This is a genomic window from Dactylosporangium sp. NPDC051484, assembly GCF_040689395.1.
Classification (GTDB): Bacteria; Actinomycetota; Actinomycetes; order Mycobacteriales; family Micromonosporaceae; genus Dactylosporangium.
Window position 1 is genome coordinate 765,323 of sequence record NZ_JBFAZX010000001.1, and the last position, 57,671, is coordinate 822,993.

The 57,671-nt window shown below is 70.1% G+C and carries 52 protein-coding genes, 4 tRNA genes and 1 pseudogene (1 of these 57 cut by a window edge); 37 read left to right on the forward strand and 20 right to left on the reverse strand.

Annotated elements, in window-relative coordinates; all coding sequences use genetic code 11:
* The 10 genes from AB0367_RS03740 to rdgB form a co-directional block, all read left to right on the forward strand.
* Positions 1-298: the 3' portion of a DUF2017 domain-containing protein gene (locus AB0367_RS03740; RefSeq protein WP_366224661.1), read on the forward strand. Its footprint begins 197 nt before the window's first position; only the last 298 of its 495 coding nucleotides appear in the window; its start codon lies off the left edge, out of view; its stop codon occupies positions 296-298.
* A gap of 47 nt (positions 299-345) precedes the next feature.
* On the forward strand, positions 346-837 hold the full coding sequence (locus AB0367_RS03745; RefSeq protein ID WP_366224583.1) for a M67 family metallopeptidase: 492 nt from the start codon (positions 346-348) through the stop codon (positions 835-837).
* Between the two features lie 70 nt (positions 838-907).
* Positions 908-1,219, forward strand: a complete 312-nt coding sequence (locus AB0367_RS03750) for a MoaD family protein (protein WP_366224584.1) — start codon at positions 908-910, stop codon at positions 1,217-1,219.
* Between the two features lie 5 nt (positions 1,220-1,224).
* Positions 1,225-2,175: a cysteine synthase gene (locus tag AB0367_RS03755; RefSeq protein WP_366224585.1), complete on the forward strand. Its 951-nt coding sequence runs from the start codon at positions 1,225-1,227 to the stop codon at positions 2,173-2,175.
* Positions 2,176-2,530: 355 nt separating this feature from the next.
* Complete coding sequence (locus AB0367_RS03760) at positions 2,531-3,283, forward strand: MBL fold metallo-hydrolase (RefSeq protein ID WP_366224586.1); 753 nt, start codon at positions 2,531-2,533, stop codon at positions 3,281-3,283.
* A 67-nt stretch (positions 3,284-3,350) separates the two neighbouring features.
* Positions 3,351-4,499, forward strand: a complete 1,149-nt coding sequence (locus AB0367_RS03765; RefSeq protein ID WP_366224587.1) for a glycosyltransferase family 1 protein — start codon at positions 3,351-3,353, stop codon at positions 4,497-4,499.
* A gap of 61 nt (positions 4,500-4,560) precedes the next feature.
* Positions 4,561-5,673 (forward strand): glycosyltransferase, encoded by a 1,113-nt coding sequence (locus AB0367_RS03770; protein ID WP_366224588.1) that lies wholly within the window; start codon positions 4,561-4,563, stop codon positions 5,671-5,673.
* A 76-nt stretch (positions 5,674-5,749) separates the two neighbouring features.
* Positions 5,750-6,589: an SGNH/GDSL hydrolase family protein gene (locus tag AB0367_RS03775; RefSeq protein ID WP_366224589.1), complete on the forward strand. Its 840-nt coding sequence runs from the start codon at positions 5,750-5,752 to the stop codon at positions 6,587-6,589.
* Positions 6,590-6,614: 25 nt separating this feature from the next.
* A complete protein-coding gene (rph, locus tag AB0367_RS03780; protein ID WP_366224590.1) occupies positions 6,615-7,343 on the forward strand; it encodes a ribonuclease PH in 729 nt (242 codons plus the stop codon).
* Positions 7,340-7,936: an RdgB/HAM1 family non-canonical purine NTP pyrophosphatase gene (gene rdgB, locus AB0367_RS03785; RefSeq protein WP_366224591.1), complete on the forward strand. Its 597-nt coding sequence runs from the start codon at positions 7,340-7,342 to the stop codon at positions 7,934-7,936. The genes rph and rdgB overlap by 4 nt, the downstream gene beginning before the upstream one ends.
* An 88-nt stretch (positions 7,937-8,024) precedes the next feature.
* Here rdgB and hutH read toward each other — a convergent pair whose 3' ends face one another.
* From hutH to AB0367_RS03815, 6 genes are read right to left on the reverse strand one after another with little or no spacing between them, the layout of a single operon-like run.
* Positions 8,025-9,545 carry a histidine ammonia-lyase gene (gene hutH, locus AB0367_RS03790; protein WP_366224592.1) on the reverse strand — a complete coding sequence of 507 codons (1,521 nt, stop codon included), beginning with the start codon at positions 9,543-9,545 and terminating at the stop codon, positions 8,025-8,027.
* Positions 9,542-10,711 (reverse strand): imidazolonepropionase, encoded by a 1,170-nt coding sequence (hutI, locus tag AB0367_RS03795; protein WP_366224593.1) that lies wholly within the window; start codon positions 10,709-10,711, stop codon positions 9,542-9,544. Before hutI ends, hutH begins: the two co-directional genes overlap by 4 nt.
* Positions 10,708-12,180 carry a formimidoylglutamate deiminase gene (locus tag AB0367_RS03800; RefSeq protein WP_366224662.1) on the reverse strand — a complete coding sequence of 491 codons (1,473 nt, stop codon included), beginning with the start codon at positions 12,178-12,180 and terminating at the stop codon, positions 10,708-10,710. Before AB0367_RS03800 ends, hutI begins: the two co-directional genes overlap by 4 nt.
* Positions 12,177-13,382, reverse strand: coding sequence for an allantoate amidohydrolase (locus tag AB0367_RS03805; RefSeq protein ID WP_366224663.1), 1,206 nt, complete (start codon positions 13,380-13,382; stop codon positions 12,177-12,179). The genes AB0367_RS03800 and AB0367_RS03805 overlap by 4 nt, the downstream gene beginning before the upstream one ends.
* A complete protein-coding gene (gene hutU / locus AB0367_RS03810) occupies positions 13,382-15,034 on the reverse strand; it encodes a urocanate hydratase (protein WP_366224665.1) in 1,653 nt (550 codons plus the stop codon). Before hutU ends, AB0367_RS03805 begins: the two co-directional genes overlap by 1 nt.
* Before the next feature lie 9 nt (positions 15,035-15,043).
* Entirely contained in the window at positions 15,044-15,907 is an 864-nt protein-coding gene (locus tag AB0367_RS03815; RefSeq protein WP_366224594.1) for a MurR/RpiR family transcriptional regulator, read from the reverse strand.
* A gap of 110 nt (positions 15,908-16,017) precedes the next feature.
* On the opposite strand from AB0367_RS03815, the gene AB0367_RS03820 reads away from it, so the two are divergent.
* Together AB0367_RS03820 and AB0367_RS03825 are read left to right on the forward strand one after the other, a co-directional pair.
* Entirely contained in the window at positions 16,018-16,803 is a 786-nt protein-coding gene (locus tag AB0367_RS03820; RefSeq protein ID WP_366224595.1) for an MOSC N-terminal beta barrel domain-containing protein, read from the forward strand.
* A gap of 282 nt (positions 16,804-17,085) precedes the next feature.
* Complete coding sequence (locus AB0367_RS03825) at positions 17,086-17,577, forward strand: hypothetical protein (protein ID WP_366224596.1); 492 nt, start codon at positions 17,086-17,088, stop codon at positions 17,575-17,577.
* Between the two features lie 549 nt (positions 17,578-18,126).
* On the opposite strand, the gene AB0367_RS03830 is transcribed toward AB0367_RS03825, so the two are convergent.
* The gene (locus AB0367_RS03830) at positions 18,127-19,170 is read right to left on the reverse strand and encodes a LacI family DNA-binding transcriptional regulator (RefSeq protein ID WP_366224597.1); all 1,044 of its coding nucleotides are present in this window, start codon (positions 19,168-19,170) and stop codon (positions 18,127-18,129) included.
* Positions 19,171-20,170: 1,000 nt separating this feature from the next.
* Between AB0367_RS03830 and AB0367_RS03835 the strand changes: the two genes are divergently transcribed.
* Complete coding sequence (locus AB0367_RS03835) at positions 20,171-23,908, forward strand: GH92 family glycosyl hydrolase (protein ID WP_366224598.1); 3,738 nt, start codon at positions 20,171-20,173, stop codon at positions 23,906-23,908.
* A gap of 394 nt (positions 23,909-24,302) precedes the next feature.
* On the opposite strand, the gene AB0367_RS03840 is transcribed toward AB0367_RS03835, so the two are convergent.
* Positions 24,303-24,375, reverse strand: a tRNA-Leu gene (locus AB0367_RS03840).
* A 250-nt stretch (positions 24,376-24,625) separates the two neighbouring features.
* Positions 24,626-25,099 (reverse strand): thioredoxin-dependent thiol peroxidase, encoded by a 474-nt coding sequence (gene bcp / locus AB0367_RS03845; RefSeq protein ID WP_350544691.1) that lies wholly within the window; start codon positions 25,097-25,099, stop codon positions 24,626-24,628.
* Positions 25,100-25,238: 139 nt separating this feature from the next.
* On the opposite strand from bcp, the gene AB0367_RS03850 reads away from it, so the two are divergent.
* The 3 genes from AB0367_RS03850 (at position 25,239) to AB0367_RS03860 (ending at position 28,233) form a co-directional block, all read left to right on the forward strand.
* The gene (locus AB0367_RS03850) at positions 25,239-27,104 is read left to right on the forward strand and encodes a copper resistance protein CopC (protein ID WP_366224599.1); all 1,866 of its coding nucleotides are present in this window, start codon (positions 25,239-25,241) and stop codon (positions 27,102-27,104) included.
* A gap of 361 nt (positions 27,105-27,465) precedes the next feature.
* Positions 27,466-28,104, forward strand: coding sequence for an oligoribonuclease (gene orn, locus AB0367_RS03855; RefSeq protein ID WP_366224600.1), 639 nt, complete (start codon positions 27,466-27,468; stop codon positions 28,102-28,104).
* Between the two features lie 53 nt (positions 28,105-28,157).
* Positions 28,158-28,233 (forward strand) — tRNA-His (locus AB0367_RS03860).
* A 192-nt stretch (positions 28,234-28,425) separates the two neighbouring features.
* On the opposite strand, the gene AB0367_RS03865 is transcribed toward AB0367_RS03860, so the two are convergent.
* The 3 genes from AB0367_RS03865 to AB0367_RS03875 all read right to left on the reverse strand — a co-directional run bounded on the left by AB0367_RS03865 (position 28,426) and on the right by AB0367_RS03875 (position 31,681).
* Positions 28,426-28,815 (reverse strand): globin, encoded by a 390-nt coding sequence (locus tag AB0367_RS03865; protein WP_366224601.1) that lies wholly within the window; start codon positions 28,813-28,815, stop codon positions 28,426-28,428.
* Positions 28,816-28,819: 4 nt separating this feature from the next.
* The gene (locus AB0367_RS03870; RefSeq protein WP_366224602.1) at positions 28,820-30,319 is read right to left on the reverse strand and encodes an MFS transporter; all 1,500 of its coding nucleotides are present in this window, start codon (positions 30,317-30,319) and stop codon (positions 28,820-28,822) included.
* 300 nt (positions 30,320-30,619) lie between these two features.
* Positions 30,620-31,681, reverse strand: coding sequence for a mechanosensitive ion channel family protein (locus tag AB0367_RS03875; protein WP_366224603.1), 1,062 nt, complete (start codon positions 31,679-31,681; stop codon positions 30,620-30,622).
* Positions 31,682-31,897: 216 nt separating this feature from the next.
* On the opposite strand from AB0367_RS03875, the gene AB0367_RS03880 reads away from it, so the two are divergent.
* The 3 genes from AB0367_RS03880 to AB0367_RS03890 all read left to right on the forward strand — a co-directional run bounded on the left by AB0367_RS03880 (position 31,898) and on the right by AB0367_RS03890 (position 33,347).
* Positions 31,898-32,440 (forward strand): HNH endonuclease, encoded by a 543-nt coding sequence (locus AB0367_RS03880; protein ID WP_366224604.1) that lies wholly within the window; start codon positions 31,898-31,900, stop codon positions 32,438-32,440.
* 207 nt (positions 32,441-32,647) lie between these two features.
* Positions 32,648-32,956 carry a hypothetical protein gene (locus AB0367_RS03885; RefSeq protein WP_366224605.1) on the forward strand — a complete coding sequence of 103 codons (309 nt, stop codon included), beginning with the start codon at positions 32,648-32,650 and terminating at the stop codon, positions 32,954-32,956.
* Positions 32,925-33,347, forward strand: coding sequence for a DUF5130 family protein (locus AB0367_RS03890; protein ID WP_366224606.1), 423 nt, complete (start codon positions 32,925-32,927; stop codon positions 33,345-33,347). Before AB0367_RS03885 ends, AB0367_RS03890 begins: the two co-directional genes overlap by 32 nt.
* Positions 33,348-33,408: 61 nt before the next feature.
* Here the strand turns inward: AB0367_RS03890 and pepN are convergent, their stop codons facing one another.
* Positions 33,409-35,952 carry an aminopeptidase N gene (gene pepN, locus AB0367_RS03895; RefSeq protein WP_366224607.1) on the reverse strand — a complete coding sequence of 848 codons (2,544 nt, stop codon included), beginning with the start codon at positions 35,950-35,952 and terminating at the stop codon, positions 33,409-33,411.
* Positions 35,953-36,137: 185 nt separating this feature from the next.
* Here pepN and AB0367_RS03900 point away from each other — a divergent pair, with 185 nt between their 5' ends.
* From AB0367_RS03900 to AB0367_RS03930, 7 genes are all read left to right on the forward strand, one after another.
* Positions 36,138-36,767 carry a disulfide bond formation protein DsbA gene (locus AB0367_RS03900; protein WP_366224608.1) on the forward strand — a complete coding sequence of 210 codons (630 nt, stop codon included), beginning with the start codon at positions 36,138-36,140 and terminating at the stop codon, positions 36,765-36,767.
* Between the two features lie 27 nt (positions 36,768-36,794).
* Positions 36,795-37,178, forward strand: coding sequence for a hypothetical protein (locus tag AB0367_RS03905; protein WP_366224609.1), 384 nt, complete (start codon positions 36,795-36,797; stop codon positions 37,176-37,178).
* Between the two features lie 46 nt (positions 37,179-37,224).
* Complete coding sequence (locus tag AB0367_RS03910; protein WP_366224610.1) at positions 37,225-37,551, forward strand: DUF3817 domain-containing protein; 327 nt, start codon at positions 37,225-37,227, stop codon at positions 37,549-37,551.
* Positions 37,552-37,690: 139 nt separating this feature from the next.
* Positions 37,691-37,873, forward strand: coding sequence for a hypothetical protein (locus tag AB0367_RS03915; protein ID WP_366224611.1), 183 nt, complete (start codon positions 37,691-37,693; stop codon positions 37,871-37,873).
* A gap of 17 nt (positions 37,874-37,890) precedes the next feature.
* Positions 37,891-39,069 carry a DUF1015 family protein gene (locus AB0367_RS03920; RefSeq protein WP_366224612.1) on the forward strand — a complete coding sequence of 393 codons (1,179 nt, stop codon included), beginning with the start codon at positions 37,891-37,893 and terminating at the stop codon, positions 39,067-39,069.
* A 55-nt stretch (positions 39,070-39,124) separates the two neighbouring features.
* Complete coding sequence (locus AB0367_RS03925) at positions 39,125-39,319, forward strand: hypothetical protein (protein WP_366224613.1); 195 nt, start codon at positions 39,125-39,127, stop codon at positions 39,317-39,319.
* Positions 39,320-39,332: 13 nt separating this feature from the next.
* Entirely contained in the window at positions 39,333-39,800 is a 468-nt protein-coding gene (locus tag AB0367_RS03930; RefSeq protein ID WP_366224614.1) for a ribose-5-phosphate isomerase, read from the forward strand.
* Here AB0367_RS03930 and AB0367_RS03935 read toward each other — a convergent pair.
* Positions 39,797-41,758 carry a glycosyltransferase family 2 protein gene (locus AB0367_RS03935; protein ID WP_366224615.1) on the reverse strand — a complete coding sequence of 654 codons (1,962 nt, stop codon included), beginning with the start codon at positions 41,756-41,758 and terminating at the stop codon, positions 39,797-39,799. The two genes, AB0367_RS03930 and AB0367_RS03935, sit on opposite strands and share 4 nt — an antisense overlap.
* Positions 41,759-41,900: 142 nt before the next feature.
* Here AB0367_RS03935 and AB0367_RS03940 point away from each other — a divergent pair, with 142 nt between their 5' ends.
* Positions 41,901-42,986, forward strand: a complete 1,086-nt coding sequence (locus tag AB0367_RS03940; protein WP_366224616.1) for a glycoside hydrolase family 6 protein — start codon at positions 41,901-41,903, stop codon at positions 42,984-42,986.
* Between the two features lie 70 nt (positions 42,987-43,056).
* Here the strand turns inward: AB0367_RS03940 and AB0367_RS03945 are convergent, their stop codons facing one another.
* The 4 genes from AB0367_RS03945 to AB0367_RS03960 form a co-directional block, all read right to left on the reverse strand.
* Positions 43,057-43,224 (reverse strand): hypothetical protein, encoded by a 168-nt coding sequence (locus AB0367_RS03945; RefSeq protein WP_366224617.1) that lies wholly within the window; start codon positions 43,222-43,224, stop codon positions 43,057-43,059.
* 172 nt (positions 43,225-43,396) lie between these two features.
* A complete protein-coding gene (locus tag AB0367_RS03950) occupies positions 43,397-44,059 on the reverse strand; it encodes a DUF2625 family protein (RefSeq protein WP_366224618.1) in 663 nt (220 codons plus the stop codon).
* A gap of 82 nt (positions 44,060-44,141) precedes the next feature.
* A complete protein-coding gene (locus tag AB0367_RS03955) occupies positions 44,142-44,876 on the reverse strand; it encodes a tyrosine-protein phosphatase (protein ID WP_366224619.1) in 735 nt (244 codons plus the stop codon).
* On the reverse strand, positions 44,873-46,615 hold the full coding sequence (locus tag AB0367_RS03960) for a hypothetical protein (RefSeq protein ID WP_366224620.1): 1,743 nt from the start codon (positions 46,613-46,615) through the stop codon (positions 44,873-44,875). The genes AB0367_RS03955 and AB0367_RS03960 overlap by 4 nt, the downstream gene beginning before the upstream one ends.
* Positions 46,616-46,717: 102 nt before the next feature.
* Between AB0367_RS03960 and AB0367_RS03965 the strand changes: the two genes are divergently transcribed.
* The 3 genes and pseudogenes from AB0367_RS03965 (at position 46,718) to AB0367_RS03975 (ending at position 50,662) form a co-directional block, all read left to right on the forward strand.
* Positions 46,718-47,938 carry a GNAT family N-acetyltransferase gene (locus tag AB0367_RS03965; RefSeq protein ID WP_366224621.1) on the forward strand — a complete coding sequence of 407 codons (1,221 nt, stop codon included), beginning with the start codon at positions 46,718-46,720 and terminating at the stop codon, positions 47,936-47,938.
* A gap of 460 nt (positions 47,939-48,398) precedes the next feature.
* Positions 48,399-48,596 (forward strand): annotated as a pseudogene (locus tag AB0367_RS03970) (hypothetical protein); the annotation flags it as partial.
* 122 nt (positions 48,597-48,718) lie between these two features.
* The gene (locus AB0367_RS03975) at positions 48,719-50,662 is read left to right on the forward strand and encodes a galactose oxidase-like domain-containing protein (RefSeq protein WP_366224666.1); all 1,944 of its coding nucleotides are present in this window, start codon (positions 48,719-48,721) and stop codon (positions 50,660-50,662) included.
* A gap of 12 nt (positions 50,663-50,674) precedes the next feature.
* Here AB0367_RS03975 and AB0367_RS03980 read toward each other — a convergent pair whose 3' ends face one another.
* Positions 50,675-51,013: a hypothetical protein gene (locus tag AB0367_RS03980; protein WP_366224622.1), complete on the reverse strand. Its 339-nt coding sequence runs from the start codon at positions 51,011-51,013 to the stop codon at positions 50,675-50,677.
* Positions 51,014-51,417: 404 nt separating this feature from the next.
* Positions 51,418-51,488 (reverse strand) — tRNA-Gly (locus tag AB0367_RS03985).
* Positions 51,489-51,629: 141 nt separating this feature from the next.
* Here AB0367_RS03985 and AB0367_RS03990 point away from each other — a divergent pair.
* From AB0367_RS03990 to AB0367_RS04020, 7 genes are all read left to right on the forward strand, one after another.
* Positions 51,630-51,703: transfer RNA gene (locus AB0367_RS03990), tRNA-Pro, on the forward strand.
* A gap of 63 nt (positions 51,704-51,766) precedes the next feature.
* Complete coding sequence (gene tig, locus AB0367_RS03995) at positions 51,767-53,137, forward strand: trigger factor (RefSeq protein WP_366224623.1); 1,371 nt, start codon at positions 51,767-51,769, stop codon at positions 53,135-53,137.
* A 131-nt stretch (positions 53,138-53,268) separates the two neighbouring features.
* Positions 53,269-53,919 carry an ATP-dependent Clp protease proteolytic subunit gene (locus AB0367_RS04000; protein ID WP_350557025.1) on the forward strand — a complete coding sequence of 217 codons (651 nt, stop codon included), beginning with the start codon at positions 53,269-53,271 and terminating at the stop codon, positions 53,917-53,919.
* 11 nt (positions 53,920-53,930) lie between these two features.
* Complete coding sequence (locus AB0367_RS04005; RefSeq protein WP_366224624.1) at positions 53,931-54,590, forward strand: ATP-dependent Clp protease proteolytic subunit; 660 nt, start codon at positions 53,931-53,933, stop codon at positions 54,588-54,590.
* A 248-nt stretch (positions 54,591-54,838) separates the two neighbouring features.
* Positions 54,839-56,137 (forward strand): ATP-dependent Clp protease ATP-binding subunit ClpX, encoded by a 1,299-nt coding sequence (clpX, locus tag AB0367_RS04010; protein ID WP_366224625.1) that lies wholly within the window; start codon positions 54,839-54,841, stop codon positions 56,135-56,137.
* A gap of 243 nt (positions 56,138-56,380) precedes the next feature.
* On the forward strand, positions 56,381-56,518 hold the full coding sequence (locus tag AB0367_RS04015; protein WP_366224626.1) for a hypothetical protein: 138 nt from the start codon (positions 56,381-56,383) through the stop codon (positions 56,516-56,518).
* Positions 56,519-56,534: 16 nt separating this feature from the next.
* Positions 56,535-57,329, forward strand: coding sequence for a carbon-nitrogen hydrolase family protein (locus AB0367_RS04020; RefSeq protein ID WP_366224627.1), 795 nt, complete (start codon positions 56,535-56,537; stop codon positions 57,327-57,329).
* Positions 57,330-57,671 lie beyond the last annotated feature (342 nt).

Genomic DNA, 57,671 nt, shown 5'->3' on the forward strand with positions numbered 1-57,671 from the left:
GGACGACCTGCGCTCGGCGAAGCTGGAGCAGGCCGCGATGCTGCTCGACGCGCTGCCGGTGGAGGGTGGCGAGGTGGCGCTCGACGAGGAGCAGGCCGAGGCGTGGCTGCGCGCGCTGACCGACGTCCGGCTCACCCTCGGCATGCGGCTGGGCATCGTGGACGACGACGTCGATATCGAGGCGGAGCTGGACGACGCGATCCTGAACGATCCGACCTCCGCCCGGGTGGGACAGCTGTCCGTTTATCAGTACCTGACGTACCTGCAGGAGTCGCTCGTCGGCGCTCTCATGGCGTGAGGGCGGTCACGGGCAAGTGTCGCTCGGGTTTCGGTACTCTGTCATGCGTGCTGACCATCGACGCCGCGATCCTCGACGCGATCGTCGCGCATGCCCGCCGGGACCACCCGGACGAGGCGTGCGGGATCGTCGCCGGTCCGGCTGGCTCCGACCGGCCCGAGAGGCACGTGCCGATGGAGAACGCGGCCCGGTCCATGACGTTCTACGAGTTCGACTCCAAGGAGCAGCTGCGGCTGTGGCGGGAGATGGACGACGCCGACGAGGAGCCGGTCGTGGTCTACCACTCGCACACCGCGACGGAGGCCTACCCGTCCCGGACGGACGTCGCCTTCGCCGGCGAGCCCAACGCGCACTACCTGCTGGTCTCCACCCGTCACCCCGAGCTGACCGAGATCCGGTCGTTCCGCATCGTGGACGGAGCCATCACCGAGGAGCCGGTTCAGGTAGTTAACGCAGTCGTGGATCCGAATGCCGTCCAGACCTACCTCTTCGGGCAGAGTCCGACGACCGTCGACTACGAGTGTCGGGCCGGCAGCTGACCAGCCGCCGTGCAGCACTCGTCCCGTTCGTCGTCGTCCACCGCTCATGCCATACCTGAGGAGAAAAATCATGGCTATCGAGGTTCGTATTCCCACCATCCTGCGCAGCTACACCGGCGGTGCCAAGACCGTCGACGGCTCCGGGGACACGATCGCTGACCTGCTGACCGACCTGGACTCGCGCCACGCGGGCCTGAAGGACCGGCTCATCACCGGTGAGGGCGGCCTGCACCGGTTCGTCAACGTGTACATCAACGACGAGGACGTCCGGTTCCTCGGCGCGCTCGACGCGAAGCTCAACGACGGCGACTCCGTGACGATCCTGCCCGCGGTCGCGGGTGGCGCCCTAGCGTTCGCTGCCGCGCACGCCCTGCGGGGCTGATCGGCGTGGCGCGCTACGAGTCCCTCCTCGACGCGTGCGGAAACACGCCGCTCATCGGTCTGCCCCGGCTTTCGCCGAGCGCCGACGTGCGGCTGTGGGCCAAGCTCGAGGATCGCAACCCGACGGGGAGCGTCAAGGACCGCGTGGCGCTGTGGATGGTGAAGGCGGCCGAGGAGTCCGGCCGCCTCCGCCCCGGTGACACGATCATCGAGCCCACCAGCGGCAACACCGGCATCGCGCTGGCGATGGTGGCGAAGCTGCGCGGGTATCGGCTGGTCTGCGTCATGCCGGAGAACGTGTCCGCCGAGCGGACCTCGATCCTGCGCATGTATGGCGCGGAGATCATCTTCTCGCCGGCGGCGGGCGGCTCCAACCGTGCCGTCGCCGTGGCGAAGGAGATCGCGGCCGAGCACCCGGACTGGGTCATGCTGTTTCAGTATGGCAATGAGGCCAACGCGCGCGCCCACTACGAGTCGACCGGGCCGGAGATCCTGCGAGACCTGCCCACGATCACCCACTTCGTGGCCGGCCTGGGCACCACCGGCACGCTCATGGGCGTCGGGCGATATCTGCGCGAGAAGGTCGAGGACATCGAGATCGTGGCCGCCGAGCCGCGCTACGGCGAGCTCGTCTACGGCCTGCGCAACCTCGACGAGGGCTACGTGCCGGAGCTGTATGACGCGACGGTGCTCACCCGGCGCTTCTCGGTCGGCACGCGCGACTCGGTGCTGCGCACCCGGCAGCTGGTCGAGGTCGAGGGCATGTTCGTCGGCTTCTCCACCGGCGCGGTGCTGCACGCCGCACTGGCCGTCGCCCATCAGGCGCTCAAGGCCGGCAAGCGGGCCGACGTCGTGTTCCTGGTCGCCGACGGCGGGTGGAAGTACCTGTCGACCGGCGCCTATGGCGGCACCCTGGCCGAGGCCGAGAGCGCCCTGGAAGGCCAGCTCTGGGCCTGAGGCCAGATCAGGCCCGATTACGCCCCGCAGGCCCGTGACGGTGCACGCTCGCGAACGCCGCGATCGTGCGCCGGCCGCCGTGGGCAAGACGGAACGCGTCCGGCAGCTGCCGGCGCGGTCGCCGCATGCTCACCGGATGCGACGAGCGAGGCCGTTGCACGTGACTCAGTCGTGTCACGTTGGCGACATCTGGCGTCCGATCATTCAACCTGGGCTGCCAGTCCGGCGTAGGCTGCGCAGCGTGACAGGCCATGCCCTACAACGGGCGGTCCGCGGATTGGATCTATCCTCACCCTGACCGGTGCGATCCACAGATTCGTTCGAAGACGGGAGACGGCGGGTTGAGGGCAGCATCATGAGGCTCACGGTTCTCGGCTGCGCCGGCAGCTTCCCGGGCCCGGAGGCGCCCTGTTCCGCCTACCTCGTCGAGGCGGACGGCTTCCGCCTGTTGATCGACTTCGGCCCCGGCTCGATGTCGACGCTGCAGCGCTACCACGGGCTGTACGCGGTCGACGCCATCCTGCTGTCGCACCTGCACTGCGACCACATGCTCGACGCCTGCTCGTACATCGTCGCCCGGCGCTACGCGCCGGCCGGACCGCTCCCGCCCCTGCCCGTGTATGCGCCGATCGCCGCACCCGAGCGGATCGTGGCCGCCTACGGCGGCGAGAACGAGCCGATGTCCATCAGCGACGTGTACACCTTCTACGCGCTGCAGCCCGGCAGCTTCCCGATCGGCCCCCTGCAGGTCACCGTGGACCGGGTCAACCACCCGGTCGAGACGTACGGCGTGCGCGTCGAGCACCAGGGCCGGGTGCTCACCTACTCGGCCGACACGGCCCCCTGCGAGCAACTCATCCGCCTGGCGCAGGGCGCGGACGCGTTCCTGTGCGAGGCGAGCTATCTCGACGGCGCCGAAAACCCGCCCGACCTGCACCTCACCGGCCGGGAGGCGGCCGAGCACGCCACCAAGGCCGGAGTGGGCCGGTTGCTGCTCACTCATCTGGTGCCGGCGTGGGGCGACGAGGCTCTCACGCTGGAGGCCGCATCGAACGCCTTCTCCGGACCGATCGATATCGTCCGACCAGGCGCCCGATACGACATTTAGGCACCCGTTTGCCGTTTGGCCAACATATCGTGGCCGCATGCATGGACGCCCCCCTCATGGTCATGGCATGCGGATCGCGATCGTCACCGAATCGTTCCCGCCCGATGTGAACGGTGTCGCCCACTCCGTCGTCCGGGTCGCCGAACACCTCGTCGCGCGTGGTCACGAGCCGCTCGTGATCGCCCCACAGCCGTCGTCCGCAGCGCGCTCGGTCACCGGCTCGTTCCCGTATCCGATCATCCGCGTGCCCTCCGTGGCCACGCCGGGCTATGGGAGCTTCCGGCTCGGGCTGCCCAGCCGGCGCCTGGCCGCCGCCCTGAAGGCCCACCGCACCGACCTGGTCCACCTCGCGAGCCCGTTCGTGCTCGGCGCTCGCGGCATGACGCTGGCCGCGTCGCTCGGCCTGCCCACGGTGGCGGTCTACCAGACGGACGTTCCCGCCTACGCCCGTCTCTACTACAAGTCCAACCTCGGCGAGCAGGCCGCCTGGCGCTGGCTGCGGCGCATCCACAATGCCGCCGACCGGACCCTGGCCCCCTCCACCGCCGCGGCGACCGCGCTGCACGCACACGGCATCGAGCGTGTCTGGCTCTGGCGCCGTGGCGTCGACGCCGCCCGCTTCGACCCCAGGCATCGCTCGGCCTCGCTGCGCCGCGCGGTGGCCGACGAGGGGCAGGTGATCGTCGGATACGTCGGCCGTCTCGCCGTAGAGAAGCGGGTCGATCTGCTCGCCCCGGTCAGCCGCATCCCGGGCGTCCGCGTCGTCGTGGTCGGCGACGGACCCGCCCGGGCGAGCCTCGAGCGGGCCATGCCGGAAGCGGTGTTCCTCGGCGAGCGGCGCGGCACGCAGCTGGCCCGGATCTTCGCGAGCCTTGACCTGTTCGTGCACACCGGCCCGTTCGAGACCTTCGGCCAGACCATCCAGGAGGCTCTGGCCAGCGGTGTACCCGTGGTCGCGCCGTCCCAGGGCGGCCCGCTCGACCTGGTCGACGACGGCCGGACCGGCCTGCTGGTCCCGCCCTGCGACGCGACCGCCCTCGTCTCCGCCGTCGCCTCCCTGGTCGGCGACCCGGAGCGACGGCAGGCGATGGGCGTCGCCGCCCGGGTCGCGGTCGCCGCGCGCACCTGGTCCGCGGTCGGCGACGAGCTGATCCGGCACTACGTCGACGTGCACTCGGGCGGACTGGCTGCCCGGTCCGTCCCGGTTCCGGCGTGAGCTGCGCGAAGCCTCATAGAGCCAGACCGGGCGGAGGAGTCGTTCATCGATGGGGCGCGGCATGACCTCTCGGATTGTGCGGCTGGCGAATTTCGTCATGCCGCGCTCCGGGGGGCTGCGCACGGCGCTGCACGCCCTTGGCGAGGGATATCTCGCCGCAGGCCACGACCCGGTCCTCATCGTTCCCGGAGCCGCCCGTTCCGACGAGATGACCTCTCAGGGCCGCGTCATCACGATCCCCGGCCCGGTCGTGCCCGGCACCGGCGGGTATCGCGTCCTGCTGAACCGCCGCCGCCTGATCAGGCTGCTCGAAGACCTCGAGCCGGACCGGCTCGAGGTCTCCGACCGGTTCACCCTGCGCTGGACCGGCCGCTGGGCCCGCGAGCGCGGCATCCCGGCGGTCATGGTGTCGCACGAGAGCCTGGCCGGCCTGCTCACGTTCGCCGGCCTGCTTGGCAGCCCCTGGGCGGACCTGCTCAACGCCCGCAGCTTCCGCTCGTACGACCGCATCGTGTGCACGACCGGCTGGGCGGCCGCCGAGTTCCGCCGCATCGGTGCCGGCAACCTGTCCCAGGTGCCGCTCGGCGTCGACCTCGAACTGTTCAACCCGTCCCGATACGACGAGTCCCTGCGCGCCCGCTACGCCGAGCCCGGACAGGTGCTGCTCGTCCACTGCGGCCGGCTGTCGTCGGAGAAGCGCCCCGAGCGCTCGGTCGACGCCCTCGTCGCGCTGCGCGAGCGGGGCGTCGACGCGGTGCTCGTGGTCGCCGGCGATGGCCCCCTGCGTGCCCGGCTGCAGGAGCAGGCCCGCGGCCACGCGGTGCATTTCATGGAGTTCGTGGCCGAGCGCACCGCCGTGGCGTCGCTGCTCGCCACCGCGGACGTGGTCGTCGCGCCCGGCCCGATCGAGACCTTCGGGCTGGCCGCGCTGGAGGCGCTCGCCTGCGCGACGCCCGTCGTCGTGGACGCGGCGTCCGCGCTACCCGAGGTGATCGGCGCCGCCGGAGTCGCCGTCACCAACGATTTTGCGGGAGGTGTACTGCAAGTGCTCGCCCGACCGGTCGCAACACGTCGAGCCGACGCCCGGGCCCGCGCGGAACAGTTCTCGTGGCCGGCCGCGGTCGCCGGGTTCCTCGCGGTTCATCATTCGTCCTCGTCGGTGGCTGTGCCATGACCAATGCCTTTACCTCGCACGCCGCACGCCCCTGTGCCTGCGGGGTGGCGGTTGCCGCGTCGGGGGTGGCGGTGTCATGACCATCTTCGCCGCACTCGGCGACTCCACCACTGCCGGCTGCGGCGACCGGATGCCCGACGGCTCGTGGCGGGGCTGGGCGCCGATCTTCGCCGAGGCGATCGGCGTCCGCCTGCACAACTTCGCCACCAGCGGTGCCCGGGCCGCCGACGTCGAGCGCGATCAGCTGCCCCGCGCGCTGGCCGTGGCCCCCGACCTGGCCGCCGTGCTCATCGGCACCAATGACACGCTGCGGGACCCGTTCTCCCCGGCGCGTTTCGCCGAGAACCTCGAGCGCACCGTCGCCGCCCTCCGTGGGGCCGGCTCCGAGGTGCTCACCATCCGGCTGCCCGACCCCGGCCGCATGTTCGGCCTGCCCGGTCCGCTCGCCAGGCCCCTCGCCCGGCGAATGGCCGAGATCAACCAGGCCGCGGATCTCATCGCCGCCCGCTACGGCACCGTGCACTTTGACGCGGCAAGCAACCCGGACTCGTATGACCGCCGGATGTGGAGCGTCGACCGCCTCCACCCGAGCGAGCGCGGCCACCGCTTCCTCGCGTGCTCGTACTTCGACCTGCTCGCCGCGCGCGGCTTCCTCGACGGGCCGGCCGCCGCCGGGCTCGCCGCGGCCCGCCCCTCGCCCGAGCCGAGCAGCCCGTCTCCGACCGTGCGGGGGCAGGCATGGTGGATGGCCACCGCGGGCACCCAGTGGGTGATCCGACGCTCGACGGACCTCCTTCCCGGCCTGCTCCGCCTCGCCTGGTCCGAGTGGCGGCACGGCTCGCCCGACCTGGATCTGCTGGACCTCGAGCTCGGCGCCTCCGTGCGCGGCGACGAGGTACCGGGCAAGGTCGCGTGACCACGGCTTGACTAGGGTGGTCGGTATGGCTCGACCCGACGGACGCGTAGCAGACCAACTTCGTCCCATATCGATCACCCGCCAATGGAGCGTGCACCCGGAGGGGTCCGTGCTCATCGAGTTCGGCGCCACGCGCGTGCTCTGCACCGCCAGCGTCACGGAGGGCGTGCCCCGCTGGCGTAAGGGCTCCGGCCTGGGCTGGCTCACCGCCGAATACGCGATGCTGCCCCGCGCCACCACCACCCGCAGCGACCGGGAGAGCGTCAAGGGCAAGATCGGCGGCCGCACGCACGAGATCTCCCGCCTCATCGGCCGCAGCCTGCGCGCCTGCATCGACCTCAAGGCCCTCGGCGAGAACTCCATCGTCCTGGACTGCGACGTCCTGCAGGCCGACGGCGGCACCCGCACCGCGGCGATCACCGGCGCCTACGTGGCCCTCCACGACGCCGTTGCCTGGCTCGCCGCCCACCGCAAACTCGCCGGCAAGCCCGCCGAGGTCCTGCACCGCTCCGTCGCGGCCGTGAGCGTCGGCATCATCGGCGGCGAGCCGCGTCTGGACCTCTGCTACGAGGAGGACGTCGTCGCCGACGTCGACATGAACGTCGTCTGCACCGGCGCCGGCGACTTCGTCGAGGTGCAGGGCACCGGCGAGCAGAGCGTCTTCACCCGCGCCGAACTCGACACCCTGGTGGACCTCGGCGCCCTTGGCTGCGCCGAGCTCACCACGCTCCAGCAGAAGGCGATCGCCGGATGAAGCTGCTCCTGGCCACCCGCAACAAGAAGAAGCTCGTCGAGCTCCGCCGCGTCCTGGAGGCATCGGCCTCCCACATCGAGCTCCTGGGCCTCGACGACGTCGACGCCTATCCCGAGGCCCCTGAGACCGGCCTGACCTTCGAGGAAAACGCCCTGCTCAAGGCCCGCGAGGCCGTCCAGTACACGGGCCTGCCGAGCGTCGGCGACGACTCCGGCCTGGCCGTGGACGCCCTCAACGGCATGCCCGGCGTCTTCTCCGCCCGCTGGTCGGGCCTGCCCAGCGGCGCCCCCGACCGCGACGGCGCGAACCTCCGCCTGGTCCTGGCCCAGCTGGCCGACGTCCCGGACGAACACCTGGGCGCCGCCTTCGTCTGCGCCGCCGCCCTGGTCTACCCCGACGGCCGCGAGGAGGTAATCCGCGGCGAAATGCGCGGCCACTTGATCCGCGCCCCCCGCGGCGACGGCGGCTTCGGCTACGACCCGATCTTCGTGGCCGACGGCTACACCCTCACGACGGCCGAGCTCTCACCGGACGACAAGGACGCCATCAGTCACCGCGGCAAGGCCTTCCGCGCCTTGGCCGACCGCCTGTAGCCCACCCACCGGCCCCCGCGCTTCTCTGGGCCGCGACCGCGGCGTGGCATCGTTGCTCAGCCCGCCGCGTCGCGGCCCATTACGGCGGTCAAGCCAGCGGGCCGGTCGCCCGTTCGATCTCCTTCCTCAGGTCGCGTGACCACACCAGGGCGCGGGCCGCCTCCATCACGGGGGCGAGGAACACGTCCGGGCCCGGTCCTCCCGCGAAGCGCTCCACCGTCGCCACCGCGAGCCGACCGGCGGGCGACGGCTGCAGGGGCGTTCGGAGCTGGATGCCACGGACCGCCGAGAGCAGTTCGACGGCCAGGATGCTGCAGACGTTGTCCAGGACCGTGCGCAGCTTGCGGGCCGCGGCCCACCCCATCGAGACGTGGTCCTCCTGCATGCCGGACGTCGGCAGCGAGTCGACGCTGGCCGGCGCCGCCAGGCGGCGGTTCTCGGCGACGATGCCCGCCGCTGTGTACTGCGCGATCATCAACCCCGAGTTCACGCCCGCGTCCGGCGTCAGGAACGGCGGAAGATCACGGGAGCGGGTCGCGTCGAGGAGCCGGTCGACCCGCCGCTCCGCGATGGCGCCGACCTCGGCCGCCGCGATCGCGAGGTAGTCCGCGGCGAACCCGAGCGGCGCGCCGTGGAAGTTTCCGGTCGACTCGACCCGCCCGTCTGAAAGCACGACCGGGTTGTCGACGATCGAGCGCAGCTCTCGGCCGGCGACCGTCGCCGCGAACTCCAGCGTGTCCCGAGCGGCCCCGGCGACCTGCGGTGCGCATCGCATCGAGTACGCGTCCTGCACCGCGTGCACCAGGTCGTCCCGATGCGAGTCCATGATCGGCGAGCCCTGCAGCAGCCGGTGGATGTTCGCCGCCGAGGCGGCCTGGCCGGGATGAGGCCGGATCGAGTGCAGTTCCGGCATGAACGGCCGGTCGGAGCCGAGCATCGCCTCGATCGACAGCGCGGCGGTAACGTCCGCCATCGTGAACAGGTGAGCGGCGTCCTCGATGGCCATGAGCAGCATGCCGAGCATGCCGTCGGTGCCGTTGATGAGCGCCAGCCCCTCCTTCGACGACAGTTCGATCGGCGACACGCCCGCTTCGAGCGCACTGATCCGGGTGCCGTCCTTCGTCAGGACCCAGCCCTCGCCGATGAGCACCAGAGCGCAGTGCGCGAGCGGCGCCAGGTCGCCCGACGCGCCGAGCGAGCCGTGCTCCGGCACCCAGGGGGTGATGTCCGAGTTCAGGAGTTCGACGAGCGCCTGCGCGACCTCGGGCCGGACCCCGGAGCGGCCCCTCGCCAGCGAGCGGATGCGCAGCAGCATCATCGCCCGGACGACCTCGCGCGGCATCGGCGCCCCAACGCCCGCCGCGTGTGACCGGATCAGCGCGTGTTGTAGTTCCGCCCGCCGCTGCGGCGCGATGAACGTGTTGGCGAGCGCCCCGAAGCCGGTCGACACCCCGTAGACCGGGCGCCCGTCACGCTCGATCCCGTCGACGATGGACCGGCTCGCCCGCATCGCGTCGAGCGCGTCCTGCGCGAGGGTTACCCGCGCGTTGGCCCGGGCGACCGCGATGAGGTCGTCAGGGGTGATTCCAGAGGCGGTGATGGTGATCAAACCAGCTCCCCATTGAGCACGACGGTTGTTGTCAACGGCACCCCGGGCCGGTAGGCCAGGTGCACATAGGAGGGGGCATCGAGCACGACGAGGTCGCCGCGCGCCCCGACGGTGAGATGCCCGATGTCGCTGCGGCGCAGCGCGGCCGCCCCACCGCGGGTGGCGGCGAGCACGGCCTCGGCCGGCGTCATCGCCATCTCACGCACGGCAAGCGCGATGCAGAACGGCATCGACGTGGTGTACGACGAGCCAGGATTGCAGTCGGTGGCCAGCGCGACGGTCGCCCCGGCGTCGATCAGCGCACGCGCCGGCGGATAGGGCGATCGGGTCGAGAACTCCGCGCCGGGCAGCAGCGTCGCGACGGTGGCCGACCCCGCGAGCGCCGCGATATCCGCCGCGGACAGGTGGGTGCAGTGATCGGCCGAGGCGGCGTTGAGCTCGACGGCAAGCTGGACGCCGGGCCCCTCGCTCAGCTGATTGGCGTGCACGCGTATACCCAGTCCAGCATCGGCGCCCACGGTCAGGATCGCCCGGGAATGGTCGGCGTCGAACGCGCCCCGCTCGCAGAACACGTCGATCCAACGAGCCCCGGCACCCCGCGCCGCGGTGAGCATCGGCCCGCAGACCAGGCTGACGTAGTCGTCGGTCCGATCGGTGTACTCCGTCGGCACCACATGCGCCCCGAGGAACGTGGTTTCGACGCTGAACTCCCGGGCGATCCGCAGCGAGCGAGCCTCGTCGGCCACGCTCAGCCCGTAACCGGACTTGATCTCCATCGTCGTGGTGCCCTGCCGCAGCGCCTCGTTGCGCAGCCGGGCGACATTTGTGCGCAACTGCTCGTTGTCGGCGGCACGCGTCGCGCCGACAGTGGTGCGGATGCCGCCCCCGGTATACGGCTGACCACCCATCCGCGCCGCGAACTCGGCCGAACGGTCGCCCGCGAACACCAGGTGCGAGTGGCTGTCGACGAATCCGGGCACCACCGCCGCGCCGTCCGCGTCGAGGCGCGCGTCGGCGGCCGGCGCATCCGTCGCCCGCCCGATCCACTCGACCCGCCGGTCGTCGATGACGAGGGCGGCGTTGCGCCGAATGCCGAGCGGCCCTTCGCCCCAGGCCGGGTCCGCGGTGACCAGCTCGCCGATGTTGGTGACCAGCAGCGACCTCATCGCATCGCCCCGATCCGCCCGCCACCGACGTCCGTCGAGACCGCCCCGGTCGTCTCGCCGGTCTTCTGGTTGGCGTTCGCCATCGTCGAGGAAACGTCGGCAGCGGCCGGCCGATCACCCTGTGCGGCGTGGTAGCCGGTCGACTCCGCCGAGATGTCCCCCAGCGCGCGGGCCAGGGCCGATCCGACGTCGGACACGGCGACGTGGACTCCATCGCGAACGACGACGCGCCCGTCCACGACGACGTGGCGGACGTCGGCGGCGGTGGCCGCGAACCCGATCGCCGCCGGGTCGCAGCCGGCGGTGCGAGGCGAGTCGAGTGCCACGGTGACCAGGTCGGCTCGCGCGCCGACGGCGATGGTTCCGCTGTGCGACCAGCCGAGCGCGGCGTGCCCGGCGACCGTTGCGACGTCGATCAATTCGGCGGCGGTGAAGTGTCCTCGGTGCTCGGTGTGGAGGCGCTCATGCATCTCGACACCGCGCGCCTCCTCGAACAGGTCGACGACCGCATGGCTGTCGCTGCCCAGGCTCAGCGGGCTGCCCGCGTCGGCGAGCGCCCGGGCATGGCCGATGCCATCGGCGAGGTCCCGTTCGGTGGTCGGGCAGAAGCACACGCCGGTGCCGCTGTCGCCGAGCTCCGCCCGGTCTGCGTCGGTCAGGTGGGTGGCGTGCACCGCCGTCAACCGCGAGCCCAGCAGCCCCCGGTCGGCGAGCAGCTCGGTCGGTGTGCAGCCGTGGACGGCCAGGCAGGCCTCGTTCTCCGCGCGCTGTTCGGAGAGGTGTATGTGCGTCGGCACGCCGTCGGTGCGCGCCGAGAGCTCGGCCAGAGCGTCGGCCGGCACGGCCCGGACGCTGTGCGCAGCCGCGCCGATCCGCGCGTGTGGGCGGCCCCGAAGCCGATCCACCCGGTTCGACCACGCGTCGACCGATCCGTCGCCGAAGCGCAGCTGTACTCCTTCCAGCGGCCGTCCGTCGACCCCCGCCGTCATGTACAGCGTGTCGAGCAGCGTGATCCGGATCCCGGCATCCGCGGCCGCCGCGATGAGCGCCTCGCCCATCGCGTTCGGATCCGCATACCTCACCCCACCCGGGCCGTGGTGCAGGTAGTGGAACTCGCCGACGCAGGTGATGCCGGCGAGCGCCATCTCGGCGTACACGGCGACCGCCAGCGCGTGGTAGGAGTCCGGGTCGAGTGCTCCCGCCACCGCATACATCTGCTCTCGCCACGTCCAGAACGTGCCGCGGCCCCGTTGCGTGCGTCCGCGCAGCGCGCGGTGGAACGCGTGCGAGTGGGCGTTGGCCAGCCCCGGCAGCGTGATGCCCGCGAGCCGCACCGCGTCGGCGGCCTCCGGCGCGTCGACCGGCGTCCGCGGGCGCACCGCAACGAACCGGCCGCCGCCGATCTCGACCAGCACGTCGTTCTCGACGCCGGTCGGCAGCCAGGCGTGTGCGCAGTGGTAGCGCGTCACTGACATAGCCGTTCCAGCAAATCGGTGAGCTTCTCTACCCCGATGGCGCAGTCGGTGTCGGAGGCCGACTCCTGTGGCGCGTGCGAGATGCCCGTCGGGTTGCGAACGAACAGCATCGCCGTGTCGACGTGTCCGGCCAGCACCCCGGCGTCGTGCCCGGCGCCGGTCGGCAGCACCGGCGCGCCCAGCTCCAGCACGGCGAGTCGGCTGACGTCACCGTTGAACCCGACTTCGTCGGTCAGCGACTCGGCGGCCATCGACACGTGGGTCCCGTCGTGCCGGGCGCGCTCCTCGGCCCGCTGATGGATCGACTCGACGAGCTTCTGCAGCGTGTCAGCGTCGGCGGCTCGGGCGTCCAGCCAGGCGGAGGCGCGAGCGGCGATCGCGTTGGTGGCATTGGGCGCGACGTCGACCCGCCCGACGGTCGCATGCGCGCCGTGGGCTCGGGCCGCCTCGTCGGTCGCCAGCACGGTGTAGGCGAGGGTGAGCATCGGATCGTGCCGGTCCGCCATCCGGGTCGTGCCGGCGTGGTTACCTTCGCCGGTGAAGTCGAACCGGTATCGACCGTGCGGCCAGATCGCGCTCGCCACTCCCACCGGCGCGTCGAGGTGGTCGAGGGCCCGACCCTGCTCGACGTGGAGCTCGACGAAGGCCCCGATGCGCGCCAGCCGTTCCGGATCGGGGCCGAGCCGGTCGGGGTCGAGCCCCGCGCGGCCGATCGCCTCGGCGAGCCACGTGCCCTCCCGATCGCGCAGGCGAAGCGCCTTGGCCGGGTCGTAGGAGCCGGTGAGGAGCCGAGACCCCAGACACGGCACGCCGAACCGTGCCCCTTCCTCCTCGGCGAACACGACCACCGCGACCGGCCGGGACGGCGTCACTCCGCGCTCGCGAAGCCGGTCGATGGCGAGCAGCCCGGACACCACGCCCAGGGGGCCGTCATAGGCCCCGCCGTGCGGCACGGAGTCGAGGTGGCTGCCAGTGACGACCGCGCCCTCGCCATTGGGCTCGCCCCACCACGCCCATGTGTTGCCGTTGCGGTCGATCTCGACTTCCAGGTCTCGATCCAGCGCCTCTTCGACGAACCACTCCCGGCAGGCCAGGTCGGTGTCGGTCCACGAATGGCGCACGTATCCGCCGTCTTCGCTGACCCTTCCGATCGGGCTCAGCGACTCCCACAGCGCGGCGAACCGCTCCGCGCTCATCATGACTGCTCCCGCATCGGCACCCGAAGCCCGGCGACCCCGGCGACCTTGGCCGCGTCCTCGTATCCGGCGTCAACGTGTCGCAGCACGCCCATCGCCGGATCGTTGGTCAGCACCCGCGCCAGCTTCTGCGCGGCGAGGTCGGTGCCGTCGGCGACCGAGACCTGGCCGGCGTGGATCGAGCGCCCGATCCCGACGCCGCCACCGTGATGGATCGACACCCAGGACGCGCCCGACGCCGTGTTGACCAGGGCGTTGAGCAGCGGCCAGTCGGCGATCGCGTCGGAGCCGTCGCGCATCGCCTCGGTCTCGCGATATGGCGAGGCGACCGATCCGGTGTCGAGATGGTCGCGCCCGATGACGATCGGCGCCTCCAGTGTGCCGTCGGCGACCATCTCGTTGAACCGCAGGCCAGCGCGGTCGCGCTCACCCTGGCCGAGCCAGCAGATCCTGGCCGGGAGGCCCTGATACGCGACCCGCTCCTGCGCCATGGTGATCCAGCGGCGCAGGGACTCGTTCTCCGGGAAGAGGTCGAGGATCGCCTGGTCGGTCGCGGCTATGTCGGCGGGGTTGCCCGATAGCGCCGCCCACCGGAACGGTCCCTTGCCCTGACAGAAGAGCGGTCGGATATACGCCGGGACAAACCCCGGGAACGCGAACGCCCGATCGAATCCGCCGAGCTGTGCCTCGCCGCGGATCGAGTTGCCATAGTCGAACACCTCCGCACCGCCATCGAGGAACCCGACCATCGCCTCGACGTGGCGCGCCATCGAATGCCGGGCCCGCTCCGTGTATTCCTCGGGCTTCTTCGCCGCGTAGTCCGCCGCGTCCTCGAGCGCGATGCCGCTCGGCACGTAGGAGAGCGGGTCGTGTGCCGAGGTCTGGTCGGTCACGATGTCGACCGCCACGCCCATCCGCAGCAGCTCTGGCAGCAGCACAGCGGCGTTGCCGACGACCCCGACCGACAGCGCCCGACGGGCGATCTTGGCCTCTACCGCGAGCCGGACTCCGTCCTCAAGAGAGTCGGCGATGACGTCGAGATAGCGGGTGGCGACCCGGCGCTCGAGCCGCGCCCGGTCGACGTCGATGATCAGGCATGCGCCGCCGTTCATCGTCACCGCGAGTGGCTGTGCGCCGCCCATGCCGCCACAACCGGCGGTGACGGTCAGCGTGCCGGCGAGCGTCCCGCCGAATCGCTTCTCGGCCACCGCCGCGAACGTCTCGTAGGTGCCCTGCAGGATTCCCTGCGTGCCGATGTAGATCCACGACCCGGCGGTCATCTGCCCATACATCGTCAGGCCGAGCGCCTCCAACCGCCGGAACTCCGGCCAAGTGGCCCAGTCGCCGACCAGGTTGGAGTTGGCGATCAGCACCCGTGGGGCCCACTCGTGCGTCTGAAGCACGCCGACCGGACGGCCGGACTGGACCAGCATCGTCTCGTCGGGTGCCAGCGTCGTGAGCGTGCGAACCAGTGCCTGGAACGACGGCCAGTCGCGCGCCGCCTTGCCCGTGCCGCCGTAGACGACGAGGTCCTGCGGCCGCTCCGCGACGTCAGGATCGAGGTTGTTCATGAGCATGCGCAGGGCCGCTTCCTGTTGCCAGCCTCGCGCCGTCAACTGGGTGCCTCGAGGGGCACGGACTACTTCCATGATTCTCCTCGGCTAGGGCAGGAATATCTGACGGGTGGCGGTGGAGCGCTCGAACGCCTCAAGCCGCTCCTGAGTCTCGGCAGGCGCGGAGTCGCACATTGCCTGTAGCAGGATCGTCACCATGGCCATCGGCGCGGTGTGCAGGTCGAACACCAGCCGTGATCCGACCGGAGCGGGCAGCACCACGTCCGACTCGGCGGCGGCGGGGCTGACCGGCGAGTCCGTCACGGTGACCACACGAAGCCCGCAGGCCCGCGCCTCGCGCAGTGCGTCGATCGCCTCGCGGGGATATCGGGGCAGCACGAACGCCAGCATGGCAACCGCACCGGCCGCGCGTGCCTGTTCCAGGCGATCAGCGAACAAGCTGCCCTGCTCGTGGAGCAACCGGACATCCGGGTGCACCTTGGCGGCGAAATAGACGAAGGCTCCAGCGAGCGCCCCGGCCGCCCGCATGCCGAGCACCGGCAGCGGGCGGCTCTGCATGAGCAGGCGGCCGGCTTCGGTCAGCGGCCCGGTGTCGCGCAGGGTGTCGGAGAGCCTCTGCAGGTTGGTGGCCTCATCGCTGAGCGCCTGCTCGAACTGGCTGACCGGCTCGGTGTCGACGGTGTCGTCCATTGTGGACGGGCCGTGCCGGTAGCCGTCGATCGTCACCCGCAACTGGTCGCGCAGTGCCGGATAGCCCTCGAACCCCAGCGCCGTGGCGAACCTGGTCACCGAGGGCTGGCTGACGCCGGCGAGGGTGGCCAGGTCGCCGCTGGAGAGATAGCCGGCCTGACCGGCGTGCTCGACCAGGATGCGCGCAATGCGGCGCTGCACAGGTGTCAGGCGCTGCCCGTCGAAGAGGTCGAGAATCCGCTGGCGCGCAGATGGGGTCATGGCTCGACTGTAAGTCGGCTTTCATGGTTGCGTCAACCGCATGGAGTCATTCAGACTGTTGGCGGGAAGGGAGGATGACATGCGACGCTTTGAGGGTGCGGCTGAGCTATTTGGCGACCTACCCGATCAAGAGCTGCTATCGCGTCGAGGCGAAAGCTGCCGAAGTGGAGCCATGGGGCCTGGCGGGGGACCGGCGCTGGATCGTCGTCGACGACGAGGCCAAGCTCATCACGCAGCGGGTCTGGCCGGCAATGGGGAGGATTCGGCCGCGCTGCGACGATCGCGGTCTTGTGCTCCAAGCGCAGGGGGCGGTTCGGCTCGAAGTGCCTTTTCCGTCTGGGGCCACGGCGGAGGTCAGGCATTTTCATCAGTGGATCGCCGCGACATCTGCTGGGGACGTCGTGGACCAGTGGGTATCTCAGGTGATCGGGCGGTCGGCTCGGTTGTTCTATCTCGACGATCCGACGCGGCGAACTATCAACCCGGAGTTCGGCAACCCGGACGACCGTGTGAGCTTCGCCGACGACTATCCGTTGCTGCTGGCCAACGAGGCATCCCTATATGCGGTGAACGACTGGTTGGCCGAGGACGGCGACGAGCCGATCGCGATGACACGCTTCAGGCCCAACGTCGTCGTCGCCGGAGCCCCGGCCTGGGCGGAGGACGACTGGATCGGCCGGCGGGTCGTCATCGGTGATGTCGCGTTTCGGGTGCCGAAGCCCTGCAGCCGGTGTGTGCTGACCACCATTGACCCCGAGACGGGTGAGAAGGGCGAGCAGCCGCTTCGGGTGCTCGGCCGGCATCGACGGTTCCCGGGCGGGCTGATGTTCGGCCTCAACCTCATCCCGGACGTGCGCGGGAAGATCGCGATCGGGGACGAGGTCGCGGTCCTCTGAAGCCTTGACTGCCGCGGCTGTAGGCCGCGTGGTTGGTGGTTGGTGTTGCGGAGGGCGATCCGTCTGTAGATGTTGCTCAGCGTGGCTTGAGTTGCCGTGGTCGACGGGACTGACCGGCATCGGACAGCTGCTGACTGAGCTGTGCGGGTGGGAGTTCGGGCCGCGTTTGTAGTGGTCAAGGGAGGTGGGGCGGCGGAGTGCAAGACAGTGAGATCGAAGGGTGTGGACCGTCACGCGGCGTGTGGAGGTCAGCCGGGTGAGGCTCCTGGTAGAACAACGCGCGTGTCGTTTCTGTTATGGGCCGGGCAGGCCATGGGGTACCGGCGTGCCGGCGCCGGAGTGGGGGCTGCCGTGGTGTGTTTCGCCGCGGGGTATCTCGGGGCGCCAGGCGAGCCGTTCGAGCATCCCAAGCGGCTCGCGCTGACGGTGCTGCTCTTCTTGGCCGGGCTGGCGGCGCTCCTATGGGCGGGGGCGATGGCGCACGTCGGCGTGCAGATCAGCATGTACAACGTGCGGATTCGGCACGGGTTGCTGCCGATGCCGTCCATCGCGGTGCCGCTGCGCATGGTGCACGACGTGCGTACGGTCGACGTGCGGTGGAGCATCGGGCAGCGGTGGGGGTGGACGTGGGTGCCCGGGCGTGGGCGGGCCGTCATCGTACGGTCCGGGCCGGCGTTGACGTTCGACTTCGGTGGGCGGCAGTTCACGGTCAGCGTCGATGAGCCGGAAGAGGCCATGGCCGCGCTCAACCGGATGCGGCTGTCCGCGCGCTAGACCGACGCGTCGAAAGCCGTGCTCGACCTACGGCACGAAGATGGCGCTAGGGGGCCAGCCGGTCCCGCCGTGGTTACCTCGCTGCTTCGGGTAGCGGGCGCGTCGGGGACCGAGAGCGCAGTCCCGTCGATCACTGTCAGTAGCGGTCCCTGCCGCCGGACCGTCTGTCTTCCCGCCGTGGCGGCCGCAGGCGCGCAGCAGGTCGGATAACGCGCGGAGCGGGCGGGTCCGAGTCCTTGCCGGGCGGAGCGGTTCGGCAGAGTTCGGGTCGACCAGGGCGTTCCGGGGCATGAAACACCGGTCCTGGCGCCGAATATCGGTTCCTACATCGACGGCCGGGAACGATTACCGTCACTGTATCCAGGGTGGCGTTAGGTGCGCGGGAGTGCGGCGTCGTTCGGTCTCCGCGTCGCCCACGCGATCACGTTCGACGCGCCGGCGCGACCGCCCGCCCGATCGGGAGATCGTTACGGTGCGTGAAGCCTGGCCGGAAAGTACGGCAGCAGGCCGGCGCCGAACACGGTCGGGCGCAGCGGTGCCAAGCCCTCGTCAGGCCGGGACCGGCGCGCGCCGCTCACCCGACCCGTGCGAGACGAGGGTCGTGGGCAGCACGACGGTCTCAACCGGCCGGTCCCGGTCCGCGAGCCGGGCCAGGGCCAGCCGGCCCGCCTGCCGCCCCATCTCCTCGGGATCGTCGGCTACGACCGTCACGCCGAGCACCCTGGCCCATTCAACATTGTCGAAGCCGACGACGGCGGGCAGCGGGTCCGGGGCGCGATAGACGAGTTCCTCCACGACGCCGAGCAACGCCCTGTTGTTGCCCGCGAAGAAGGCCGTAGGCGGGTCCGGGGTGTCGAGCAGCTCGGCTACGCGGGCCCGGGCGGCGGCCACGTCGTGCGCGCCGGTACGCAGCCACCGACGCCAGTCCGTCACCCCGGCCGCCTCGAGCGCGCCGGCCATTCCGGCGAGGCGGTCACGGTGGGTCGGCAGCCAGTCGTAGTCACCGATGAAGGCGATGCGCCGGTGCCCCGCGGAGAGCAGGTGCAGAGCGGCGGCACGTCCGCCACCAACGTTGTCGAATACGACAGCGTCGGCATCCAGATGCTGCGCTGGGCGGTCGACGAAGATCACTGGCATGCCGCGATCCTGGAGCTCCCGGTAGACCGTGTGGTCAGCCATCGCCGACGCGACGATCACCGCCTTCGTCTGGTGGTCGGCGAGATTGCGCGCCAGCGACCACTCGACCTCGGGCGACTCGCCTGAGTTGGCCACCGTGAGCAGCAGGCCGCCCGTGCGCAGTTCGTCTTCGAGTCCCTTCGCCAGGGCGGGGTAGAAGGGGTTGGCCAGGTCGCTGGTGATCAGACCGACGGAGTCGAACAACTGCCCGCGCGCGAGCAGGCTCGCCGCGGCGTTGCGCTGGTAGCCGAGCTGCTGGGCTGCGGCGAACACCCGCTCGCGCTTGGCGGCGCTGACGTGGGGCTCACCTCCGAGTGCCCGCGAGGCGGTCTTCAGGCTGACTCCCGCGAGCTCGGCGACGTGCGTAAGCGTCGGGCGTCGGGTCGCATCTGCCTGTCCAGCAGGTTGGTTTGTCACACCACTCATTGTCCTCAGACGGGCCCACCGCATGGGCTAGTGCCAACGCCGCTCGGCCAGGCGCTCTGGGCAGCGAGCTGGCAAGGGTGCGTGTTGATCGAGGGAGAGGCCGAGTTCCGGCATAGGGGTTTGTCACTCCGGACAACCCATACCAGGAACTCCGCTTGGTCGATCAGATTGCCATAACCCGAACGGTGACGGAAGCCGCGGGTCGGGTTCGCGTCGGCTCGTCCGGTTCGAGATCCCGTCACGTTTGCGGGCGCTGACGCCGTGCGGACGGCTGCACCGAGTGCCTTATGCCGCGCCGATGCGAACGTCGTAGCCGACTACCGGGACTTTCGGCCCCTTGACGGCATACGCGCGGCCTGCCAAGCTTCCTAACCAAACCAATGACAGCGCTGTCATTAGTAAGGGGGGGCAGTCCTCATGGTGCGTGTGCGCCTCAGGGTAGGTCGGTCCGACCGGCCGTGTGCGACCCACTGGTGGCCAGCGGTCACCGGTCCGCCCCTGGCCACGCCTCGACGGACCACGTCGGCGGGTGTATCCATTCCCGGCCCGAAATGGTGAAGATCAGGACCTCGCCGTCCTGATCGGGCTCGCGGCCGGCGGCCGTCCAGTCGCCGACCTTCTGCGAGAAGTATTGATGATCGTGTAGAGGTGGTCTGGGTCCACCTCTGCAGTCCGTGCAGCTTGGCAATGCCCACAACCCGGACTGGTTCGGGGCGGTCGCCAAGCGGCGCTGGCTCAACCGTGGCTGGGTGAACGGCCTGGCTGCGGCGCGCGCGGGTCTCGCCGGCCTGGCGCAGCAGTCAGTAGAACGCCGACACCGAGCCAAGGTGTACGCCCCGTCGAGCGGATGGCTCCATACCTCGACCGGGCGACGTCAACGAATCGAGCTAATACCCCGGCTCGGCTTCACAGATCAGGAGACCGGCAACAGATGAAGTTAGTCAGTCCAGGGATAGGCAGACGCCTTCCGCGTCTTGCCATCCCAAGCGTCGTGGCGCTGGTCGCCACTTCGGGATTCGTGGCGGTGCCGTCGGCGATGGCGGCCGAACCCCTCGTCACCAACCCCGCTCAGTACGTCCACACGCTCGCCGGCACGCAGGGCGCGACCAACTCGTTCCCGGGTCCGGCCATGCCCTTCGGCATGGTTCAGTTCTCACCGGACACCGCCAGCGGGGGCAACGTTCAGAGCACCAACGGCCCCAGCGGCGCCGGTTACAAGTACAACCAGAACCACGTCATCGGGTTCGGCATGACCCACGCCTCTCAGGGCTGTGGCATGGGCGGTGACTTCCCGATCCTTCCCACCAGCTACGACAACCTCACGGCCACGTCGAACACCGCGGCACCGTGGGCCCAGAAGATCTCGCTGAGCCGCACCGAATTCCCGGAGACCGGGGAGACGGGCTACTACAAGGCGACCGCCCGCGACACCTCGACCATGAACGGGACGAATGCCGCCGGTCGGTTGATCACCACCGAGCTGAGCGCCTCCACCCGTGCCGGTATCGCTCAGTTCACCTTCCCGGCCGACACGCCGGCGCCGAAGGTGTTCCTGCGGACCAACCAGACCGCCTGGTCGACGTCCTCCTACAACTCGGAGATGACGGTCGACCCGGCGACCGGGCTGATCACGGCTCGGGCCCTGGTCGGGAACTTCTGCCGCAAGGGCCAGCAGCACAACCTGTACTACGCGCTGCGTTTCGAGCAGCCCTGGGCCGGCTTCGGCACCTGGGTCAACGGGCAGGCCGCTCAGGCCGGGCGTACGCATGTCTCCACCAGCGCGAACACCCAGACCGGTGGCTACTTCACGTTCCCGGACGGGACGCAGGTCATCCGCGCCCGCATGGCGATCTCCTACACCTCGACGGCGAACGCCGTGCTCAACCTGAACACCGAGATGCCCAACACGCGGACGTTCGACGATGTCCGGACGGCCAACCGTGCGGCGTGGAACACCGAGTTGAGCAAGGTTCAGGTCTCCGCGCCGGTTGAGGGCCAGTCGGACGACTACCTGCGCACCTTCTACACCGCGCTCTACCACTCGATCACTCACCCGGCCACCCACAGTGACGTCAACGGTGAGTACCTCGGGTTCGAGTCGACGCCGAAGGTCCACAACGTCTCGGAGAGCCCCGGGGCAAACGGGCGGACCCGGCGCCAGTACACGATGATCTCCGACTGGGACACCTATCGGGCCCTGACCCCCTTCCAGGCAGCCATCTGGCCGGATGTCGCCTCCGACCAGGCTCAGTCCCTGGTCAATGCGGCCGAGCAGATGGGTTCCTTCCCCCGGTGGGCGGTTGCCAACACCTCGACTAACCAGATGAACGGGGACAGCGTCGCACCGCTGCTGGCGTTCACGTGGCACTTCGGTGCGCGCGACTGGAATGTCGACCGCGCGATCGACATCATGCTCGAGAACTCGATCGGCAGTAAGGCCGGCAAGTTCACCGGCGGCACCAACACTGGCGCCGGTAACACCAACGGCATGACGAACACCCGCTGGCCGATCATGCAGCGGCCCGGTGCCGACTACTACAACGAGTACAAGTACGCCCCGCAGCTGCGGCCTTTCCAGGCGGACCACGTGGTCACGGGCGCGTCCTACACGCTCGAATACGCGATCGCCGACTTCTCCGTCGCCGAGCTCGCCCAGGCCAGGGGCCGCACCGCCACCGCCAAGCAGTTCTACGAGCGGGCCCAGTGGTGGCAGAACCTGTGGAACCCGACGGCGGACGGCATCCAGCCGCGCGACGTCAACGGCCGCTACCCGGAGTCCGACCCGCGCCTGCAGTACCCGGCTTCGTTCGGTTACCGCGGTAACGTCTACGACCTCGGCCAGCAGGGCTTCGAGGAGGGCAACGCCGAGCAGTACCTGTGGATGGTGCCGCACAACCTCGCCGGCCTGATCACCGCCATGGGCGGTAAGGAGGCCGCGACCGAGCGGCTCGACAAGTTCCTGTCGACCGGCCTGGTCCGTGGTGCCGGCGCCAACGTGCCCTACATGAACCTCGACAACGAGCCGAACTTCGGTGTGCCGTGGGTCTACAACTACCTGGGCCGCCCCGACAAGACGGCCGAAGTGGTCGACAAGATCACGAGCACCCTGTTCGGCTACAAGCCGGCGGGTTCCGAGCCCGGCAACGACGACCTCGGTGCCCTCGCCAACCTTTACGTGTGGGCGGCGCTGGGTATGTACCCCGAGACCTCCGGCGCGTCGGCCGTGAACTTCAACACCCCGATTTTCGACAAGTCGGTCATCAAGCTCGGCAACGGTCGCACGCTGACCATCAACGCCCCCGGCGCTCAGGCGGGCAAGCGGTACATCAACAACGTTAAGATCAACGGTGCGTCGTCGACCAAGTCCTGGTTCGACTGGAAGACCGTGTCCAAGGACACCACGATCGACTTCACCGTCGCTTCCACGCCCAACGCGTGGGGCACCGGCAACTCCGACCTCCCGCCGTCGTGGCAGGAGAGCTCCAAGCCCGTCTCGCTCAACGTCAACACCGTCGGCTCGCCGACGTTCGGCGCCGTCGAGCTGCAGCCTGGCGCAACCGGCACCACCAAGGTCGACATCCAGCGCATCGGCTCGAAGGCCCAGGCGCTCCACGTCGCCGTCACCACCTCGAACCCGGGCATCGTCGTCGCTTCGGTTCCGACCCAGCACTTCGACGCTCAGGGCCGCGTCAGTGTGCCCCTGTCCATCACCGTCGCTCCCCACGTGCCTTCGGGCTACTACCAGGCGACTGTGACCGTGACCTCGAACGGATCGTCGACCTCTGAGAAGGCCATTCTCCGGGTCGTCAAGCCAGGGTCGCTCGAGGCCAGCAAGACCGTCACGGGCACCGCCCTCTATGACGCCCTCAAGGGCTCGTTCGACGGCCAGAGCGGCATCACGTGGTCCGGTGGCAACGGCACCAACATGGGGAACAACACCACCACCAACACCTACGACCGCAAGGAGCTCGCCGCCGTGGGTCTCGCCCCCGGCGCGGTCAAGCACTTCACCGCCAGTGGCGTGCCCCTGTCCGTCGTGTGGCCCAACGCGCCCGTCGGGTACGCCGAGGCCTACCAGCCGGCCGCGAACCAGACCATCCAGCTCGAGCGTCCCACCTCGACGTTCTCGCTTGTTGGCGCGGCCTACACCGGGAACACGACCGTCCAGGCGACGCTGCAGATCACCGATGGCACCAATGTCGCCGAGGCCACCTACCCCGTGGCCTTCTCGAACTGGGTCCTGCCGTCGGCGGTCGGCGACGTTCGCAACGGGACGCTGCAGCCGCAGTACGACAACAGCGTCGTCGCGTGGACGCCGCACCGCCTCGCCGTCGAGACGGCCAACGACGCGGGCGCGTACATCTTCGCGACCAAGCCGTACGTCGCCCCCGCGGGCTGGAAGGTCACCTCGATCACGTTCCCGACGGCCGGCACCGGCCAGCGGATCTTCGCGGTCGCAGGCGACGCCCCGGCCGTGCAGCTGGCGGCCAGCGAGGCCAAGTCCGGTGACGTGGTCGCTGTGACCGGGTCCGGCTTCGTCGCCGGCGAGCCGGTGACCGTCTCGCTCGACAAGGTGAGCGTTGTGCTCGTGGCGAATGCGTTCGGCGCCATCTCCGGCAAGATCTCGGTTCATCCGTCGCTGAAGTCGGGGACCTACCAGGTGTCGGCTTCGGTGCCTTCACTGCCGGCCGGGTCTGTTCAGGCCCCGGCTCTCGTCGTGCGCAAGTAGGTAAAGGCGTATGGCCAGAAAGGGGCGGGCGTGTGGTCAGGTGCCGGGTGATCCGAAGGATCTCTGGAAGCTGATCGGATAGCCGTCCCGGCGGGGTGGTTCGTTCTACGGGACGAGCCACCCCGAGACGGCACGCTGCGACAGCGTCGAAACGTGCCGGAACCAAGCAAGGGCGTGCCAGGGCCAGAAGCCGAGCGCGGCCGGAGAAGACATGATGAGGCCCGGTGGAGTATCCGTCCACCGGGCCTCGGTGTGCCGCCCGATCGCGCACACCGGCGACGTTTGAAGAACCCGTGACCACCGCGATGGGGGGAGCGGAGGAGCCTGTGCGAGGCATCCCGCAGCCTCCCGGTAAGCACGCCGAGAGACGTGCGAGCAGGATGCGTCCAGCCTGTGGGGCCGGTGAGAGTCGAACTCACACTGGCACGGACCTAAACCGTGTGCCTCTGCCATTGGGCTACGGCCCCTGTAACCGAGAGACACAATACTCAGTCCGGCCGCATGAGCTCCACCGTGACGCCGAGGTGTCTGCTCGGCGCGCCGTGGCACCCCCCACGCGGCGGCGGAACGTCGTCGTAGTCGCGGGCGCCGCTCGCGGCTGGCCGGGGCGGTCGAACATCTCGTCCCAAGCTTCGACCGTGGCCCCGGACATCGTTCGCCTGACGGGTGCCTGGGCACGAACCGTTTCGGCCGGATCGGGCCCGGGGGCGTCTCCGCTCAGTCCAGGCCGAGATCCTTGCGAAGCTTCGCCACGTGTCCGGTCGCCCGCACGTTGTAAAGAGCCCGCTCGATGGTCCCCTTTTCGTCGATCACGAAGGTGGAGCGGATCACGCCGAGCACCGTGCGGCCGTAGTTCTGCTTCTCGCCATAGGCGCCGTAGGCGCGCAGCACCGAGCGGTCGGGGTCGGAGACGAGCGGGAACGTGATCGCGTCGCGCTCGCGGAACTGGGCCAACTTCGCGGGGGAGTCCGGCGAGATGCCGACGACCTCGTAGCCGGCCGCCTGCAGCGAGGCGAGGTTGTCGCGAAAGTCACACGCCTGCTTGGTGCAACCCGGCGTCATCGCGGCGGGGTAGGCATAGAGGACGACCTTGCGACCGCGAAGGTCGGCGAGCGACAGGGGCTCGTCCCGGTCCGTCTGCAGCGTGAACTCGGGGGCGGTGTCGCCCGGCTCGAGGCGCGTCGTCGTCATCACTGGACTCTATCGCGTGCGGGTCGGGGTCGAGGGGGCACATGGCGCCGCGTACGTGGATTGCTACTTACGGTTGTTGGGAACTTTTGGTGGCCGACCCGCGACCACCCGGGAATGACGGGCGCGAAATCATGACGGCATGACCCGACGCAGATGGTCCGTGCCGCTGGCGATGCTCCTCGGCGCCCTGGCCATCCTCGTGTTGCCCGCCGCGCCCGCCAGCGCGCACGCCACCCTTGAGCAGTCCGCGCCCGTCGCCGGCACGGTCCTCGACCGGCTACCCGGCGAGGTCACGCTGACCTTCAGCGAGCCAGTGCGTCTCGTCACCGACAAGATTCGGATCACCGGCCCGGACGGCAACCGGGCCGACACCGGCAAGCCCGCCGTGCGCGACACGGAGCTGGTCATCCCGCTGAAGCCGAGCGGGCCCAAGGGCACCTATCTGGTCAGCTATCGGGTCATCTCGGCCGACAGCCATCCCGTCAGCGGCGGCTACAGCTTCTCCTTCGGCCAGGTCTCCGCGACCCCGAACGCCGACGACGCCGGCTCCTCGGTCCAGACCGACGCCGTGGTCAAGAACACCATGTCGGTCGCGCGCTTCCTCGGCTACGCCGGCCTGGTGCTGCTCGTCGGCCCGGTGCTGATCCTGTTCGCCCTCTGGCCGCGCCGGCTCCCCGCCCGCGACCCGGGCCGGCTGGCGCAGACGGGCGCCGGGCTGCTCGCGGTGAGCACGATCCTGGAGTTGTACCTTCAGATCCCCTACACCGCCGGCACGACGCTCTTCGACGTCACCGGCGCGGCGACCCGCGACGTGCTGGGCACCCCGTTCGGCGCGGCGCACCTCGTGCGGCTCGGCGTGGTCCTCGCCGCCGCGGTGCTGCTGCGCCCGGTGATCGCGGGGCGCGCGGGCAAGGTCGACCAGACGCTGTTGATCATCCTCGGCGTGGTCGGGCTGGCCACCTGGCCGATCTCCGGGCACCCCAGCGCGTCGCCGGTGCCGACCCTGACCGTGGTCGCCGACGCCGCCCACCTCGCGGCCATGTCGATTTGGCTCGGCGGGCTGGTCATGCTGTTCGGGTTCCTGCTGCGCCGCGCGAACACGCGGGAGCTCGCCGCGATCGTCCCGGTGTGGTCCGGATGGGCGCTCTTCGCGATCACGGTGCTGGTGCTGGCGGGCACCGCGCAGGCGCTCGTGGAGATCGGCACGATCGACGCGCTCACGGGCACGTCGTACGGCCAATTGGTGATCGCCAAGGTGGCGCTGCTCGCCATCGTGGTGTTTGTGGCCGCGTACTCCCGCCGCCTGACGAACAGCCGCTTCGCGCCGAGCCCGGTTGTGACCGACAGAAGCGACATTTCGGAAATATCCGGAACGGCACCTGCGGCGATCGGTACGCGAGCGGCGGACGGCGCCGAGGCACTGGACGGCGCCGAAGCGCTGGAACCCGCCGAAGTGCTGGAACGCGGAGAGCTCGAAGGTTTTGAAGCGGCGGAAAGGGGCGGGGAGGAGGTTGGCCGGCGTACCGAAGTGGATCAACCCGGGGCGGAGGAGCGCGGTCGGAAGCGACTGCGCACCGCGGTCCTGATCGAGGTCGCCGTCGCCGTCGTCGTCCTGGCGCTCACCTCGGTGCTGGTGCAGACCAGCCCGGCGCGCAGCGCGCGGAGCGACGTCCCGTCCGGGCCGTTCGACAGCACCGTCTCGACCAGCCTGCTCAAGCTCCAGGTCGAGATCTCGCCGGCCACGGTCGGGCAGAACTCCATTCACCTGTACGCCTTCAAGCCCGACGGCTCCGGACCCCAGACGGTGGTCGAGTGGAAGGCGACCGCGGCCCTGCCGGCCAAGGGCATCGAGCCCCTCACCGTGCCGACCCTCGCCCTCTCCGACGACCACGCGGTGGGGCAGATCTCGCTCGTCTCGGCGGGCACGTGGGAGTTCAAGTTCACGGCCCGCGTCGACGATCTCAACCAGACCACGGTCACGGTGCAGGTGCCCGTCAGATCCTGAGCGATCCCGGCTCCCGGACCAGCGCACCGGGTCCGAAAACCGACAATGTGACAACCGAGCCGAGGGAGCCGGTCCTGCCTACCGAGTGCGAGCTCGGCCGGCCCGCGCCGAAGGACGTCGAGCTCGACAGGGCTCGACAGGGACGGCCCGATTGAGCTGCCCCCGCTGCCCGCCATGCCGGCCATCGAACGGCAGTTCACCTGGGCCCGGTCGCGCTGCGCGAGCCCGCCGGGGACGCCGCGCGCGGGCCGGGGACGACGTCCCCGGCCGCGTGAGCCGCGCCACAGCGGCTCTGTGGCGTTGGTAACGACAACGCGCAGTACTGGCGATTACGCCGATCGAGGAGTGAGAAGTCGGCCAGATGAACACTAGGCTGTCCGGTGTGGGTGATCTTTTGGTCTGGATCGACTGTGAGATGACGGGGCTGGATCTGGGGAAGGACGCGCTGATCGAAGTTGCGGCGCTGGTGACCGACCCAGATCTCAACGTGCTTGGCGAGGGCGTCGACGTGGTGATCCACGCCGACGACGCCGCGCTCGACGGGATGCTCGAGGTCGTCCGTGACATGCACGGCAAGTCGGGCCTCACCGAGGCCGTGCGCGCCTCCACCGTGACCGTGGCCGAGGCCGAGGACATGATCATGTCGTACGTCACGGAGCACGTGCGCGACCCGCGCACCGCCCCGCTGTGCGGCAACTCGATCGCGACCGACCGCGGCTTCCTCGCCCGCGACATGCCGCGCCTCGACAACCACCTCCACTACCGGATGATCGACGTGTCCTCCATCAAGGAGCTGTGCCGGCGGTGGTATCCGCGGGTGTACTTCGGCCAGCCGCCGAAGGGACTCGCCCACCGCGCCCTGGCCGACATCCGCGAGAGCATCCGCGAGCTCGAGTACTACCGGCGCACGCTGTTCGTGCCGCTGCCCGGGCCCGACGTCGACACCGCGAAGGCCATCGCCGCCGAGCTGAGCCGGGAAGGCGACACGAACGAGGCGTAACCCTGTCGACGGATCCCGCCCCCCATGCCCTACTATTAGCGGGCGAGTTCATGGTGGCTGTAGCTCAGTTGGCAGAGCACCGGGTTGTGGTCCCGGGTGTCGTGGGTTCAAATCCCATCAGTCACCCCATTGGCTGATCTCCGTATCAGCAGGTCAGGCCCCCTCCAAGGAGGGGGCCTGACGCGTTGTAGGGGACTGGTAGGGGAATCGGGCCGGGACACGGCCCCGGGCCCGGTCGTCTTGCCGCACCTTGCGCGTGGCGTCGGTCACGGTCGTGAAGTCCTCGCCCACCGCCACTGCGTCAATGGCCGGACAGTCTGATTAGTTCGGATCGTCGGCGTTGACCATGAAGTGGGCGGCGCGCTCGAGATACTCCCACAGCACCGCCTCGTGCTCGGGCGCGAGCTGGATCGCGTCGACGGCCCGGCGCATCTGCCGCAGCCACGCGTCGCGCTCGGCCGAGGCGATCTCGAAGGGCGCGTGCCGCATCCGTAGCCGGGGATGGCCGCGCTGCTCCGAGTAGGTGCCCGGGCCGCCCCAGTACTGGATCAGGAACAGCCGGAACCGCTCGTTGGCCGGGCCGAGGTCCTCCTCCGGGTACAGCGGCCGGAGGATCGGGTCCTCGGCCACGCCGGCGTAGAACTCGTCGACGAGCTTGCGGAAGGTCGGCTCGCCGCCGACGAGCTCGTAGAAGTTGTTGGGGGACGTCACACCATCAACTATGCCGCGCGGCCTGAGAGGGCGGTGGCGGCGGGAGGCCACCGATCTCAGCGGTGCGCTCGCTAAGGTCGACCGTGCGCTCCGCCGGGTCGGGCATCGACGGCTCCCGGCGCACCGACGGCCCGGGCGAGGGACGCCGGCGGGGCGGCAGCGGGGCGCGGCCCAGGTCGATGGTGACCTCGCCGAGGTCGTCGATGCCGTCGCGGCGCTCGGCGGCGCGCTGCTCGGCCGCGACCTGGACCTTGTTGACCGCGATCGCGTCGGCGATGGTGGCCCGCGCCGGCCAGGCGGCGATGATGAGCACCATGGCGGCGACGCCGCTGATCCCGAAATACCCCACCACGTCCGGCAGCGGGAAGTAGGTCGCCAGCCAGCCGGTGAAGACGATCGCGGCGCCCTGCAGCAGGTGCACGCCGCTCTGCATGACGCCGAACGCGCGGGCCCGGAACGACGGCGGCAGGACCTGCACGAACAGCCCGTTGCTGGCCGGCAGCGTGATGGCCAGTGACGCCCCCGAGAGCACCGTCATGATCACGACGACGACCAGCCCCGGGTCGAACAGTGCCGGCACGAGCGACAGCGGCGTGATGATCGCCACCGGCCGGATCAACGCGATCCGCCGCTGGGGCCGTAGCAGCCAGGTCACCAGCGCGCTGCCGAACACGAAGCCGCACGCGGCGGCGATCATGATCGTGCCGAACGTGAAGGGGTCGGCGCGCCCGGTGAGGTGGGCGGCCCACGCCGCGGCGAGGCCCTCGGGCACCACGCCGAAGCAGACCCCGCAGAAGACGATCAGCGCGATGGCCCGCATGACCGGCGAGCGGAACACGACCCGGTAGCCGTCGATGGCCTCGCGCACCAGGTTGGTGCGCTGCTCCACCTTCAGGCTCGGCGCCCGCTCCTTGACCACCACGGCGACGAGCACCGCGGAGATCGCGAACGTGACCCCGTTGAACAGCAGCGCGGCGGAGTCGTCGACGGCGACCAGCACGGCGCCGAGGGCGTAACCGCCGATCAGCGCCATCTGGGCGGCGGTGCGGCTCAGCGTGATGCCGGTGACATACTGCTCTCCCTGCAGCAGCCGCGGCAGCAGTGCCGAGCGGGAGCTGTCGAACGGCGGGCTCAGCAGCGCGTTGCCGAACAGCAGCGCGATGAGCACCCCGGCGGGCGCGTGGGGAAAGGCGGCCAGCACGAGCATGATCCCGGCGCGGATGACGTCGCAGCCGATCATGGTGCGGCGATACGGATGGCGCTCCGCCCAGGCCGACAGCAGCGCGCCAAAGCCGAGCCACGGCAGGTAGCTCACGGCGAACGCGGCGCCCGAGAGGACCGCCGAGTGCGTCTGGCCGTAGACCACGGCGACGATGGCGGCCCGGGCCACGTTGTCGCCGAGGACCGACTGGGTCTGGGCTACGAAGACGGCGGCGAACTCGCGGTTGGCGAGTGTCTCGCGGACGGTGGCAGGGCGCTGGGCGGACTCGTCGGGGTCGGACACCGGCGGAGCCCCCTTCCCTCGGTCACGACGGCGTAAACGTTCGCGGGCGCGGCCGAACCGGTCATTCCACCACCAAGAGGGGCTAACAGTGGCAGACCGGGATACTGTGCAGCGATGCACCTGAACGAACGGACGATAACCGACTGACCACCCGACGCGCGACCCTACCCTCTGGGTTGATCACAGATGGCCGCTAGATCGGTCAAGTTCCTCCGTTCGTTGCAGTGCGGGCTATATGGCCATATCTATTGGATGTTGAGCCACCTCCGGCTGGGGGGTCGATGCCACACGACGGGTCGGTCAGGCGGGGCCGGTTCGTCTCGCCGGCCCGACCGGCCCGGTCTCGTCGCCTTCGGAGCCCGGGCGGATGTACATGCGCGCCGCGGTGAGGTGGGCGGCGATACCGGCCCGCTCCAGCGCCTCGGAGAGCCGGCGGCGTAGCTCGCGGCCGACCCGCCACTGCGCCTCGTTCGACGTCTTGACGGTGGTGCGCAGCACCGCGCCGTCGGCGGTGAGCTGCTCGACGCCGAGCACCTTCGGCGGGTCCATGAAGTCCTCGGCGAAGTCCGGGTCCTCGGCGAACGCGTCGGCCGCCTCGCGCAGCACGGCGGTCGCCTGCTCGATGGAGACGAACCCGACCGGCACGTCGACGTTCACCACGGCCCAGCCCTGGCTCTTGTTGCCCACGCGGACGATCTCGCCGTTGCGCACGTACCAGACCACGCCCGCGCCGTCGCGGATCGTGGTGATCCGCAGTCCGACCGCCTCGACCGTCCCTGTCGTCGCGCCGACGTCGACCACGTCGCCCACGCCGTACTGATCCTCCAGGAGCATGAACAGGCCGGCGATGAAGTCCTTGACCAGGTTCTGCGCGCCGAAGCCGATCGCGAGGCCGGCGATGCCGGCGCTGGCCAGCAGCGGACCGAGGTTGATCCCGATCTCGCCGAGCACCAGCATCGTCGCGATCGTGAAAACCACCACGGAGGCGATACTGCGCAGCACCGAGCCGAGCGCCCGGGCGCGCTGGATGCGCCGCTCGGAGGGCAGCGCGAGTCCGTTGGGCAGCGCGAGTGCGCCGGGTAGCCGGTTACGCAGCGGCCGCAGCAGCGAGCCACCCGATTCGTTGTCGGATATCGTGTGCTTGATCAGCCGGTCGACGGCCCGGTGGATGAGTGCCCGGATGACGAACGCCACCAATATGATGATCACGATTGTCACCGGCTTGACGATCACCCAGTAGCTACTCTCGGCGAGCCACTTGTTCTTCGTCTGGTCCCAGATGAAATCGCACAAGCCGCTCTTGTCCGCGCAGCTCGGTTCGGGGTTGGGCGTTTCGAGGGGCATCGCCAGAGGGCTGATCACGAAGCTCCTAGCAGCAAACCGGTGCGAACCGGGATAAGCCCGCACAAAGGTCCGAGGGGAGCGGGTGAAGGTTCACCCGCCGGCCGCAAATAGTACGTGCAATCCGAGGATCTATCGGGGACGATTAGCCCACGGACCACTGCCGGTGGGCCCGTGACGGGACCACTCATGGCCATTTCCAGGGAGACTTCGCTTCACGTAACTAGGGGGACGGCGATGCCTGACATACGACCCGCACGAGTATCGGGTGCGCTGGTACTCAACGCCACCTACGAGCCGCTGTGTGTCGTGTCTGTCAGACGTGCCACCATCCTGGTCCTGACGTCGAAGGCCGTGTGCGTCGCCGACGGTGACGGGATCCTCCACAGTGCGACGGACGAGCTGCCGGTCCCCTCTGTGGTCCGGCTCACCCGCTACGTCCGGGTGCCGTATCGCACACACATAGGCCTCTCCCGACGCGGCATATTCGCCCGCGACGGATGGCGTTGCGCCTACTGCCGCGGCCCGGCCGAGACCATCGACCACGTGATGCCACGCAGCCGGGGCGGGCGGCACGCCTGGGAGAACGTCGTCGCCGCCTGCGCCCGCTGCAACCACACCAAGGGTGACAAAACGCCAGCCGAACTCGGCTGGCGTTTGTATACCAGCCCCATCGCGCCGAAAGGCGTCGCGTGGCGGGTGCTCGGCCACCGCACCCCCGACCCGCGCTGGGCCGACTGGCTCGACCTGCCGGGCGACGAGCTCCCGCAGGCCGCCTGAGCTTCCGGGCGGGTCCACCCGCGGTGTGAGGCCACTCACGTGTCTCGGCATACTGGCATGGGAGGCCCATGCCGGTGACGGGCATGTCGTTACGAGGCTTCGCCGTGGCGTAGATCTGGTCGGACACCCCCGGCAATCGGCTGGTCATGACCGCCCGCTAACGTGAAGCCGGTCTTTTAGTCCCTTCGACGCCTGGGGGCGTTGAGCTTGTCCATCATCGAGACGACGCTGATCTTCGCCGGGATTCCGGTAGCGGTCATCCTGCTCATCGCGGGCGCCGTCTACGCGGGAGGTTCCCGCCGTAGCAAGCGCTACCGGCCCGGACGGCCGTTCGAGTTCACGCCCGTCTGGTTCCTCTCCGCGCCCGAGCAGCTGGCCAAGGCGGCGAACGCCCGCGAGCTCACCGGTGCGCGGCGAGCGGAACTGACCACAGGCGGCGATGCCTCCACCGTGACCGAGTGGTCCGGCGACAAGGCCCAGCCGCATGTCATCGGAGGCGCAAGTGACCGGTGGTAACCCGGCTGCCCACAGGGGCCAGCCCGAAGTCCTCAACGGCCCGTTCACCACGCGCCAGCTGCTGCGTCTCGACGAGGCGCTACGCCTGGCCGACTCGTCGACCGGGCTGACGTTCAGCATCTACGTCGGCGACCTCGAGGAGCCGGTCCGCGCCTACACGGAGAAGCTGCACGGCCAGCTGGCCGACCCGCCGCACTCCGTGCTCATCGCGCTCTCCCCGAACCAGCGCCAGCTCGAGATCGTCACCGGTGGCGAGGCCCGGCGCCGGCTGCCGGACCGTGCGGCCAAGCTCGCGGCCCTGTCGATGGCCGCGGCCTTCGGTGGCGGCGACCTCGCCGGCGGCCTGGTCTCCGGCCTGGCTCAGCTCGCCGACCACGCCGGCCGGCACTGACCCAGCGCAGACGCGAAGCGGCGCGCGCCCCGTCCGGGACGCGCGCCGCTTTCTTTCGCTCTCAGGCCGCCTCGGCGTCCTTGGCGCGGGCCTTCAGGGCCCGCACGATGCCGTCGCGGCCCTCGCCCACCAGGCGGCGCAGCGGGGCCGGCCTGCCGGGCGTGGCCAGCCAGGCCTCGGTCCGCGCGATGGTGTCCTGGCTCACCTGGTACGCCGGGTAGCCCAGCTCGACGAACTCGGCCGCCGGCTCGCTGTCGCGGTTCTCCCACACCGGCAGCAGCGCGTCGAAGTAGGCGGGCACATACGGCGCGGTCAGCTCCGCCTGCGTCGAGTGCTGGAAGCCCTGCAGCAGCGAGCGCTGCAGCCAGTTGGGCAGCGAGTGGTCCTCGGTGATCCGGCGCCACGTCTCGGCCTTCGCCTCGGCGGTCGGCACCAGGGCCCGGGCCAGCGCGGCCTGCCGCTCACCGCTGGCCGTGCGGTCCCGGTCGAGCTCGGCCTCGATCTCGGCCGGGTCGGCGGCACCGCCCGCGATGAGCGCGTGCAGGATGCCCCAGCGCAGGTCGGCCTGGATGGTCAGGCCGGTCGGCACGTCCTCGCCCCGTAGCCAGCCGGACAGCACGGCCAGGTCGGCCTCGCTGCGTGCGGCGGCCGCGAACGAGCGGGCCCACGCGAGCTGGAAGCCGCTGCCCGGCTCGGCCGAGAGCAGCGCCTCGCGCGCCGTGCCGGCCAGCTGCGCCCAGCCCTGCGGCGCCCAGGCCGGGTCGGTGTAGAAGACCAGTGCCGACTGCGCCTGCCGGATGGTGGCCGTGACGAGGTTGATGTCCTTCTCGGCCGGCAGGCCGACGGCGACGAGACGCACGTAGTCGCGGGCGGCCAGCTCGGCGTCGCGGACCATGTCCCAGGACGCCGACCAGACCAGCGCGCGGGCCAGCGAGTTGTCCAGCCCGTCGATGTGGTCGACCACCGTGGCCATCGAGCGCGGGTCCAGTCGCAGCTTGGCGTAGGTGAGGTCGTCGTCGTTGAGCAGCAGCACGTCGGCGGCGCGGCGTCCGGCCAGCGTGGTGATCTCGGTCCGCTCGCCGTCGACGTCGGCCTCGATCAGCTCCCGGCGCACGAGGCCGCCGTCGACGAGGTCGTAGAGGCCGATGCCGATGCGGTGGGTGCGCAGCGTCGGGTAGGCCGCCGGTGCCTCCTGGCGCACCACGACCCGCTCATACGTGCCGTCCGCCGCGATCGACAGCTCCGGCCGCAGGGTGTTGACCTGGGCGGTCTCCAGCCACTGCGCGGCGAACTTGCGCAGCTCCTTGCCGCTGGCGCTCTCCAGCGCGGTGAGCAGGTCGTCGAACGTGGCGTTGCCCCACTGGTGCTGCTGGAAGTAGGCGCGCAGGCCGCTGCGGAACGCGTCGATGCCGACGTAGGCGACCAGTTGCTTGATGACGCTGGCGCCCTTGGCGTAGGTGATGCCGTCGAAGTTGACCTCGACCGCCTCGACGTCGGGCATCTCGGTGTACACCGGGTGGGTCGAGGACAGCTGGTCCTGCCGGTAGCCCCAGTTCTTGCGCACCGACAGGAACGTCGTCCAGGCGTCGGAGAAGCGGGTCGCGTGGGTGTTGCACCAGTGGCTGGCCCACTCCGCGAACGACTCGTTGAGCCACAGGTCGTCCCACCAGCGCATGGTGACCAGGTCGCCGAACCACATGTGGGCCAGCTCGTGCAGGATCGTGTTGGCCCGCTGCTCGTACTCGAAGTCGGTGACCGGCGAGCGGAAGATGTAGTGCTGCTCGGCGTGGACCACGCAGCCGAAGTTCTCCATCGCGCCGGCGTTGAACTCGGGGGAGTACACCTGGTCGTACTTCGGCAGCGGGTAGCGGATGCCGAACTCTTCGTGGAAGAAGTCGAAGCCCTGCTTCGTGACCAGGTTGATCTCGTCGGCGTCGAGATACTGCTTCATGGACTGCCGGCAGAAGACGCCCAGGTCAATGCCGTCGTGCGTCTCGCGGACCTCGTGGTAGGGCCCGGCGCACACGGCCGTGATGTAGGTGCTCATCGGCGGCGTGGGCGTGAAGTGTCGCACGAGGCCGTCCTGCCGCCCCAGCGGCATGTTGGAGATGACCTTCCAGTGCGCCGGCGCCGTCACGCGGAAGGTGAACGCCGCCTTGAGGTCCGGCTGGTCGAAGCAGGCGAAGGCGCGCTGCGCGTCGGCCGTCTCGAACTGGCTGTAGAGATACACCTCCTTGTCCACGGGGTCGACGCTGCGGTGCAGGCCCTGGCCGGTCGTGGAGTACGCGAAGTCGGCGTCCACGACGAGCACGTTGTCGGCCCGCAGCCCCGGCAGCGCCAGCCCGCCCTCCGTCGACCAGCCACCGATGTCGACGGGTTCGCCGTTGAGCGTCGCGCCGCGCAGGGTCGCCGCGGCGACCTCGATGAAGGTGGCGGCGCCCGGCTCCCGGCAGGTGAACCGCACCTCGGTGGTCGACCGGAACGTGCCTTCCCCGGGATTTCCGGCGCCATCGGTCAGGTCGAGGCTGATGTCATACGCCGTGACGTCGAGCAGGCGGGCCCGCTCGACGGCTTCGACCTGGCGTAGGTTGCGTACACCGGCCACGTGTCGTCTCCTGTCGTTTCGCTGTGGCCGTCCCCGTCGACGGCGTCACACCGAGTGTTCCATGTTCCCGGAGGACACTGGGGGAGTGGCCCAGGTCACTCACGTGTGAAGTGGTACGCACCGGGAGGGCTGCGTAAGGATCGGAACTGATTTCCGACTCTTTCACTAGTGAGGTGGTCACCGTCATGGCCGAAGACCGCGTCATCGCCGACATGTGGTTCGACCCGCGCTGCCCGTGGGCCTGGATCACTTCCCGCTGGCTGCTGGAGGTGGAGCAGGTCCGCCCCGTGCACGTGCGTTTCCATGTCATGAGCCTGTCGATCCTGAACGAGGGCCGTGACGACCTTCCCGAGCGATACAAGGAGGGTCTGGCAAAGGGTTGGGGGCCGGTTCGCGTGGCGATCGCCGCCGAGCAGAAGTTCGGCAATGAGGTGCTTCGTCCGTTTTACACCGCGCTCGGCACCCGCATCCACCACGAGAAGCAGGAGCTCTCCGACGAGCTCTACCGCTCGGCCCTCGCCGAGGCCGGCCTTCCGGCGGATCTCGCCGAGTTCGCCGAGTCGACCGAGTATGACGAGAAGCTGCGCGAGAGCCACTTCGCCGGGATGAACCCGGTGGGGATGGACGTGGGCACGCCGGTCATCCACGTGCCGGGGCCGGACGGCAAGATCATCGCGTTCTTCGGGCCCGTCGTCACCCCCAAGCCACGGGGTGAGGCGGCCGGTCGCCTGTGGGACGGCACGCTGCTGGTCGCCGGCACGCCCGGCTTCTACGAGATCAAGCGCACCCGTGAGCTGGGGCCCATCTTCGACTGAGGTGCGTTAGGAGTAGCCTGCCTACTCGTGCGGCGGTTCTTCACACCCCGGTGGGTGCTCGGCCACACCCTGGCGCTCGCCGGGGTGGCCGTCTGCCTGTTCGCGGGTCGCTGGCAGTATCAGCGGGCCACCGCCGGCAATGTGCTCAGCTGGGCGTATACCGTCCAGTGGCCGCTCTTCGCGCTTTTCGTGGTCTTCCTGTGGGTGCGCGCGATCCGCGACGCCCGGGGCGGGAGCACGCCCCGGGCGGCTCCGCAGCCGCTGCGCCCGCCGCTGCGCCCGCCGGTGAGCCGGGCACCCGCCGCGCCGGCGGTGAGCGACGAGGATGATCCGGAGCTCGCGCAGTACAACCGGATGCTCGCCTGGCTCGCGGCCGACCCCGACCGCCGTCCGAGCGACTTTCCGGGATGACCTGACCGGCCAGAGACGGACGAGACCGACACCAGGGATGAACCAGATGAACCTCAACCCCGCACTCACCCGCTACCGGGTCGTCGCCTGGATCGTCGGCGTGCTGCTGATTGTGCTCACGGTGGGCACTGTGCTGAAGTACACCACCGACGACGAGACGATCGTCGCCCTGGTCGGGCCGGCGCATGGCTTCCTGTACATGCTCTACCTGGTGCTCGCCGCCGACCTGGCCCGCCGGGCGCGCTGGCGGCTTCCGTTCACGGTGTTGGTGCTGCTGGCCGGCACCGTGCCGTTCCTGTCCTTCTTCGCCGAGCGGGTCGTGACCCGCCGGGTCCGCTCGGCGTTCTCCCTCGCGACGTCCGGGACACCCTGACCGAGCAGGCATCTGCGCGACAGAACCGCTCCTTCGGATGGCGCGTGCCGTTTCCTGGAAACGCACAGCCGGTGCGACACCGGCGCGAACGGGTGGCGTTGCAATTCGCGACAGACACCCTCTGGGAGAGGCCGACGCGATGACCGAGACCTGCTGGAGCGTCCAGGAGCGGACCTGGAAGGACGAACTGCCCGAGCTGCCCGACGAGGTGAGCGCGCTGCTCGCCCCACCCGTCGTGGTGTGCGCTTCGGGGCTGTCCCGCGGCGCGCGCAGCCGCACTGCGGGACGGGCGGTCCCCCGTGCCGCGGCCCGGGTCGGCTGACCTATAGCGTTTGCCTCATGACGGTTGCGCACCCGATCGCCCACGCCTGGCTCTCCACCGGAGGGACCGGAGCGCAGAACTACGACGAGTTCGCCGACGACGCGGAGATCACCGCGATCATCGCCGCGAACCCCGCCAGCGCCCTGGCCGTGGAGATGCCGCACCGGGCCCCGCAGAGCATCGGCCGCCCGTTCCTGGACTGCCTGCCCGACGCGGTCGAGCGGCTGCGCGCGGCGAAGGAGGAGGGCCACTACGCCCCCGCCTCGGACGTCGTGGTGCTCTACCGGATCACCGCGTCCGATGGCGCCCGCGCCTACGGCCTGTGGTGCATGGTCGACACCGACCAGATCTCGACCAGCGCCGACGAGCCCGGTGCGGTGATCCGCAACGAGGACGTGTTCATCGAGAAGGTCCGCGAGCGGGTCGCGCTCGCCGAGGCCACCGGCCACCTGCTCTCGCCCGTCCTGCTGCTGCAGACCGCCCGCGGCGAGGCCCTGCACGCGGCGCTGGCGCAGGCCGTCGCCGAAGCGGGTAGCCCCGCCGTCACCGACCTCGACCCGTCCGGCCGCGCCCACGAGGTCTGGGCCGTCGGCGCCGGCGCCACCCGCGACCGGCTGCTGGCGCTGGCCGGCGGCGGCGAGCTCGTCGTCGCCGACGGAAACCACCGCAGCCTCGCCGCGCAGACCGCCGGCTACACGCGATTCCTGGCCGTCATCACCACCCCGGAGTCGGTGGCGATCCAGCCGTACAACCGGCTCGTCTCGGAACTGCCGGGCCAGCTGGAAGGCCTCGACCTGCGACCGCTGACCGGCCCGGCCGGCGTGCCGGCCACCGGCGGCCGCGTGCACCTGTACACCCGCGACGGCGCCTGGTCGGCCGCCCTGCCCCGGGTCGAAGGGGCGAACGTCGTGGACAACCTCGACCACGCCCTCGTCGAGCGGCGGCTGTTCGCCGAGGCCCTCGGCCTGGAGCCGGGCGACAAGCGGATCACGTACGTCGGCGGCGACTACCCGGCCGAGTGGCTGCGCGGTGAGGTCGACGCCGGCCGGGCCGAGCTGGCCGTGCTCATCGCGCCGGTGACCGTCGAGGACTTCGTGGCGGTCAACCTGGCCCGCCAGAAGATGCCGCGCAAGAGCACCTGGTTCACGCCGAAGGCGAGGGCCGGTCTGGTCGTCGCGCAGCTCGATTCGTTCTAGTCACCCGATCGTGATACACACTAGGCCGCTGACCTTCCGGGCCTGGGGTGTGCACATGTCATTGCAGATCTTCATCGCGGCGATGATCGCCGCCTGTGGCATCGGCGCGTTCGCCGGGGCCGCTGTCGTCTGGGACCGCCGCCGCATCTGGCGGCTGAACCCGGGCGCGACGGCCGGCTGGGTGTTCGGGTTGCTGCTGCTGGGCGGCGGGTTGCTGGTGGGTTCGTGCTTGGGCCTGGTCCGGCTCTGACAGACTGCCGGGTATGCGCGTCTACGTTGGTTCCGATCACGCCGGATATGAGCTGAAAGAGCACCTGGTCAGCGCCCTCGGGCCGCTGGGCTACGAGGTTGTGGACGTCGGTCCGGCGAAGTACGACCCCGACGACGACTACCCGGCGTTCTGTTTCCACACGGGCGCGCGGGTGGTCGCCGATCCGGACAGCCTGGGCGTGGTCATCGGCGGCTCGGGCAACGGCGAGCAGATCGCCGCGAACAAGGTGCCCGGTGTCCGGGCCGCCCTGGCGTGGAACGTCGACACCGCCCAGCTGGCCCGGGAGCACAACAACGCCAACGTCGTCGCCATCGGTGCGCGCCAGCACACGCTGGAGGAGGCCACCACGCTCGTGACGGCGTTCCTGCGCACGGAGTTCTCCGGCAACGAGCGGCACGTCCGGCGCATCGCGCAGGTGCTGGAGTATGAGACCTCCCACACCCTGCCGCCGCTGCCCTAGCGCTCGCCGTACTCGGGCGGGGGCGCCTTGCGTTGCGCGGGGACGTCGGCGATCTTCGGCATGATGATCGTCGCGCCGACGTCCTCGAGCGGATGCCCGGCCTGCCGGGCCGCGAGGCGTTCCCGCAGCAGTGCCCTCGGGATCTCCATGGTGATGTCGCCGGCGTGCTCGGGCGTGCCTGCCTGCGGCACCGGCCGCCGTAGCCGGTCCGCCTCCTGTTCCCTGCTCAGGGCCCAGGCCTGGTCGCGCACCAGCCGTGCGTCGAGCCGCCACAGGATCAGCGGTAGCAGGCACACCACGAGCCCGAGGGACGGCCACAGCAGCGAGGCGGGCGCCGCGTAGCCGCGCGCGAACGACACCACGATCGTGGCCGCCAGCAGCACCAGCCAGCCGAGATGGTTGCGGAACGTGCGCAGACCGTCACGGCTGCTGCTCTCGCCCTTCGGCGTGACCACGAACCGGGTCGGCCGCCGGAGGATCGTGCTGACCAGCTGCACCGCGTAGATCGGCGCGGCGATGATCGACATCAGCATGCCCTTGAAGCCGCGGGAGTCCGGCGGCTCGTAGGGGCTGACGTTGTACTGCCGGTTGTTGATGTACAGCCACAGCGAGAAGGCGGTGGCGTCGGTGTACAGCGCGAACCACAGCTGCGGCGAGATCGTCATGCCGCTGACGCCGAGGGCCAGGAACAGGATCGCGTTGGCGATGCCCAGCAGCCAGCCGATCGCCATCGACGGGTAGAACGTCGTGATCAGCGTGTAGTGCAGCATGCCGCCGGGTGACAGCCGCCAGAACCGCCGCCAGTACATCCGGACGAGGATCTCGAACGTGCCGCGCGACCAGCGCCGCTGCTGGCTGAAGTAGTCGTTCCAGCTCGATGGCCCCTCGCCGGCGGAGAGCACGTCCGGGGTGTACACCGACTTCCACCGGCGCCCGGTCTGCGGGTTGCGGGTCGTGTGCAGCATCAGGCCGGTCGCCATGTCCTCGGTGATCGAGTCGCTGAGCCCGCCGATGCTGCGCAGCGCCGAGATCCGGATGGCGTTGTTGGTGCCGACCAGCATCGACGTGCCGTAGCGATTGGCCGCCCGCTGGATGACGCTGTGGAACGGGAACTGCTGCGACTCCGCGGCCCGGGTCACGAAGGCCTCGCCGTTCTTGTAGCACTGCGGGCCGATCGCGTACGCCACGTCGGGGTCGCGGAAGTAGCCGACGATCCGCTCGGCGAAGTTGGCCAGCGGCACGTGGTCGGGGTCGACGGCGAGCAGCACATCGTAGTCCTCGCCGTGCGCGTCTACCCACGCGTTGTAGTTGCCGTGCTTGGTCTTGGCCCGGAACGGCCCCTTCGGTCGGTTGTACCGCCGGCTGCCCTTGCGCGTGAAGTGCCGGATGCCGAGCTCCTCGCACATGGCCTTGACGTCGTCGTCATCGCCCTCGTCGAGCAGCCAGATGTCGAACACGCCGCGGTGGCGGATGCGCTTGGCCGCCCGCAGCGTGTCGCGGACCACCGCGATCGGCTCCTTGCTGGGCACGATCGTGGTCAGGAGCGCCAGCCGCAGCCGCGGGTCGGGGGTCACCGGGATCGGGTCGCGGGCGGTGATCGAGGCCAGCGACAGGGACAGCACGTTGATCAGCCGCAGCAGCTCGACGATGGCGATGGTGACGATCACGAACGCGTTCGCGATCCCGGCCGCCTTGGCCGTCGGCCCCGGGTTGGTCTGCGCGAAGTGCGCGGGCTGCAGCAGCCAGACGCAGAAGAACACCTCGAAGCAGATGTTGAGCAGCGCGATCAGCACCGAGCCGGCCACCCGGGACCGGCCGTCGACCTTGCGCTGCGGACGGTAACGCACCCGGTACGGCTCGTTGGCGGGCGGCGGGGTCAGCGGGCCGGCGAGCCGGCTGTAGGTCTCCAGTCGCGCCCAGGACCGGCCATACACGGGAATCTCGAATGGCTCCGTCACGGGGTCCTCTCGCTGCGTTACGCCGCAGGTGCGGCTTCCCCCCGTCTGACCGCCAGAGAGCATAAGTCACGCAAGGGGTTGCCCACCTCGGCCGTGATGCTGGTAACCCGGCGAGGGTGATGCGCTGGGATACCCTCCCGTGGTGGCGAACGTCGTGGCGGGTGGCGGAGCGCGGATGGGTTCGGTGGTGCTCGCGTTCGCGCTGGCGGTGCTGAGCGGATGCGACAGGGCCGAGCCGCCGGAGTCGACCGGTTCGGCCGGTCCGGCCGATTTGGCCGCCTACCGCGACTGCACGGCGTCGTCGGCACCCACCCGGCCGGTCGCCGGGAATCCGCTCGCCGCCCGTCCGTTCTTCGTCGAGCCCAGTGGACCGGCGGCGCAGCAGGTGGCGGACTGGGGGAGCCGGCAGCGCACGGCCGATGCCGCCGCCTTGCGCAGGATCTCGGACCGTCCGGTGGCCCAGTGGGTCGGCGGCGGCGCCGGTTCCGTCGGTGCGCAGGTCGACGCCGTGCTGGGCTGCGCCGCGGCGCAGGGGCAGTTGCCTGTCCTGGTGGCGTACAACATCCCGCATCGTGACTGCGGCAGTTACTCGTCCGGCGGCGCCGCGTCACCGGACGAGTACCGATCGTGGATTCGGGCGTTCGCGAGCGGCGTGCGGGGCCGGCCGGTCGCGATCATCCTGGAGCCGGACGCGATCCCGCACGCCATCGACGGTTGCGAGAGCGAGTCGCGGTACGAACTGCTGTCCGACGCCGTCCAGGTGCTCAAGGCGACCGGCTCGGCGGTGGTCTACCTCGACGCGGGCCACCCGAGGTGGATCACCGACGTGCACAGGCTGGCCGAAGCGCTGCGGCGCTCCGGGATCGCCCACGCCGACGGCTTCTCCCTCAACGTGTCCAACTTCGTCAGTACGCCGGACAACGTGGCGTACGGCAAGCAGGTCTCCAGTGCCGTCCCCAGCAAGCCGCACTTCGTGATCGACACCAGCCGCAACGGCGCGGGCGAGGTGGAAACCGCCGGCGACGTGGACGGCGGCCCGCGGTGGTGCAACCCGCCGGGCCGCCTGCTGGGCATGCCCCCGACCACGGACACCGGCGACCCACGCGTGGACGCCCTGCTGTGGATCAAGCGGCCCGGTGAGTCCGACGGTGCCTGCCGCCCCGGCGAGCCCCCGGCCGGCCAATGGTGGCCCGAGTACGCCCTGGACCTGGCCCAGCGCTCGACCTGACCGCTCGACCTGACCGCTCGCGCCCGTTCGCAGGTGTCGCCGATCGGCCTGGCGGAACCGGGCGGCGGGTTCACCTTCCAGCTTGCGATTCCTGCCAGCGGACGGGGAAGGCGCCGAGCCGAGCCTCGTGCCGGGGGTCTCCCGACTCGACGTGGCCGGCGGGTTTCGCGCAGCGGACCGCCACGTCGCCGGTGGCGGTGGTGGTCGTCTTCGTGGCGGGGCAGGTGGTGATCTCCATGACGCACGACCTTAGCCGAACATACGTACGAAAGTCGCCGTGATCAAGGAATTGACCTGCGAAAACGTCCGGTACGTGCCCGCCGGTGCCCGATCATCCGGATTCTTCCAGGAGAGCGGCGCGGGCGTTGAGGTAGCGCTGCTGCGGCAGGTTGCCGCGGTGCGGGCGAGTCTCATGCGCCGAGCTGGTCGGCCATGTCGTGCTTCGCGCCGACGAGCTCGCGCATCGGCATCGGCTGCCGGCTCGAGCTTTCGATGTCCTTGCCCTCCTTGGAGTACAGCGGCGGCCAGGTGTGGATGCCCGCGTCGAGCGGGCAGGCCGCCACCTCGTCGCGCCAGCCGGGCCAGCGCCAGCTGAGGTAGAACTGGTCGACGGCGCCGGCCAGCATGGCGTACAGCCAGTCGGTGTAGCCGAGAGTGAGGTCCTCCCAGCGCAAGGTGTCCGGCGCGAAGTAGTGGATCGTCGGCACCTGAGCCGACTCGCTGCCCGACTCGCCCTGGCGCCACACGAACTCGCCGCCCATGATGTCCTGCGCGACGAGCAGCCCGGCGGGCTCGAACACCTCGTTCACCGTGTGGATGTCGGCGAGCCGACGCCGCGGGTCGCCGGACCCGAAGACCCGCAGCCAGCCGCCGTCGACCACCAGGCCGCCGCTGCCGTACACCAGGGCGCCGAGCCAGGACGTGGTGCCGACCTGCAGCCGGTGCAGGCAGGAGGCGGCCCGGTCGGGGTCGGTCGGCAGGATCTCGACGGCATACGGGGAGCCGGTGACGGCGGCCTCGATCTCGGCCCAGGCGGACCGGTCGTCGGAGATCAGCTCCGCCAGCGAGCGCACCCGCCCAACTGTACGGCCGGGGGTCGCCCGACACGAACGACGGAAATCTCCGCGGCGCACGCTGGGTGCCGGGGCGGTCCGATCAACCGGCTATGACGAGGTCGGCGCGCAGCGCGGACAGCTCGTGGGCGCTCAACCCGTACTCGCGCGCCCACCCCCGCATGTCGCCCCACCGCTCGCGCACCAGCTCAAGCGTCCGGATCATGAGCGCGGCCTCGGGCTCCCACACCGGCAGCGACGCGGGCCGCGGCGGCAGCCCCAGGCGATCCACGACCACGGCCATCCGCTCGTGGATCGTCGGCATAGCGGCCGCCGTCGCGGCGTAGTCGGCCGCGATCGTGTCCTCCGGCACGCCGAGCAGGCCCAGGACCACCGCGGCCAGCACGCCGGTGCGGTCGCAGCCGGCCTCGCAGTGGAAGACCGCCGGAAGGGTGCCGGGGCGGGTCAGGTGGCGCACCGTGCAGGCCAGCACCGGGCCCTTCTCCGTGAGCATTGCCACATAGTGCCCGACGAGGTCGGCGGCGCCGCTGACGTCGGCGATCGGCGCCGAGTAGTACCCGATCCCCGCCCTGGACAACGGGCCACGGCCGAGCCGCTCGACCTCGTACTCGCCGCGCAGGTCGATCACCGTGGACAGGCCGAGGTTGTGCACCAGGCGTTCGGCGTCGGCCGGCGTCGCGTAGGCGAGCGAGTCGCTGCGGAACAGCACGCCGGGTCGTACGATGCCGCCGTCCGCGGGCAGGCCGCCGAGGTCGCGGAAGTTGACCAGCCCCTCGAGGTCTCCGGCGGACGGCCGCCGGCGGCGCCACCGTCTCACCAGATGAGGTCCTTCACCCAGTTGTAGAAGGAGATGAACCAGCCCACCTCACGTAGGTAGGCGATGCCGGCCGCGGCCAGGAACAGCCCGGTGAGCGCGTGGGCGCCCTTGGCCGTGCGGCGGGGGCGGCCGAGGCGCTGCTCGATGACGAGCCGGCCGAGCAGGCGGACCAGGGCGAACACGCCGACGGCGACGACGAGGACGACCAGGAACGCGATGAACGGGCCGGTCAGGCTGCCCGCGCTACTGAGCGCCCACAGCCCCCAGCAGATGAAGGCGATGGCCGCGCCGGTGCCGGTGAACTCCCAGCCGATCTTCAGCTGGCGGGCGCGCTCGCCGGGTGGCGGCGTGTACCGCGGGTGGCGGTCCTCCTCCGGCTCGACGGGCAACATGCCGGTCGGGTCGGGCGCCGGCCGCTGGATGACCTTGGCCCGGCCGCGCATCTGCGGCACGCCCTCGGCGTTGACCGCAACCCCGCCGGGCGAGACGGGCACCCCCGACATCGGCTGGGTCGACATCGGTTGGGCCGACATCGGTGGCACGAAGGCCGGCGGCGCCGAGACAGGCCGGCTCAAAACCGGCTGGAACGCCGTGGCCGAGTTGACCGGTGAGGCCGCCGAACGCAGCGCGACCAGCTCCCGCTCCAGGCGCTCGATGCGCTGGTACGCGTCGGTCTCCGTGCCGCTGATCGACGGGCGGGCCCGGCCGACCGCGCGGCCGGTATCGGCCGTCTCGGTCTCGTGCCAGTCGCAGCCGACGTCGGGCAGGCTGCCACTGGCGACGGCCCGGCGGACCAGCTCGGCCAGGCCGTTCAGCCAGGACTGCAGCTCCCGGGTCTGCGGGCGGTCGGCGGGCCGGTCGGCCAGCGGCGCGTGCAGGTGGTCGCGCAGCGCCGGGATGCCCTCCAGCAGCGGGTGGCGGCGCAGCACGTTCCACTGCGGCGGCGAGGCGTCGGGCGGGCCGTGCTGGTCGCTGCGGCCGTCGACGCGGGGGTAGGCGCCGGTGACCATGAAGTACGCCACCGCGCCGTAGCCGTGCACGTCGTACGCCGGGCCGACGTGCTTCACGCCGCCGAACGCCTCCGGGCCGCCCGACTCCGGCGTGTAGGCGATCTGGGTGATCTCCTCCTCGCGGAAGTACCGCGCGCCGGTGAAGTCGATCAGGCGTATCTCGCCGGTGGCGAGCACCATCACGTTGGACGGCTTCACGTCCATGTGCAGCACCGGCGTCGCGCCACTCTCGTGCGGGTCGTGCAGATGCCGCAGTACCACGGCCAGGGTCTTCAACGCCGAGACGGCGTTGAGCCGGCGCCCTCCCGCGGCGGCGCCCGACCGCTGCGCCACGTATTCGCGCAGGTTGACGCCGTGCAGATAGTCGTACACCTGATACGGCACCGCGTCGCCGGGCGCCGGGCGCTCGCCCGGGCGGTGCGGCGGCGGGCCGTAGAAGCCGTCGGCGCGCCGGCAGATGCCCGGAACGCCCCGGTTGTTGAGGTCCATGAGCGCCGCGTCGCCCTTGTCCCACGACCGCAGCTCGTCGGCGATCGGCCGCTGCGGGTCGACGCGGAAGACCTTGACCGTCATCGGCGCCGAGGTCACGCCGCCGCAGATGCGCACGGCGCGGTAGACGTCCGCCTGCCCGCCGGAGCCCAGGTGAGCCACCAGCCGATACCGCTGGAACGTCTCCGGCAAAGGGCTCGCGGGACCGCAGACCAGGTCCAGCAACGCACCCTGCGTCATCGTGCAACTCCCCCCAGCAAATGTCGCCCCCATACGGTTTCGAGAGTAACGAGAGCGCAAATCGGTCGCGCTCAGTGGCGGTCACGAGGTAGACACGACGGGATGAGCGAGTATCTGCTGCGCACCGCGACCGACGGCGACTTCGACGCGCTGGCCCGCCTGATCCGTGACGCGTTCGGTGCCCCCATCGCCCCCGACCCCGCCGACAGCGTCCGCACCGTCGTCGAGCCGGCCCGGACCCACGTCGTCGAGCACGGCGGGCAGCTGGTGGGCACCGCCGGGATCCTCACCCGCGATCTCGCCGTGCCGGGTGGCGTGCTGCCGGCGGCGCACGTCACCGGCGTCGCCGTGAGCGCCACGCACACCCGCCGCGGGCTGCTGCGCCGCATGATCACCGAGCAGCTGCGCACCGCGCCGGAGGCCGTCGCCGTGCTGTGGGCCTCCGAGGGGCGCATCTACCAGCGCTTCGGCTACGGCCTAGCGTCGCAGAACGTGACCATCCGCGCCGACCGGCGCGAGGTGTCGGTGCAAGCGCCGCCCGCGCCGGGCAACCTGCGCGCCGCGGTTCCCGCCGACGCCGTCGCGGAATTTTCCCAGGTGTACTCCCGGGTGCTCCCGGTCCGCCCGGGCTGGTCGAGCCGCAACGAGACCTGGTGGAAGCACCTCACCAGCGACCCGCCGGCCAGTCGGGAGGGGCGCACCGCGGAGCGCGCGGTGCTTTTCGAAAACCCGGACGGCGTCGTGGACGGCTACGCCCGCTACCGCATGACGCCCGGCTGGGACGACGACGGCCCGAAGCAGCAGGTCAACGTCACAGAGGTGGTCGCCGCCACGCCCACCGCGTATGCCGAGCTCTACCGCTTCCTGCTGCGCATCGACCTGTCCCGCACCCTGGTGCAGGGCCACGGCAGCGTCGACGAGCCGCTGTTCTACCTGGTCGACGAGCCGCGCCGGCTCGGCGGCAAGGTCGGCGACGGGCTCTGGGTGCGCATCATCGACCTGCACCGCGCGCTGACCACCCGGCGCTACGCGGCCCCGGTCGACGTCGTGTTCGAGGTCACCGACGGCCTGCTCGAGGCGAACGCGGGCCGATGGCGCCTGCGCGCCGGCGCCGGAGGAGCGCTGGTGACCTGCACCCGGGCCGACGGTGAGCCCGACTTCAGCCTGGACGTCGCCGACCTGGGCGCCGCGTACCTGGGCGGGACTCCGCTCGGCGCCCTGCACCGGGCCGGCCGTATCCGGGAACACCGCCCGGGGGCCGTGGCCGCGACGAGTACCGCTTTCGGCTGGCCCGTCGCGCCGAACTCGATCGAAATCTTCTGATCCATCGGTCGGCGGGGCCGGAGGCGGTACTGTCGGGCGCATGGGTGGGATCCAGCGCCGGAGGCGCCGCATGCGGCAACATCAGCCGGTGACCCCACCCGCTCCCGCGCCGGCCCCGCCGCACTCGGCGGATGTCGCCCTCGATCCGGCCGTTCCGGACGCCGTCCCCGAGGCCCAGACCGAGATCCGGGCCCAGGTCCAGGCTGAGGTGCAGGCCCAGGTCGACCGCGACGCCAGGACTGAGACCGGTGCCGGGGCCGTCGCCCCCAAGCCCGTGCCCCGCCCCTCGCCGCACCACCTGGCGGAGCTGTCGGGCACGTTCGCGATGACCGCGAACGTGCACGACCCCGAGCCGGCCGCCCCCGAGCCGGTCCATGAGGACGACCATCACGACGACCACCACCATCACCAGCACCAGCACGACGCGCCTCATCACCATCATCATCACGAGGAGGTCGTGTCCGAGCGCGGCCTGCGCGGCCTGGTGGGCGGCGGCGCGTCCCAGGTGAGCGTGTCGTCGGCGATGCGCGCCCGCGACGCGGCCCGCCCGACCGAGGCCGACCTCGCCGCCGCCGAGCGCGACCTGCAGATCATCCGCCGAGGCTGGGTGCCGCGCGAGGAACTGACCCGGCCTGGTCGCCGTTCGCCAACGAGTTGAACGCTGGGTAGCCCTTCGTTCGGTGCGCGAAGGGGCCGGACGACGGATGTATCGCCCATCCACCTGCCCTTTACGGTGGCTGACGCCTGCTGTCGCAGTCGGAAGAGGCCCCCCCGTTGTTCGTGCCGCACTGGATTCCCCGCAAGATCCTCCTGCCCGCCGTCGCCGGCGTCGTGCTCGGCGCGGCCAACGTTCCTCCGCTGTACTCGGCCACCGTCGACTGGCTCCACGAGCGCAAGATCAATAGCCTGGAGTACAAGTACGCCAACGGCTACTGGCAGGTCGTCGAGCTGCCCAAGAGCCAGCGGGTCAACGCGATCCACGCGGCGCTGCTCCCGTCGGGCCGGATCCTGCTCATCGCCGGCTCGGGTAACGACCGCGAGCAGTTCCAGGCGGGCACGTTCAAGACGCTGGTCTTCGACCCGGTCTCCGGTCAGACGAGGCTGGTGCCCACGCCGACCGACCTGTTCTGCGTCGGGCACGCCTACCTGCCCGACGGCAAGCTGCTCGTGGCCGGCGGCACCCTGCGATACGAGGTGCTCAAGGCCGACGTCAAGCGCGCGGGCGGCACGGCGACCGTGAAGAACGAGTCGCCCGATGCGCCGCGCGCGTTCCCCAAGGGCACGGTCCTCGTCGGGGCGAACGGGCACAAGTACCTTCTCGGCGACGACGTCACCGTCCCGGCCGCGACCAAGGTCGTTCACCCGCCGCGCTACCCGGGCGAGAAGCCCGGCGTCGTCGTCACGGCCGGCGAGGCGCGGGTCTGGGTCGACGCCGCCGCCGACGGCAAGGAATACGTGGTCGACCATCACGGGCAGTACGAGTTCGAGGACCTCACCGGCACCGACCGCCAAAACCTCTACGCCCTGGCCGAGAAGATCACCATGGACAAGCAGGACTACCAGGGCCGCAAGGAGGCCTACGAGTTCAACCCGGTCACCGAGCAGTACGAGCGCGTCGCCGACATGCACGAGAAGCGCTGGTATCCGACCCTGACCGGCCTGCCCGACGGCTCAGTTCTGGCCGTCTCCGGCCTCGACGGCAGCGGTCAGGTCGTCGACGGCTCGCAGAACGAGGTCTTCGACCCGAAGACGAGGACGTGGACGGTCCGCAAGGACCTGAACATGTACTTCCCGACCTACCCGGCACTGTTCCAGACCGCCCGCGACGGCGTGCTCTTCTACTCCGGCTCGAACGCCGGCTACGGCCCCGCCGACAAGGGCCGCGATCCCGGCCTGTGGAACCTCACCGACAACAGCTTCCAGAAGGTGCCCGGCATCCGCGACCCCGACGCGCTGGAGACCAGCATGTCGGCCTGGGCCGGCCCGGTGCAGAACCAGACCGTGATGGTCGTCGGCGGTGGCGGGATCGGCGAGTCCTCGCGGTCGACCGGCCGCATCGACATCGTCAGGCTCAACGGCGACAACCCGCGCTTCGAGGCGGGCCCGAGCCTGCCGGAGGGCACACGCTACCCGAACCTGGTCCAACTGCCGGACGACACCGTGCTGATCACGAACGGCTCGTCCGACTACCGCGGCCGCTTCGACAGCGACAACCACACCGCGCGGATCTACCACCCGGACACCAACACGCTCACGTACGCCGCCGACCCCCACGTTGGCCGCAACTACCACAGCGCCGCCGTCCTGCTCCCCGACGGCCGGGTGCTCACGGTCGGCTCGGACCCGCTCTTCCGCGACAGGAAGAACACCATCTCCGGCACGTTCGAGCAGCGCCTGGAGATTTACACGCCGCCGTACCTCTTCCACGGCCCTCGCCCGTCGATCGGCGATGGCCCGACAATCTTGAGCGCGGGCCAGCAGGCCACGTACACAACGGGCGCACCGGACGACGTCGCCGCGGTCCGCCTGATCCGCCCGAGCGCCGCCACCCACATGCTCAACACGGAGCAGCGCTCCCTGATCCTGGACTTCAAGCCCTCATCGGGCGCTGTGACGGTGACGCTCCCGTCGTCCCCCGCCCTGATGCCTCCCGGCCCGTACATGCTGTTCGTCATCAACAAGGACGGCGTCCCATCGGACGCCAAGTGGGTCACGGTCTCCTGAGGCGAGAGCGGCTCAAGCCCTGGAAACGCTCGCCACTTCCCAGTGGTCGTCGATCGGTTCGCGGGTGACCCGGCACGTGAAGAGCTGACCGCCGACCTTTGTCTTGATGAGCAAGCCGTCGTCGGTCGTGCGGTCAACGGACTCGACCCTTGCCGTCGAGGCGTCCGGAACGTTGGCTTGCGCGCGGACTGCCGTCGTGCACAGGTCGCGCACGGTGCGCTCATCGCTGCGGGACGTGAGGTAGACCGTTAGGCCGGCGAGTGCGACCAGGCCGAGGCCGATAACTGTGCCCCTGCGGAGGAACGCCTTCAATGTCTCGCCCTGTTGGCGAGTCTCGGCTCCATCGATCATTCCGAGAATGCTGCGCGCCGACCGGCCGGCGGAAAGTCCGTTCTGCGCCGATCGCATCGAACACGGCACTGGCCTGGGCGGGTGACCTGGTCGAGGTGACCGGGTGGGTGAGCATGTCCCGGCCGTACCCCGGGGACTCGTTGACGATCTTGCCTGTCCCCCCTGCCCGGGGCGTAGCGTCGTGGTGAGGATGGAATCAGCCCTGGACGGGATCAAGTCCATTCGTGTGAATACAGCGGATTACCTGACGAAGCGGACATCCTTCGTCAGGTGAGCGGGCGGTCCGGCCTTGATCAGGACAGCTGGATGGCCGGCAAAGAAGGCGTCGCGCACTGGCACGCCGAGTAAGACCGACATTGGCCAACCCTAGAGACAGGTGGTCTGACCTGCGAAGAAGGGTGAAGAGCGGGCGATGAGAATCGAACTCACACCGTCAGTTTGGAAGACTGAAGCTCTGCCATTGAGCTACGCCCGCATGCGCCCGGGGCACCGGGTGCGCGTCTAGCGTACCGAACTCAGCTCCCCGGCGTCATGCTCGGGGTCCGCAGTGTGCGACACCGGCATACCGAGCGGCGCGCTGCCCAGCGGAGCGCATACACTTGCCGACGCACACCACCGGGGTGTAGCGCAGTTTGGTAGCGCACTCGCTTTGGGAGCGAGGGGCCGTGGGTTCAAATCCCGCCACCCCGACCGGGAACACGTCAGAGCGCAGCTGTCAGTCCACACAGTCGTAGCAACGAGGGAGAAAGTTCTGTGAAGAGCACCGTCGAGACCCTGAGCCCGACTCGCGTGCGGCTCGAAATCGAGGTGCCGTTCGCCGAGCTGGAGCCGAGCCTCAAGAAGGCCTATCGCGAGATCGGCTCGCAGGTCAACATCCCCGGGTTCCGTCGCGGCAAGGTGCCCTCGGCGGTCATCGACCAGCGGGTGGGGCGCGGTGCGGTCCTCAACGAGGCCGTGCAGGAGGTCATCCCGACCCAGATCCTGGCCGCGGTGCGCGAGCACGAGGTCAAGACGCTGGGGCGGCCCGAGGTGGATATCACCGAGTTCGCCGATGGCCAGCCGTTGAAGTTCACGGCCGAGGTGGACGTGCGGCCGGAGATCACCCTGCCTGACCTGAGCGACATCCAGGTGAGCGTCGACGCGCTGGTCGTGAGCGACGAGGACGTCGAGGAGCAGCTCAAGGGGCTGCGCGACCGGTTCGCCACGCTGAAGACCGTCGAGCGCACAGCCGTGACCGGCGACTACGTCCAGATCGACCTGGTCGCGACCGTCGACGGCGAAGAGGTGCCGGGCGGCAGCGCGACCAACGTCTCGCACGAGGTCGGCAGCGGCCAGCTCGTGCCGGGCCTCGACGACGTGCTGGTCGGCCTGGGCGCCGGCGACTCGACCACGTTCACCACGCAGCTGGTCGGCGGCGACTTCGAGGGCCGCGACGCCGAGGTGTCGGTCACCGTGAAGTCGGTGAAGGACAAGCAGCTGCCCGATGTCGACGACGAGTTCGCCCAGCTGGCGAGCGAGTTCGACACCCTGGACGAGCTCAAGGACGACCTGCGCACCCGGCTCACCCGGGTGAAGCGGATGGAGCAGCTGTATTCGGCCCGTGACCTCGCCCTCAAGGCGGTCATCGAGGCGACCGACGTCCCCGCCCCCGAGGGCGTGGTGAAGGAGGAGGTCGAGTCGCGCAAGGAGTCGATGAACGACCAGCTGCAGCGCATCGGCGCGTCGTTCGACGACTACCTGCAGACCGAGGGCAAGACCGAGGAGGAGCTCGACGCCGAGCTCAACGAGGCGGCCGTCGAGGGCGTGAAGGTCCAGCTGGTGCTCGACACCCTGGCCGACGCCGAGGACATCCAGGTCAGCGACGACGAGTTCGGGCACGAGATCGTGCACCGGGCGCAGCGGGCGGGCATGGGTCCCCAGCAGTACTACGACCAGCTGGTCAAGGCCGGCGTGGCCGGCGCGGTCTTCGGTGACGTGCGCCGCGGCAAGGCGCTCGGCGTGGTGCTGGAGCGGGTGAAGATCGTCGACAGCGACGGCAACACGCTGAGCCTCGACGACCTGCGCGGACCCGCCGACGGCCACGAAGGTCACGATCACGGCGACCACGAGGGCCACGACCACTAATGTTGAAGGCCGGGGCAAAAGCCCCGGCCTTCACCACGGTGCGCTCATAGCGAAATGCGGTCAGCACAGGAAGCCGCCGCTCCCCGCACCGGTTAGGGTCGGCAAGTACAAGACTCTTGCGAAGGGCTGCCATGACCGACCTGCATATTCCAGCGTCGCCAGTCAGTCCCGCGCCCAGCGGGCGCGGTCGGGGCGCGGACACGAGCCTGACGCTCGACGACTCGGTGTTCAACCGGCTGCTCAAGGAACGGATCATCTTCCTGGGCAGCGAGGTCAACGATCAGGTTGCCAACCGGATCTGCGCCCAGATGCTGTTGCTCGCCGCCGAGGACGAGGAGCGGGACATCTGGCTGTACATCAACTCGCCCGGTGGCTCCGTCTACTCGGGCATGGCGATTTACGACATCATGCAGTTCGTCTCGAACGACGTGGCGACTGTTGCGATGGGCATGGCCGCCTCGATGGGCCAGCTGCTGTTGTGCGCCGGCGCGCCGGGCAAGCGCATGGCGCTGCCGCACGCGCGGATCATGATGCACCAGCCGTCCGGCGGCATCGGGGGCACGGCCTCCGACATCGCCATCCAGGCCGAGCAGATGCTCTACACCAAGCGGATGTTCCAGGAGCGGGTGTCGTTCCACACGGGGCAGTCGCTCGAGCAAATCGAGGCCGACTCCGACCGTGACCGCTGGTTCACCGCCGATGAGGCGCGGGACTACGGCTTCATCGACAAGGTGATCACCGGGGCCCAGCAGGCTCCGGAAGGCGCCGGAACACTGGCCTGAGGAGCGAAGCCATGACCGATCTGAGCCTGCCCCCGGCGCTGCGCGAGGTGCACAACCGTTACATCCTGCCGTCGTATGTCGAGCGGACGTCGTATGGCATCAAGGAGACCAACCCGTACAACAAGCTGTTCGAGGATCGGATCATCTTCCTCGGCGTGCAGATCGACGACGCGTCGGCCAACGACGTGATGGCGCAGCTGCTGACGCTGGAGAGCAACGAGCCGGACCGCGACATCATCATCTACATCAACTCGCCGGGTGGCTCGTTCACGGCCATGACGGCGATCTACGACACGATGACCTATGTCCGGCCGGACATCCAGACCGTGTGCCTGGGCCAGGCGGCGAGTGCGGCCGCGGTGCTGCTCGCGGCGGGCACGCCGGGCAAGCGCCTCGCGCTGCCCAACTCGCGCATCATCATCCACCAGCCGGCCACCGAGGGCGGCTACGGTCAGGGCTCGGACATCGAGATCCAGGCCCGGGAGATCATGCGGATGCGCACCCAGCTCGAGGAGATGGTGTCGCGCCACAGCGGCCAGCCGGTGGAGAAGGTCCGTAAGGACATCGATCGGGACAAGATCCTGACGGCCGATGAGGCCAAGGAGTACGGCCTGGTCGACAACATCCTGGTCAGCCGCAAGAAGTCCAGCCTGGTGGCGTCGGGCAGCTGACGCGCCGGGCAACACTCTCATCGGCTCGCCCAACCTCCCTGGTTCGGCGAGCCGATGGGGTTCCCGACTTCACGCGAGAAAATGCCCCATCGGGCGCCCGGCGGGAAAGACACCCCCGCGTAGGGGGTCGGAATACGGGCGACCACCAGGTAACGTCGAGGCAGTAGCCAGCGTGGGCGCCAGTCGCCCCCGTGCGGCAGAGGATGTGATCCGGACGCAGGTTCCGGCCGAAGGCAGGGAGATCGTAGGTGGCACGGATCGGCGACGGTGGCGACCTACTGAAGTGCTCCTTCTGTGGCAAGTCGCAGAAGCAGGTGAAGAAGCTGATCGCCGGCCCCGGCGTCTACATCTGCGACGAGTGCATTGATCTCTGCAACGAGATCATCGAGGAAGAGCTCGCGGAGTCCGGCGACGTCAAGTTCGACGAGTTGCCCAAGCCGATGGAGATCTGCGCCTTCCTCGATCAATACGTGGTCGGCCAGGACCAGGCCAAGAAGGCCCTCGCGGTGGCGGTCTACAACCACTACAAACGGGTCCAGGCGGAGAGCGGTAGCAACGCCGGCGGCGACGGTGTCGAGCTGGCGAAGTCCAACATCCTGCTCATTGGCCCCACGGGCTGCGGCAAGACGCACCTGGCCCAGACGCTCGCGCGCATGCTCAACGTGCCGTTCGCGATCGCCGACGCCACGGCGCTCACCGAGGCGGGATACGTCGGCGAGGACGTCGAGAACATCCTCCTGAAGCTGATCCAGGCCGCCGACTACGACATCCGCCGGGCCGAGACCGGGATCGTCTACATCGACGAGGTCGACAAGATCGCCCGCAAGTCGGAGAATCCGTCGATCACGAGGGACGTCTCCGGTGAGGGCGTGCAGCAGGCGCTGTTGAAGATCATCGAGGGCACGGTCGCCAACGTCCCGCCGCAGGGCGGGCGCAAGCACCCGCACCAGGAGTTCATCCAGATCGACACGTCCAACGTGCTGTTCATCTGCGGCGGCGCCTTCGCGGGCCTGGACCGGATCGTGCAGCAGCGGGTCGGCAAGGGCGGCACCGGCTTCGGCGCCAACCTGCGCTCCATCACCGACCGGACGGCCGACGACGCGTTCTCCGACGTCATGCCCGAGGACATGCTCAAGTTCGGCCTGATCCCCGAGTTCATCGGGCGTCTGCCGGTGATCACGAGCGTCAAGAGCCTCGACCGTGACGCGCTGGTCAAGATCCTTACCGAGCCCCGCAACGCGCTGGTCCGGCAGTATCAGCGCCTGTTCGAGCTCGACGGCGTCGAGCTTGAGTTCGCGCCGGAGGCCCTCGACTCGATCGCCGACCAGGCCATCCTGCGTGGCACCGGCGCTCGCGGCCTGCGGGCGATCATGGAGGAGGTGCTCCTCTCCGTGATGTATGAGGTGCCGAGCAACCCGAACATCGCCCGGGTGCTGATCACCCGCGAGGTCGTCCTGGAGAAGGTCATCCCGACGCTCGTGCCGCGGGACCTCGCCGGCCACCGCGTCGGCCGCCGTCGCGCGGACCGCGAGGAGAAGTCGGCCTGACGCCGACCCCGACGCAAGCGTTCATAAGGCGACCCGGGACACAGCGTCCCGGGTCGCTCTGCGTCCACGCAACGGATTCCCGGCGTGCCAGGGCAGTGAAGTCGTCTGCCGCGGTACCGCTGCTGCCCGGGCCCGTCCTCGATCGGCTCCCTTCGGCCCTGGCGCTCGTCGGGGCCGCGCGACGGCGCCCGAGCCTCCCGCGCGCTGCCGTCCGGGGTCTTCCACACGCTCTATCCGTTCGCCGTGCGTAACGGGGTACTCAGCGTCGCCGTGACACTCGCCATGGCCATCGGCGACGAGCGGATGCGCCGTCGCGGCCGATCGGGCCGTGGCCGCCCGTCGTGGCTGGTCGCCGCGGCCCTCGTGCTCGCCGCTGGCTGAACGTAGGCTGGCCGGTATGCGCGTAGCGATGTGTCAGCTCAACGCCCGCGACGATCGGGCCGAGAACCTCCGGGTCGCCCGATCGCTGCTGCAGCGGGCCGCCGACGGGGGAGCGGACCTGGCGGTGCTCCCCGAATATGTCGACTACCTGGGCCGCGGGCGTTCGGCGCCCAAGCCCGAGCCCATCGACGGTGAGTTCGCCGCGTTCTTCGCCGATGCCGCGCGGGAGCTCGGGATGTGGGTGCACGCGGGGTCGTTCCACGAGACGGGCCCGGATGCCGAGCACACCTACAACACAACACTCGTCTTCGATCGATCCGGCGCCCTCGCCGCGACCTATCGCAAGATCCACCTCTATGACGTCGAGATCCCCGGCCGCGTCTCATACCAGGAGTCGGCCACGGTCGCCCCCGGCGACTCGCCGGAGATCGTCGATGTCGAGCGGATCCGACTGGGGCTATCGATCTGTTATGACCTTCGGTTCCCCGAGTTGTACCGCAGGTTGGCGATCGAGGGCGCGAACGTGCTCGCGGTGCCGGCGGCCTTCATGTTGCACACCGGCCGCGACCACTGGGAGGTCCTGCTGCGCGCCCGGGCCATCGAGAACCAGTGCTACGTGCTCGCCGCCGGACAGATCGGCAACCACGATCCCGATCGCACGTGCTTCGGGCGGAGCATGGTCATCGACCCGTGGGGGACTGTCGTCGCCCAGGCGCCGGACGTCGTCGGCGTGACGTTCGCCGAGCTCGACCTCGCGCGGCTCGACGAGATCCGTGAGACGCTGCCGAGCCTGGCGAACCGCCGGCTGTAGCCCGATTTGACTCGGGCCTGGCCGGGTCCGTATGGTTCTGCAGGTCCGAGGGACTGGGCGGAAACGGCCAGTTTGTCGGATTGGAACCACTGGGTGGTGCGGGAGCGCGAGTTGGCGAACGCGAAGCCGGCCAGGTAAGGTACTCCAGCCGGTAGGGCACCGGGCGGGTTCGAAAGAGCCGGCCGGCCTACCGAAATCCCGAGCAGGTCTGGCGCCGGAAACGGCGCGGTTGGCGTGCGCGGGAGAAACGGCTCAGAAGGTCGACTAGCGGAAAACGCGAACTTGACAGGACGAACCGGGCTGGTAAGGTAGTAAAGCCGGTGGCGAGCCGGGCGGGCAAGC

Bases quoted from the DNA above. Each gene is read 5' to 3' on its own strand.
- AB0367_RS03900 (WP_366224608.1), top strand. From the start codon at position 36,138: ATGGCCGAAGACCGCGTCATCGCCGACATGTGGTTCGACCCGCGCTGC.
- bcp (WP_350544691.1), bottom strand. From the start codon at position 25,099: ATGACGACGACGCGCCTCGAGCCGGGCGACACCGCCCCCGAGTTCACG.
- AB0367_RS03775 (WP_366224589.1), top strand. From the start codon at position 5,750: ATGACCATCTTCGCCGCACTCGGCGACTCCACCACTGCCGGCTGCGGC.
- AB0367_RS03750 (WP_366224584.1), top strand. From the start codon at position 908: ATGGCTATCGAGGTTCGTATTCCCACCATCCTGCGCAGCTACACCGGC.
- orn (WP_366224600.1), top strand. From the start codon at position 27,466: ATGAACACTAGGCTGTCCGGTGTGGGTGATCTTTTGGTCTGGATCGAC.
- AB0367_RS03925 (WP_366224613.1), top strand. From the start codon at position 39,125: ATGTCATTGCAGATCTTCATCGCGGCGATGATCGCCGCCTGTGGCATC.
- rph (WP_366224590.1), top strand. From the start codon at position 6,615: ATGGCTCGACCCGACGGACGCGTAGCAGACCAACTTCGTCCCATATCG.
- AB0367_RS03880 (WP_366224604.1), top strand. From the start codon at position 31,898: ATGCCTGACATACGACCCGCACGAGTATCGGGTGCGCTGGTACTCAAC.
- AB0367_RS03770 (WP_366224588.1), top strand. From the start codon at position 4,561: ATGACCTCTCGGATTGTGCGGCTGGCGAATTTCGTCATGCCGCGCTCC.
- AB0367_RS03890 (WP_366224606.1), top strand. From the start codon at position 32,925: ATGTCATCGGAGGCGCAAGTGACCGGTGGTAACCCGGCTGCCCACAGG.
- AB0367_RS04000 (WP_350557025.1), top strand. From the start codon at position 53,269: ATGACCGACCTGCATATTCCAGCGTCGCCAGTCAGTCCCGCGCCCAGC.
- AB0367_RS03920 (WP_366224612.1), top strand. From the start codon at position 37,891: ATGACGGTTGCGCACCCGATCGCCCACGCCTGGCTCTCCACCGGAGGG.
- AB0367_RS03805 (WP_366224663.1), bottom strand. From the start codon at position 13,382: ATGAGCGCGGAGCGGTTCGCCGCGCTGTGGGAGTCGCTGAGCCCGATC.
- AB0367_RS03850 (WP_366224599.1), top strand. From the start codon at position 25,239: ATGACCCGACGCAGATGGTCCGTGCCGCTGGCGATGCTCCTCGGCGCC.
- AB0367_RS03815 (WP_366224594.1), bottom strand. From the start codon at position 15,907: ATGACCCCATCTGCGCGCCAGCGGATTCTCGACCTCTTCGACGGGCAG.
- AB0367_RS03915 (WP_366224611.1), top strand. From the start codon at position 37,691: ATGACCGAGACCTGCTGGAGCGTCCAGGAGCGGACCTGGAAGGACGAA.
- AB0367_RS03765 (WP_366224587.1), top strand. From the start codon at position 3,351: ATGCGGATCGCGATCGTCACCGAATCGTTCCCGCCCGATGTGAACGGT.
- AB0367_RS03980 (WP_366224622.1), bottom strand. From the start codon at position 51,013: ATGATCGATGGAGCCGAGACTCGCCAACAGGGCGAGACATTGAAGGCG.
- AB0367_RS03930 (WP_366224614.1), top strand. From the start codon at position 39,333: ATGCGCGTCTACGTTGGTTCCGATCACGCCGGATATGAGCTGAAAGAG.
- hutI (WP_366224593.1), bottom strand. From the start codon at position 10,711: ATGAGGTCGCTGCTGGTCACCAACATCGGCGAGCTGGTCACCGCGGAC.
- AB0367_RS03960 (WP_366224620.1), bottom strand. From the start codon at position 46,615: ATGACGCAGGGTGCGTTGCTGGACCTGGTCTGCGGTCCCGCGAGCCCT.
- AB0367_RS03910 (WP_366224610.1), top strand. From the start codon at position 37,225: ATGAACCTCAACCCCGCACTCACCCGCTACCGGGTCGTCGCCTGGATC.
- AB0367_RS04005 (WP_366224624.1), top strand. From the start codon at position 53,931: ATGACCGATCTGAGCCTGCCCCCGGCGCTGCGCGAGGTGCACAACCGT.
- AB0367_RS03945 (WP_366224617.1), bottom strand. From the start codon at position 43,224: ATGGAGATCACCACCTGCCCCGCCACGAAGACGACCACCACCGCCACC.
- AB0367_RS04020 (WP_366224627.1), top strand. From the start codon at position 56,535: ATGCGCGTAGCGATGTGTCAGCTCAACGCCCGCGACGATCGGGCCGAG.
- AB0367_RS03965 (WP_366224621.1), top strand. From the start codon at position 46,718: ATGAGCGAGTATCTGCTGCGCACCGCGACCGACGGCGACTTCGACGCG.
- rdgB (WP_366224591.1), top strand. From the start codon at position 7,340: ATGAAGCTGCTCCTGGCCACCCGCAACAAGAAGAAGCTCGTCGAGCTC.
- AB0367_RS03760 (WP_366224586.1), top strand. From the start codon at position 2,531: ATGAGGCTCACGGTTCTCGGCTGCGCCGGCAGCTTCCCGGGCCCGGAG.